The following is a 48,809-nucleotide window of genomic DNA, read 5'->3' as shown; positions in this document are numbered from 1 at the left end:
ATCGGGGGATGGGCACTGTCGAAGGATCGGAGTTCGTGGCGCCGAAGGGTGGCACGATGCGGGACCTGCTGCGGGTCCCGGCGGACGGCACCGCGGTGGACCTGGGGGCGATCGACCCCCGGTCGACCCCCGGCCTGCCCGGCGCGGCCGGGAAGGGCGGCGAGCGCAAGGCCTGGGCGCGGGAACAGGTCGCGTTGATCGGCGCGGAGCTGGGCCGGCAGCAGGAGATGCTCTTCGCCACCGCCAAGGCGGCCGCGGAGCCCGAGGCCCCCGCCTCGGCCCCCACCTCGGGTGGCCCGGAGCTGGACGGGGACCGGCCGAGGCGGGTGCTGCTGGTGCTCCAGGCGATGGACTGCGGCGGCAAGGACGGCACGGTCAAGCGGGTGGCCGGCGCGATGAATCCGCTCGGCCTGCACATCCGCTCCTTCGGCCCGCCGACCGAGGAGGAGCTGGCACACGACTTCCTCTGGCGGATCAGGAGGGCGCTGCCCCCGCCCGGGTATGTCGGCGTCTTCAACCGGTCGCACTACGAGGACGTGCTGGTGGCCCGGGTCGGGTCGCTGGTGCCGGAGGCCACCTGGCGGGCCCGGTACGACGAGATCAACGCCTTCGAGCGGGAGTTGGCCGACGGCGCCGTGACCGTGGTCAAGGTGATGCTGCACATCTCCCGCGACGAGCAGGCCGCGCGGCTGATGGAGCGGCTGACCGACCCGACGAAGCACTGGAAGTACAACCCGAGCGACCTGGACTCGCGGGCCCGTTGGGACGACTACCAGGCGGCGTACGCGGAGGCGTTGGCCCGGTGCGACACGGACGCCGCGCCCTGGTTCGTGGTCCCGGCGGACCGCAAGTGGTACCGGGACTGGGCGGTCGCCCACCTGCTGCGGGAGACGTTCGAGGGCCTTGATCTGGGGTATCCGGCTGCCGGTTTCGACGTGGAGCGGGAGCGCCAACGGTTGCGGAGCGCGGATGAGCGGGCCAAGGTGAACGGCGGGTGAACGACCGGTAAACCGGGTCTGACCTGGGGTGGGCCGATCGATGCCCGATTCCGGGGTGTACCTAGCATGCCCTTCAGCGGACGTCTCGACGGCGTCGGCCACCCTTCCACCGACACGACGAGGTCCGTGCTGTGAAGTTTTCCTTCCGTCCCACCGAGGGCGCCTTCTACGAGCTCTTCACCAGGGCCGCGCAGAACCTGGTGAAGGGCACCGAGCTGCTCAACGAGCTGGCCCTGCCCGGCGTCGACGTGCAGTCGGTGAGCGAGCGGCTGACCGAGGTCGAGCACGACAGCGACCAGATCACCCACGAGCTCTACAAGAAGATCAACTCCACCTTCATCACCCCGTTCGACCGGGAGGACATCTACCGTCTGGGCTCGCTGCTCGACGATGTGATGGACCACCTGGAGGCGGTCGGCAACCTGCTCTACCTGTACGGCCTGACCAAGCTGCCGGCGCTCCCGCGCGAACTGCACGAGCTGGTCAACGTCCTCGACCAGCAGGCCAAGCTCACCGCGGACGCGATGCCCCGGCTGAAGTCGATGAAGGACCTCGAGGAGTACTGGATCGAGTGCAACCGGCTCGAGAACGACGGTGACCAGGCGTACCGGATGCTGCTGGTCCGGCTCTTCTCCGGCGAGTACGACGCGCTGACCGTGCTGAAGATGAAGGAGGTCGCCGACGAGCTGGAGGCCGCCTGCGACGCCTTCGAGCACGTGGCCAACACCGTCGAGACCATCACGGTCAAGGAGTCCTGAACCCGTGAGTCCCGAACTCATCGCCGTCCTGGCGGTGATCATCGCCGCGATGGCGTTCGACTACACGAACGGCTTCCACGACGCCGCGAACGCGATCGCCACCAGCGTCTCCACCCGGGCCCTGACACCCCGGATCGCCCTGCTGCTGGCCGCGGTCGGCAACTTCGTCGGCGCCCACTTCGGCGCCGGCGTGGCCAAGACCGTCGGCGACGGGCTGGTCACGCTCCCGACCGGGGTGGGCAGCCTGGGGGTGGTCTTCGCCGGGGTGCTCGGCGCCATCGCCTGGAATCTGATCACCTGGTACTTCGGCCTGCCCTCGTCCTCCTCGCACGCCCTCTTCGGCGGGCTGGTCGGGGCGACGCTGCTGGCCACCGGCGGCGTGGTGCAGTGGGCCAACATCGGCCAGAAGGTCATCCTGCCGATGGTGCTCTCGCCGATCGTCGGCCTCACCCTCGGTTACCTGCTGATGCTGGCCATTCTCTGGGCGTTCCGCAAGGGGCAGCCGGGCAAGCTCAACCGGGGCTTCCGCTGGGCGCAGACCGCCTCGGCGGCGGCCATGTCGGTCGGTCACGGTATGCAGGACGCCGCGAAGACGATGGGCATCATCGTGCTGGCCCTCTACACCGGTGGCTACCAGGACGACAAGACGCACATCCCCGGCTGGGTGTTCTGGACGTCGGCGACCATGCTGGCGCTCGGCACCTACTCCGGCGGCTGGCGGATCATCCGTACCCTCGGTCGCAAGATCATCGACCTGGGCCCGCCGGAGGGCTTCGCCGCCGAGACGGTGGCCAGCGCGGTGCTCTACTTCAACGCCCTGGTGCTGAAGGCGCCCATCTCCACCACCCACACGATCACCTCCGCGATCATGGGTGTGGGCGCCACCAAGCGGCTCTCCGCGGTCCGCTGGAACGTCGCCGGCAACATCGTGATCGCCTGGATCATCACGTTCCCGGCGGCCGCGCTGATCGCCTGCCTCGCCTACCTGCTGGTCCGGCCGCTGTTCTGAGCGCGTCCGTACGCCGGCACGAGGGGTTCCCCGCACGGCGGGGGACCCCTCAGGCGTACTCGACCCCGACCTGCTCCCGGATGGCGTCCAGCAGCGCCAGCACCTCCAGCGTCACCGAGTGCGGCACCAGCGGGCTCTCCGTCAGCCCGGCGGCCAGGCAGCGCTGCACCTCGGCCGCCTCGTGTTGGTAGCCGCCGCCGACCAGCTCCGCGGTGATCGTCTCCGGCTCGGCGCCGGCCCGGTGCAGCACCGCCGCGGCGGGCCGGTAGAACGGCTCGGGCAGGTCGATCCGGCCGGTGGTGCCGGTGATGGCCGCGGTGACCGCGGTCGCCCCGACCATCCCGCAGCTCAGCGTGGCCACCGCCCCCGAGTCGTAGCCGAGGACGATGCCGGTGTTGGCGTCCACGCCCTCCGGGGTCAGCTTCGCCCAGGCGTGCACGTGCTCGGGCACCCCGAGCAGCAGGTGAGTCAGGCTCAGCGGGTAGACGCCCAGGTCCAGCAGGGCCCCGCCGCCCAGCGCCCGGGCGCGCATCCGGTGCTCCGGCGGGAACGGCCCGGCCGCCCCGAAGTCCGCCCGGACGTGCGTCACCTCGCCGACCGCCCCCTCGGCGATCAGCTCGCACACCCGCTGGATCAGCGGGTTCGTCCGCATCCACATGGCCTCCATGAGGAAGACCCCGCGGGCCCGGGCGAGTTCGACCAGCTCCGCGCCGGTGGCCAGGTCAAGGGTGAACGGCTTCTCCACCAGCACCGCCCGGCCGGCCTCCAGGCAGACCCGGGTCGCCTCGTGGTGGGCTGCGTGCGGGGTGGCCACGTAGATCACGTCCAGCTCGTCGTCGGCGGCCAGTTCCGACCAGGAGCCGTACGACCGGGCGGCGCCGTGCCGGGCGGCGAAGCGCTCGGCGCTCTCCGGCGTGCGCGACCCGACCGCCGCCAGCTCGGCCCCCGGCACCAGCCGCAGGTCCTCGGCGAAGCGGCCGGCGATGTGTCCGGTGGCCAGGATCCCCCAACGCGTCATGCCGGCACGCTATCCCGGGCGACCCGGCGGCCGGTCGGGCAGCTCCACCCCTGGAGGATCTAGGCTCGCGGGATGACCTTCGACGGCTTCGCCGCACCCCCCGCTCTGGTGGAGCACGCCCGCCGCTTCCGGGCCGAGGGCGGCGTCCCGGCGGTGCCCCGGGTCGCGGCCACCGTGCTGCTGCTCCGACCGGCCGGCGCCGACTTCGAGGTGTACGTCATCCGCCGGGTCGCCGCGATGACCTTCGGCGGGATGTACGCCTTCCCCGGCGGCGGGGTCGACCGGTCCGACTCGGAGGCCCACCTGGACTGGGCCGGGCCGACCCCGGCCGACTGGGCCGGGCGGCTGGGGCTCGCCCCGGACGCCGCCCAGGCCGTGGTCTGCGCCGCCGCCCGGGAGGTCTTCGAGGAGGCCGGCGTGCTGCTGGCCGGCCCGGACACCTCGACCGTGGTGGGCGACGTCAGCGGCGACGAGTGGGAGGCGGCCCGGCAGGACCTGGAGGGGCGCCGGGTGGGCTTCGCCGACCTGCTCGCCGGTCAGCGGCTGACCCTCCGGTCGGACCTGCTGCTGCCCTGGAGCCGGTGGATCACCCCCGAGTTCGAGCCGCGCCGCTTCGACACGTACTTCTTCGTGGCCCTGCTGCCGGAGGGGCAGCGGACCCGGGACGTCTCCGGAGAGGCCGACCACACCATGTGGATCCGCCCGGCGGACGCCCTGGCCCGGGCGGAGGCCGGCGAGCTGACCATGCTCCCGCCCACCCTGGTCACCCTGTCCCAGGTGGTCGCCGCCGGCGACCTGGCCGCGGTGGCCCGCGCCGCCGCCACCCGGGACGCCGCCACCCCGGTGACCCCCCGCCTCGACCTCCCCGAAACCGGCGAACCGCGGTTCCTGCTCTCCTGACCTGAGGCAGGGGACGATCTTCGGCCGCGCCCGGACACGCCGAGGGGCGCCGGTCAGCTCGACCGACGCCCCACGCGGACCGGGCACCAAGGGCTCAGCCGAAGCGGCCGGTGATGTAGTCCTCGGTCTTCTTCACGCTCGGGTTGCTGAAGATCTTCTGGGTGTTGTCGTACTCGATGAGCCGGCCCGGGTCGCCGGTCTTCTCGATGGAGAAGAACGCGGTCCGGTCGGAGACCCGGGCCGCCTGCTGCATGTTGTGGGTCACGATGATGATCGTGAACTTGTCCTTGAGCTGGAACATCAGGTCCTCGATGGCCAGCGTGGAGATCGGGTCCAGCGCCGAGCAGGGCTCGTCCATCAGCACCACCTGCGGCTCGACCGCGATGGTGCGGGCGATGCAGAGCCGCTGCTGCTGACCGCCGGAGAGGCCGGCGCCCGGCTTGCCGAGGCGGTCCTTCACCTCGTCCCAGAGATTCGCCGAGCGGAGCGCCTTCTCGGCGGCCTCCTCCAGGATCGGCTTCTTCCGGACCCCGTTGAGCTTCAGGCCGGCCACCACGTTGTCGAAGATCGACATGGTGGGGAACGGGTTGGGGCGCTGGAAGACCATGCCGATCATCCGGCGGACGGCCGTGACGTCCACGTCCCGGTCGTAGATGTCCTGCTCGTCGATGGTCAGCTGACCCTCGACCCGGGCGCCCGGGAGCACCTCGTGCATCCGGTTGATCGACCGCAGGAAGGTCGACTTCCCGCAGCCCGACGGGCCGATCAGGGCGGTGACCGTCTTCGGCTCGACGGTCAGGTTGATGTTCTCGATCGCCTTGAAGTTGCCGTAGTAGGCGCTGACGTTCGAGGCTTCGACGCGCTTGGCCATGGTGGTGGTACCTCCGGTGATCATCGGCTCAGCCGGTTGCGGCGGGCGAGCAGCTTCGCCGCGATCGTCAGGATCAGGACGAGGGCGACCAGGGTGAGGGCGGCGGTCCAGGCCCGGGCCGGGGAGTACTTCGACGCGTCGCCCGCCTGCTGGTAGACGAAGAGCGCCAGCGAGGACTGGTTGTCCTCGAACGGGTTGGCGTTGATGGCGGCGGTGCCGCCGGCGACCAGCAGGACCGGCGCGGTCTCGCCGGCCGCCCGGGCGATGGCCAGCATCACCCCGGTGACGATGCCGGGCAGCGCGGTGGGCAGGACCACCCGCAGGATGGTCTTCCACTTCGGCACCCCGAGGGCGTACGACCCCTCGCGCAGCGGCGCCGGCACCAGCCGGAGCATCTCCTCGGTGGAGCGGACCACCAGCGGCAGCATCAGCACGCTCAGCGCCAGGGCGGCCGCGAAGCCGGAGTACCCGGGCTGGCCGGAGGCGGTCAGGTGGGGCGAGACGATCAGCACCCAGAACGCCAGCACGAAGAGGCCGGCGACGATCGACGGGATACCCGTCATCACGTCGACGAAGAACCGGATCGCGAAGGCGAACCGGCCCCGGCCGTACTCCACGACGTAGATGGCGCAGAGGATGCCGAGCGGCACCGTGATCAGGGCGGCGATGCCGACCTGCTCCAGCGTCCCGAGGATGGCGTGGTACGCGCCGCCCTCCGGGTCGCGCGGGCCGATGTTGTTCATCGAGGTGCCGAAGAAGTTGCCGTCCAGCCGCTCGGTGCCCTTGCTGACCAGCGTCCAGACCACCGAGATCAGCGGCAGCGCGGCGAGCACGAAGGCGGCGTGGATCAGCGAGCTCCAGGTGCGGTTGCGCGCCTGCCGGCGGCCCTCGACCGCCGTGCTGGCCGCGTGGACACCGCCGAGGTGGAGCAGCAGGGCCACCACGACGACCAGGACGGGGCCGCCGATGCCGGTGCCGTAGACGATCGCCGCCGACAGGGCCAGCGCACCGGCGGCGATGCCGAGGACGGCGAGCAGCGGAAGCCGCCGGCTCCGCAGCGTGAGCGGCTGCGCCGGCGGTCGGGTGCGGTGCGAGGTGATGGTGCTCATGCGGCGGACTCCGTGAACTCCCGGCGGCGGTAGATGATCGCCCGCGCCGTCATGTTGACGATCAGGGTGATGACGAAGAGCACCAGGCCGGAGGCGATGAGCGCGCCCCGCCCGACGTCGTTGGCCTCGCCGAACTTCACCGCGATGTTCGCGGCGATCGAGTTGCCGCCGTTCTCGAGGATGTTGAAGGAGATGTTGTAGATGAAGCTGAGGGTGAGCGCGAGGGCGATGGTCTCGCCGAGCGCCCGGCCCAGCCCGAGCATGACCGCGCCGATCACGCCCGGTCGGCCGTACGGCAGCACGGCGGTGCGGATCATCTCCCACTTGGTGGAGCCCAGCGCCAGCGCGGCCTCCTCGTTGGCGGTCGGCGTCTGCAGGAAGACCTCCCGGGACAGGGAGGTGACGATCGGCAGCACCATGATCGCCAGCACCAGCGCGCCCAGCAGGACCGAGCGGCCGAAGGGCCCCTCGCCGCCGAAGATCGGGATCCAGCCGAAGTACGTGTTGAGCCAGACCGACAGGTCGGTGACCGGCCCGACGAGGTAGTCCCGGCCCCAGAGGCCGAAGACGACGCTCGGCACGGCGGCCAGCAGGTCGACCAGGAACCCCAGGGCGGTGCCGAGCCGGCGCGGCGCGTAGTGGGTGAGGAAGAGCGCGATGCCCAGCGCCACCGGCACGGCGATCAGCAGTGCGATGGTCGCCGACAGCACGGTGCCGAACGCGAGCGCCCCGATGCCGAACTTCGGCTCGGGGTCGTTGGGGAACCAACCCTCGAAGCTGAAGAAGTTGACGGTGTTGGCCTGCAGGGCCGGCACCGCCTTGGTGACGAGGAAGGCCGCGATGGCCACGATGGTGATCAGCACCACCGAGCCGGCCGCCATGGTCAGCAGACGGAAGACGGTCTCGGCGCCGAACTTCTGCCGCCGGGGCAGCGCTCCGCCGCCGCCGATCGGGCCGCGCGGAACGCGGCTCGTCGGGGTGGCTGAGAAGTCGGCCGCAACCGCCGAACCGGCGGGTCGGGCGTGACGGTCTGTCACGCGCGACCCGCCGGTGCCGGCGTCGGCCGAGCGGGGTGGGATGTCGCCCATCTGCTCGCTCGCTCCGTTACGAAGGGGTCAGGATCGGATCAGTTTCAGGAGAGCTTGCTGACGACGTCGGCGACCTTGGTGCGGACCGACTCGGGCAGCGGGGCGTAGCCCAGCTCGGTGAGCGCCTGCTGGCCCTCGGCGCTGGCGGTGTAGGTCAGGAAGCCCTTGACCGCCTTGGCCTTGTCGGCCGGCAGGCCCTTGGTGCAGACGACCTCGTAGGTCACCAGGACCACCGGGTAGGCGCCGGCCTCCTTGGTGGCGTAGTCGATCGACAGCGCGAGGTCGTCGCCCTGGCCGCTGACCTTGGCGCCCGCCACGGCCTTGCCGGCGTTCTCGGCGGTCAGCTCGGCGAACTCGCCGGCACCATTCTGGATCTTGGCCACGCCCACACCGGCGTTCTCGGCGAACGACCACTCGGTGTAGGTGATGGAGCCCGGGGTGCTCTTGACGAAGTTGGTGACGCCGTCCGAGCCCTTCTGGCCGGTGCCGCCCGGGGCCTTCCACTCCTTGGCGTTGCCGAAGGTCCAGTCGGTCTCGGAGGTCTTGGCCAGGAACTTGGTGAAGTTGTCGGTGGTGCCCGACGAGTCGTTGCGGTGCACCGTGGTGATCGTGGTGGACGGCAGCGTGGCGTTGGCGTTGTCGGCCTTGATGGCCGGGTCGTCCCACTTGGTGATCTTGCCGGCGAAGATCTTGGCCACGGTGGCCGGCTTGAGCTGGAGGCCCTCGACGCCCTGGAGGTTGTAGGCCACCGCGATCGGGCCGGTCACCATCGGCAGGTCGACGGCCTGGCCGCCGGCGCAGCGGGCGTCCGCCTTCGGCTTGGCGTCCTCCTTGAGGGCGGAGTCCGAGCCGGCGAAGTCGGCGGTGCCGGCGGTGAACGCCTCGATGCCCGCGCCCGAGCCGGTGCCCTCGTAGTTGATGGTCAGGCCGGAGCACTTCTGCTGGTAGGCCTTGATCCACTCGGCCATCGCGTTCTTCTGCGCGGTCGAGCCCTGCGCGTTCAGGGTGCCGGTGCCACAGTCGGCGGCGGCGGAGCCGGCGGCCGACGGGGTGGTGGGCTCGTTGTTGTCCGAGCCGCAAGCGCTGAGACCGAGCATTGCGGTAAGGGCGAGGCAGGCGATGGCGCCGTGCCGCTGGAGCTTCACCTGAGGGGTTTCCCTTCACGTCTTGAGGAGCCGACCGGTCGGTGGCTCCGGCGCCGGCCACTGACCGGCTGGTACGAAGCTAGGAGGGCCAGGTGGCCGGTTCGCCGGTCGCACATGAACGGCAGGTGAACACCCACGGCCGGACGCGTGGCCGCTGCCTGAGGGACGGCTGTCCGTTAGGTGAACTGCCGTCCCGCTATAGCCATAAATCCGATTTATGCGGTCAGTCGTTATCGTGCCGATGCACCGCCGTTACCTTGCGGTGACCGGGTGAGCGCCCTCAGGCGAGCCGGTCGACCGCGGCCCGGACCCGCAGCTCCTCCGGCAGCGCGCACCCAGCGGGGGCCGGCCGGGACCGGCCCGTCGTCGGGGAGGTCCGGACGGCGCGGCGCGGCCGGACGGCGCGAGCGGCAGCGCCCGGACCACACCCGCGCCGCGCCGGCCGCCGGTGCGTCCCCGGTCAGCCCAGCCGGTAGTTGACGTGCCCGCACCAGCGGGCGAACCCGAGCCGCTCGTAGAGCGCCACCGCGCGGGTGTTCGACTCGTCGACGTAGAGCATCACCCGGTCCAGCTTCCGCTGGTCGCGCAGGTGGAGGAGGCCGGCGGCGGTGAGGGCCTTGCCGAGGCCGCCGCGATGCGCGTCCGGGTCCACCCCCAGCACGTAGACCTCACCGATCCGGGCCGAGCCGGGACGCTCGTGCACCTTGGTCCAGTGGAAGCCGAGCAGCCGGCCGGTCGAGGTCTCCTCGGCGAGCAGGAAGCCGGCCGGATCGAACCACGGCTCGGCCAGGCGTACCCGCAGGTCGTCGGGGGTCCACCGGCCCTGCTCGGGGTGCTCGGCGAAGGCCCGGGCGTTGAGCGCGAGCCAGGCCGCGTCGTCCTCGCCGGGGCGGAATGCGCGCAGCGCCACCTCCTCCGACAGCGGCTGCTCGGGCAGCGGGGCGGTCAACGACCGGCGCAGCTGCCAGAGCACCCGGGCCCGGGCGAAGCCCAGGTCGACCGCGAGGGCGGCGGCGGACGGGTGGTCGCCGTGCGCCCAGGCCCGCAGCGGTCCGGAGGCCGCCGCCAGCACCCCCCGGGCCAGCGCCCGGCCGGTGCCCCGCCGCCGGTACGCCGGGTGGACCGTCAGCTCGACCCCGGTCCCGTCGGCCGGATCGGTGGTGTCCAGGTGGGCGTACCCGGTGAGGGTGCCGTCGGCGGCCCGCGCGGTCAGGTGCACGGCGGGCGCCTCCGGATCCCGCAACCGCAGCAGGGTGTGCTCGTCGAAGGGGTCCGCACCGTCGGCGTCGCCCGCGAGGCGGGCCAGGGCCACGGCCTCGGCCACCTCGGCCGGGGCGAGTCGGTCGGCCCGGGCCACCCGGTCGATCGTCGGTTCCACGCTGCTCACCGGTTCACCGTAGCCGGATCCGTCGGGGCGGTCCGGGACGACCGCTCAGGTCGCCCCGTCCGTCGGCAGGGCCTCCAGCCGGAACCGGCTGGTCAGGTCGGGCAGGATCCGGTACAGCGCGTCGACGGTGCCCTGCCGGTTCCCGCCGGCGTCGTGCATCAGCACGATCGAGCCGGCGGCGGTGCCCCCGGTGACGGCTGCGGTGATCTTCGCGGCGCCAGGCGCCTGCCAGTCGTCCGGGTCGACGGTCCAGTGCAGCGGGGTCATCCCCAGCGCCTCCGCGACGGAGACCACCGGGTGTGTCCACGCCCCACCCGGCTGCCGGAAGTACTCGATGTGCGCGTCCGGCGCGGCGGCCCGGATCGCCTCGTTGGTCCGGAGCAGGTCGGCGCGGATCGCGTCGGGGGAGCGCTTGCCGAGCAGCATGTCGTGGTTCCACGAGTGGTTGCAGAGGGTGTGGCCGTCGGCCACGATCGCCTGGATCAGGTCGGGGTGGTCCCGGGCGTTCTCGCCGACCACGCAGAAGGTCGCCTTCACCTGGTACTGGCGCAGCGCCTGCAGCACCAGCGGGGTGTACTGCGGGTCCGGTCCGTCGTCGAAGGTCAGCGCGACGTCGGGCGAGCCGGTGCTGACCCGGGCGCCGAAGAGGGTGCTGTCCGCGCCCGCGGCTATCCGGCGCTCCTCGGCCTGTTGACCGATGGACGGGGTGTCGGGATTGTCCGGCGTCGGGGTCGGCCCTCCGTCGTGCCGGGTGCTGGGCTCGGGCGCCTGGTCGCCGTACTCGGCACCGCCGACGCTGGTGGCGACGCCGCCTCGGGAGGGCGGGTCGGGCACCAGGCTGCGACCGAGCGCGTACGCGGAGCCGAGCAGGGCGGCGACCACCAGCGTGACGATGCCGACGGCGCGGCCGGTCGATCCGGCGCGCATCAGTGCCACCGTCCGAGCGGACCGCCGAACCGACCCTTCGTCGCCCCCCTGGTCAGTGCACGCACCGTCGCCCCCTTCGCCCTGTTGCCCGCAGATCAGACTAGAGCCGGCAACAGGTGCAAAAAGGGCGTATCGGAAACAGTCGTTCGATCAGAGTGGAGCCGGGACGGGTGGCGTCAGACCGGCAGCGGGGCGTGCTCCGACTCGGGCAGCGACCGCGACGGCGGGACCACGAACTTGTAGCCCACCTGGCGGACCGTGCCGATCATCGACTCGTACTCCGAGCCGAGCTTGGCCCGCAGCCGCCGGACGTGCACGTCCACCGTGCGGGTGCCGCCGAAGTAGTCGTAGCCCCAGACCTCGCGGAGCAGCTGGTCCCGGGTGAAGACCCGACCGGGGTGCTGGGCCAGGAACTTCAGCAGCTCGAACTCCTTGTAGGTGAGGTCGAGCGGCCGGCCCTTCAGCTTCGCCGCGTAGGTGTCCGGGTCGATGGTCAGCTCGCCGGCCCGGATCGAGCCGCCCGCCCCGGCGGTGGCGTTGCTCAGCCGGCCGACCGCGAGCCGCAGCCGGGCCTCCACCTCGGCCGGCCCGGCGCCGGCCAGGATCACGTCGTCCACGCCCCAGTCGGCGTTCAGGGCGATCAGGCCGGCCTCGGTGACCACCGCCACCAGCGGCACGCCCAGGCCGGTGGCGTGCAGCATCCGGCAGGTCGCCCGGGCCTCGCTCAGCTCGGAACGGGCGTCGACCAGCACGGCGTCCGGGCTGGGCCCGGAGACCAGCGTGCGGACGTCGCGGGGCGCCGTGCGGACCGAGTGCGGCAGCAGGTCGAGCGCCGGCAGCACTGCCGATGGTTCACCTGCGCGCGCGGTCACCAGCAACAGGATCTCCACACGATCACCTCCGTCCCGGCGGCGCGTGGCCGCTGGCGACCAGCGGCACGCGCCCTGGGAATGGGCGTGGCGCTGAGAACTTGCGTGGGTCCCGGCGTCGCTGACGGGCGGGTAACGGCTTGAGCGTAACCGATCGCCCAGGTGAGGCCCGGGCGTCCTTTCCCGTTTGCCTGTTCTGTCCCTGAACGCTCCGCAGGTTTTAACGTTGCCGAAACCGTGACCTCCGCCGGAGCGCCCTGGTCTGGCACGATCGGGGCGTGTTTCCCTCGACCTCGCCCGAGACCGGTCGCGACCGGTGGGCCGACGACGCGCACCCGGCCCCGGCCGGACCCTCCCGCGGCTACCCGCCGGATCCGCGTACCGGCCCGCCCGACGACGGTGAGCAGCGGCGCGAGCGCGGCGGGCCACGCCGGGCCCGCAAGGGCGGCTCGCCCCGCCGGCCGGACGACGAGCCCGAGGAGCCGGAGGAGGAGCCGGTCGAGCCGGTCGAGATCCGCAAGCCGCTCGCGCTGACCGTCGCGGGCTTCGCCGCGCTGCTCGGCGTCGGCCTGGTGCTCGGCGCGCAGACCGCCGGCCCCGGGCACCGGCTGCCGTTCGCGTTCATCGTCTTCGGCGTCCAGTTGCTCTTCGTCCTCGCCTGGACGATGGCCATGCGCCCCCCGGCGCTGCTGCTCGTGGCGGTGGTCAGCGCCGTGGTCGCGGCGGTCGCCGACACCGCCGCCGTCCAGTCGGACATCGCCGGCCTGGCCCCGCTGGGCTACGCCGCCGCGGGCGGCTTCGTCCTCGGCGTGCTCGGCCAGCTGGTCCGCCGGGTCGACCGGATACGGGTGACCGACTCGCTCGGCAGCACCCTGCTGATCGTGGTCGGCGTGGTCGCCTTCGCCACCCTGATCACGCTGAGCCGGATCCCGGCCGGCACCCAGGCGATCACCGTCTGCCTGGTCGCCAGCGGCGTGGCCATCACCGTGGCCCGGCTCACCGACGCGGTCCTGCCCTGGCCCCGGCTGGCCCCCCAGGTGCCCCGGGGCGCGGCCGGCGTCGTCGGCGGGGCGATGATCGGCACGTTGACCAGCGCCGTGCTCGGCAGCTACCTGGTCGGCTTCACGCCGACCAGCGCGGCGGTGATCGGCCTGGTCACCGCGGCCACCGCCGTGCTGGCCGACCTCGCCGTCGGGTACGCCGAGGCGGGCCGGCTGATGGCCGGCGAGCCGCCCACCCTGTGGATCGCCCGGCACCTGCAGGGTCCGCTCGGCGGTTTCGCGCTCGCCGCACCGGCCGCGTACGCGATGTGCGTGCTCTTCCTCTGACGGCACGGTTGAGCGTTCCGGCGCTCGGGTAGTAGCGGTGCGCCGTACCGTGTCGTTGGCCAGGAGCCGGCGAGGCGGACACCCGACGGCGACGAGACACAGGAGGCGGCGTGGCTGAGGCGTATCCGGCGTACGAGGAGCGTCCCCGGCGGCGCGGGCGCAAGGCGGTCGTCACGCTGGTCGTGCTGCTGCTGGTCCTGGCCGGCCTGCTCGTGGTGGCCGACCGGGTGGCGGCCGGGGTGGCCGAGCGGGCCATCGCCGACCAGGTGAAGCAGGAGGTCGCCAAGCAGAACGCGCAGTCCTCCGCGCCGAAGGTGGACGTCGGCGGCTTCCCCTTCCTCACCCAGGTCCTAGGCGGGAAGTACGAGCGGATCTCCATCGTGCTGACCGACGTGCAGGGCCCGGTCCAGGGGAAGGCGGTGAGCCTGCCCCGGCTCGACGTGGACGCACGCAACGTGCGGGCCTCGCTGGACACGCTGCGGTCCGGGCAGGGCGACGTGGTCGCCGAGTCGGTCGACGGCACCGGCACGGTCACCTACGACAGTCTGGCGAAGCTGCTGGACCGGCCGGGGCTGAAGCTCGGCGAGCAGAACGGGAAGCTGGCGGTGACCGCCCCGGTGGACATCCTCGGCCAGAAGCTAACCGTGGCCGGCACCGCCGAGGTGACCGTCGCCGACAACGGCAAGGTGGCGCTGCGCTTCAACGACCTGAACGCCGAGGGGCTGCCCGCGGTGCCGCTGGCCCGGACGCTGCTGAGCAACTACGCCCAGGGCATCTCGATCGACGTGCCCCTGCCGGAGTTGCCGTTCCAGCTCAACGTCCGCAAGGTCGAGCCGAAGCCGGAGGGGCTGATGGTCACGGCCGACGCGAAGGACGTACCCATCAACTCGGCCGGCTGACCCGGTCCCCGCGCCCGGCCCGGCTTCGGCCGGGCCGTCGGCGTTCCCGGGCGCGTCCCGGATGCTGGTCGGTCCGGTGGCATGCGCGAAGGCGGCTGGTAGTGTCCGTGCTCATGGGGACGCACCTCACCAAACGGCGCGCGGTCGACCTGTGCCGCGTGGCCACCTGCCTGTGTCGCTCCGTCATCTGACGGCGGGGCTGTCTCCGGCCGCCTAGCGGCCAACCGGCTTCAGGGTCCACGTACCCTCCCGGTGCTCTCCCACCGAAACGCCCGGCAGCGGCGCCGTCGCACGAACCCGTGATCCGTTCCTCTATGGGTCCCGCGCGTGGTGCGACAATCACCAATTTCGATCCACCCGCGCTGGCTCACCATCCATCCTCACCAGGGAGTGATCTGATGAGTCGCGACACCGCACTCGTCTCGGCCGAATGGGCCGAGAAGAACATCGACGCCCCGGGCGTCGTCTTCGTCGAGGTCGACGAGGACACCTCGGCCTACGACACCGGCCACATCGCCGGTGCCATCAAGCTCGACTGGAAGACCGACCTCCAGGACCCGGTCCGCCGGGACTTCGTCAACAAGGCCCAGTTCGAGGCGCTCCTCTCCGAGCGCGGCATCGGCAACGACGACGCCGTGATCCTCTACGGCGGCAACAACAACTGGTTCGCCGCCTACGCGTACTGGTACTTCAAGCTCTACGGCCACCGGGACGTCAAGCTGCTCGACGGCGGCCGCAAGAAGTGGGAGCTGGACGCCCGCCCGCTGGTCACCGACAAGGTGGAGCGCCCGAGGACGCAGTACGTCGCGCAGGAGCCGGACACCTCGATCCGGGCCTTCCGCGACGAGGTGGTCGACGCGATCGGCACCAAGAACCTGGTCGACGTGCGCAGCCCCGACGAGTACGCCGGCCGGCTGCTCGCCCCCGCCCACCTGCCGCAGGAGCAGGCCCAGCGGGCCGGTCACGTGCCCACCGCGATCAGCGTTCCGTGGTCCAGGGCGGCCAACGAGGACGGCACCTTCAAGTCCGACGACGAGCTGCGCAAGATCTACGCCGACGCCGGGCTGGACGACGGTCGGGAGACCATCGCCTACTGCCGGATCGGCGAGCGCTCCTCGCACACCTGGTTCGTGCTGCAGGAGCTGCTCGGCCACCAGAACGTGAAGAACTACGACGGCTCCTGGACCGAGTACGGCTCGCTGGTCGGCGTGCCGGTCGCGCTCGGCGACGAGCCGGGGAAGGCGTGATCACCATGACTGCTGTCACCACCGCCGCGGGCTGCGCCGCTCCGGACCAGGCCGCGCCGCTGCCGGCCAGCCTGGACATGGAGAAGGAGACCGTCATCACCGGCCTGGTCAAGGCCGAGTCCGGCGAGGCCGTGCCGGGCGCGTACGTGCGCCTGCTCGACTCGACCGGTGAGTTCACCGCCGAGGTGGTCACCTCGCCGGCCGGCCAGTTCCGGTTCTTCGCCGCGCCGGGCAGTTGGACGCTGCGGGCGCTGTCCCGGCACGGCAACGGCGACACCGCCGTGACCGCCGGACGGGGCATCAACGAGGTCTCCGTCACCGTCGCCTGACCCACGCTCTGATCGGCCCGGGGCCGGTCACCCCGCCGGGGGTGACCGGCCCCGACCGCGTGCGGTGGCCCCGGCCACCGCGGAAGGCGCGGCGGACGGCGCGTGACACGATGAGCGGGTGAGTACCGTCCAGGCGGGGTGGGCCCCGCCGAGTGGTCCGCCGGAGCCGGCGCCGAAGCGGCCCTGGCTGCGCTGGCTGCTGGCCGCGACCGTCGCGTGGGGGCTGTTGCTCGCCGGGCTGACCTGGTGGTCGGTCCGGCACGACCCGCCGACCGTCCGCGAGCAGCGCACCCTCGCCCAGGCCGTGCCGGTCCTCAACCGGGCAATGGGTCAGCTGGTCACCGCGGTCGGCGACGGCGCCTGGACGCTGACGCCGGAGAAGGTCGAGCGGGGCTGCCGGGTCACCCCGATGGCCGACGGCGTGTCGCTGAGCCGGGGCGTGGACGTGCTGGTTCCCGCAGGCGGGGAGCGGGCGCTGCTGGAGCGGGTCGCGGACCGCCTCCCCGCCGGCTGGCGGGCCGGTGTCCGGACCAGCACGGACGGCCCCCGGCTCCGGGCCGACGCCGGCGAGTTCGTGGCCGTCGAGGGGCGGGTGGTCAGCGGCGGTCGGGTCCGGCTCTCCGCCGACACCGGATGCCGCCGGGCGGACGTCGAGATCGGCACGCTGCTGCCGGGGTACCCGGGGGAGCAGACCCTGGACGAGGCGCTGCGCGCCCTCGCCCGGTCGGCCACCGGCCCCACCGAGCGGGTCGCCGCCAGCTGCCCGGGGGGCGGCGCCGCCCGGACCGTCACCGTCCCGGCCGGCCCCGCGCCGGTGTCGCTGGCCGCGCTCCGGCCGCTGGCCGCCGGCGCACCGGTGGTCGACACCCCCGAGGTGTACGCCTACCGGCGCGGCCCGGTCGTCGTACTGGCCGACGCGACCGGTGAGCAGCTTCGGCTGAGCGCCTCCACCGGTTGCGCCGGCTGACCGGCGCCCGCCGTCGGGTGTGTCAGTGCCCGCTGGTCGAGTCGTGCGGGGTGCGGCTGCGGCCCAGGGCGTCCACCCGCCCCCACCGGCCCGGGATGTCCAGCAGCTCCACCCGACCCATGCCCTCCGGCACCGCCGGGTCGATGATCAGGTGGTCGCCCTGCGGCTCCAGCCCGAGGATCACCCGCAGCAGCAGCAACGGGGTGCCGGCCGACCAGGCCTGCGGACTGCACGCGGTCGGGTACTGGACCGGGTAGTCGGTGAGGCCGCGCTCGTACCCGGCGAACGCCTCGGGTAGCCGTCCGTGGAAGAACCGGGAGGCGCTGAGCATCGCGTCGCAGATCCGTCCGGCCTCCTCCCGGAAGCCGTACCGGGCCAGGCCCCAGGCGATGAACGCGTTGTCGAACGGCCAGACCGTTCCCACGTGGTAGCCGATCGGGTTGTAGCGGCCCTGCTCGGTGGCGAGGGTCCGCACCCCCCACCCGGAGAAGAGCCGTGGGCCGAGCAGGTGCTCGGCGATCCGGGCGGCCCGTGACTCGTCGACGATGCCGCTCCATAGCAGGTGGCCGATGTTGGAGGTGAGCGCGTCGACGTGCCGCCCCTCGGGGTCGAGGGCGAGGGCGAAGTAGTTCTTCTCCGGGATCCAGAAGTCGCGGTTGAACCGTTCCTTGAGCGCCGCCGCCTCCCGTTCCAGCCGGTCGGCGTAGGCGGGGTCGTTCCAGAACTTCCGGGCCATCCGGGCGCCGCGCACCTTCGCGTCGTACGCGTACCCCTGGATCTCGCAGGTGGCCCGGGGGAACGCCGGCAACCGGCCGTCGGCGTACGAGATGGAGTCCCAGGAGTCCTTCCAGCAGTGGTTCTCCAGGCCGGTCTCCGAGTTGCGGGTGCGGTACCAGACGTAGCCGGTGCCGAGCAGGTCGCCGTACGAGTCGATCCAGGCCAGGGCCGCCCGGGCGGCGAACTCCAGCTGCTTGACGAGCGTGGCGTCGCCGGTCCAGCGCTCGTACTCGTCGAGCAGGATCACGAAGAGTGGGGTGGCGTCGGCCGAGCCGTAGTAGGGGGAGTGCGGCTGCTCCTCGAAGCCGGCCGTCTCGCCGTAGCGCAGCTCGTGCAGGATCTTGCCGGGCTCCTCGTCGCGGAAATTGTCCAGCCGGTGGCCCTGGAGGCCGGCCAGCATCAGGATGGTCGGCGGGACGAGATCCGGCAGGAACGGCAGCAGCTGAAACGAGGTCAGAATGCTGTCTCGGCCGAAAAGGGTCATGAACCAGGGCAGCCCGGCGGCGACCAGCCGGACCCCGAGTGTGATCGACTCGTACCGGAGGGCGGCCAGGTCGTTGAGACTCTGCCGGTACGCCCCGGCGAGGGGCTCGCAGTCGCAGCCCAGCGTCGGCGCCCGGTCGAGGAGTTCCTGCTGCTCGGCCCGGATGGCGGCGACGGTGCGGCTACCGCCGAGCGGGGTGGTGGCCCGGACGTCCTCGCCCCGCGCGCCGTAGATGACCGTCGCCACGTGCAGCCTGGTCTTCCACTCGCCGTGCGGGCCCACCGTGATGGACCAGGTCATCCCGGCCTGGTCGACGTCCCCGGCCGCGGTGCTGGTGATCACCGCCTCCCGGTGGAACGCCTCCCGCCGGTAGGTCAGCCGCAGCTCGTTTTCGCCGGCGACGGCGGTGGTCCGGCCCTGCTTCCGCCGCTTGTGCTTGATCTCGAAGAGGTCGGCGAAGTCAGAGCCCATGTCCATCCGGAGCCGGAACCCCATCTCCCGGCCGGAGTGGTTGATCACGGTCAGTTCCTCGCTGAGGCTGCCGCCGATGTCCCGCCGGCGGATCACCGACACCTTCGCGTCGAGGTAGTGCGTCGGCTCGCCGGGGACCAGGAAGAAACGGGTCTGGTACGAGTTCGCGTCGTCGATGGAGAGTTCGTGCAGCCGCTCGCCGTCGAGGGTGAGCAGCCAGGTGGAGAGGAAGCGGGTGTCGAAGGAGAAGAGCCCGGTGGGGAAGTCGTACGACGGTTCGATGTCCCCCCGGCGGTCGCTGACCAGGAACGTGTTGCCGTCGAGGATGCTGACCAGTTGTTTCATCCCCGCCGTCCGACCTGCTCCCGGGCGACCTCCCGGGGGTCGCGGGCACCCGGCGGGTCGGGAAAGAAGCGGCGGAAGGCGAGGAAGAGCGCCACGTTGCCGCTGAAGGTGGTCTCGTTGCGCAGCACCGCCGAGATGCCCTGGGCGCGCCCGGTGACCAGCCGTTCGAAGAGGTCCGCGCTGCTGTTCCAGATGGCGTCCGCCGGGCCGCGGGCCCGGTTCACCACGATCTCGCCGGGGCTCAGCTGGACCAGCCAGTGCTCGGTGCGGTTGCCGGAGGCGAGGTCGATCTGGATCGTCCCGCTGACTGGCCCGTGCAGCACCGCCGGGGCGCGCGCCGGCAGCGATGCGAAGAACTCCTCCGTCGCCTCGTTCACATCCGAATGGTAGGCAGCGGGCCGACAAGCCGGGTCAATATCGGCACTCCGGACAGATCGGACGGAGCATGCCGGCCGATCGGCCGACGGCGGAGGTCAGTAGACCAGCGCCTGGGCCCCCTCGGCGATCGCTTCCTCGACGAAGACCGCCGCCCCGGCGATCCGCACGCCGGGCAGCACGTCGTCCGGGCCGATCTCCCGGCGGGCGACGCACTGGGTGCAGGCGGTGACCCGGCCGGTGGTGAGGATGACGTGCAGCAGCTCGGCCAGCGGCGCGGAGTGCGGCAGGTCGAACTCCTCGGCCCTGCCGGGCAGCGCGAACCAGGTCGACTCGCCGGTCAGCCAGAGCGACACCTCCACCCCGGCCGCGGCGGCGGTGGCGGCGACGGTGAAGGCCTGGGCGCACCGCTCCGGGGCGTCCGCTCCGGCGGTGGCCTTGACGACGAGAGTGCGGGCCATGCCACCCAGCATAGGATGACCATGATGGTTACCGAGATCGGGTTCGTCAGCCTGCTGGTCGCGGGCCTGGGCGCGCTCGCCGGTGGCCTGGTCTACCTTGCCGTACGCATGTCGAGAGGACGCTGGTGAGCGCGAGGAGTGAGCCGGGTCTGCGAGCCCCGCAGGCGCGAACGGAGATGGCAGCGTGAGCGACGAGAACCCGCTGCAGCCGCCGTGGCTGAACGCGCCGCCGGTCGAGGAGTACCCGTACGAGGAGAGCCACGACCTGCGGGTCGGCCCGAAGCTGCACCCGACGCTGGACGGGCTGCTGCCGTACATCGGGGTCTGGCGCGGCCGGGGCCGCGGCGGCTTCCCCACCATCGAGGACTTCGACTTCGCCCAGGAGATCCGGATCAGCCACGACGGCCGGCCGTTCCTGCACTACGAGTCCCGGGCCTGGATCCTCGACGGGGAGAGCCGGCCGGTCCGCCCGGCCGGGCGTGAGATCGGCTGGTGGCGGCCGGTGCTGGACGGCGAGCGGGCCACCGACGAGCTGGAAGCCCTGATGATGAGCCCGACCGGGATCATGGAGCTCTACATCGGCAAGCGCACCGGCACCCAGATCGAGTTCGCCACCGACGCGGTGGTGCGCACGGCCACGGCCAAGGAGGTCACCGCCGGCGCCCGGCTCTTCGGCATCGTCGAGGGCGCCCTGCTGTACGCCCAGGAGATGGCCGGCATGGGTCACCCGCTCAGCCCGCACCTCTCCGCCCGCCTGACCCGCGTCGCCGGCTGACCGCCCGGCGGCTCAGGGCAGCGGGAAGGCCAGCAGGGTCCGCAGCTTCGGGGTCAGCGGGGACGGTGGCACGGGGATGCCGTCGAGGGTGCGGAGCTCGGTGAGGCCGCGCAGGGACGAGGTGAGCCAGACACCGTCGGCCCGGAGCAGCTCCGCCGGGGTGACCATCCGCTCGGTCGCGGTCAGGCCGATGTCCGGGGCGTGGGCGAGGAGCCAGGCGCAGGTGGTGCCGGGGAGGATCCCGGTGGTGGCGGCCGGCACCGTGCGGAGCGTGTCGCCGGCCAGCCAGACCACGTTCGCGCTCGGCCCCTCCAGCACGTAGCCGTCGGAGGAGACCCAGAGCACGTCGTCCACCCCGGCGCGGGCGGCCCAGCGCCGGGCGGCGGTGCTCGCCCCGTACGAGGTCGACTTGATCCCGGCGGGCAGCCAGCCCAGCGCCGGGCGGGCCGCCGCGGGCAGCCCGAGGGGGAGGGTCGCCACCGTCACCCCGTCCCGGCGGGCCCGCTTCGCCGCCGCCGGCACCTCGCCCAGGGTGGCGTAGATCGTCGGCAGGCCGCCGCCCTCCGGCCCCCGGGTGCAGACCAGCCGCAGCGCCCCCTCCACCTCGGCGGGCCAGTCGGCTGCCACCGTGTCCAGGAGTTCCACCAGCGCCTCGTGCGGGGGCAGCGGCAGCTCGACGGCCGCCGCGCCGGCCCGCAGCCGGGCCAGGTGCTCCTCCCGCAGCCAGGGGCGCCCGTCGCGCAGGTGCATCGTCTCGAAGAGGCCGTCGCCGTGCAGCACGCCGAGGTCGTCGCCGCGCAGCACCGGCTCCCCGGGGGGTACGACGCCCCGGCCGAGCACGGCGATCCTCGATGCCACCATGACCGCCGAGCGTAGTGGCCTGCGTCGCCGCCGGCCGGACCGGCGGGGCGAGCGAACTATGATCGGACGGTGTCCGAATCCTCCCTCGCGGAAATGCTCCGCTCCCGTGGGCTCCGGCTGACGGCGCAGCGGCAGTTGGTGCTGCAGGCCGTGCTGGACCTGGGGCACGCCACGCCGGAGCAGGTGCACTCCGCGGTCCGGGAGGTCGCCGCCGGGGTCAACATCACCACCATCTACCGGACGCTGGAACTGCTCGAACGGCTCGGGCTGGTGACCCACACCCACCTGTCGCACGGGTCGCCGACCTACCACGCGGCCGGGGGGCACCAGCACGTCCACCTGGTCTGCCGCGAGTGCGGCGCGATCGACGAGATCGAGCCGGAGCTGCTCCGACCGCTCGCCGACCAGTTGGTGGCCGAGCGCGGGTTCCGGGTCGACATCGGGCACGTGGCGCTCTTCGGCGTCTGCGGCAACTGCGAGGACGGGGAACCGAAATGATCGACATCGCGGGAGCGGTGGCCGTCGAGGCGATCGACGAGTCCAGCCGGGACCAGCCGGAGCCGGCCCACCGGGCGGCCGGGGTACGCGGGGTGGCCGCGCACTACGGTGACCCGCTGCGCGAGCAGCGCACCCTCGAGACCGGGGTGGGGCTGGTCGACCGCTCGCACCGGGGCGTGATCGCGGTGCCCGGCGAGGAGCGGATCGGCTGGCTGCACACGCTGACCAGCCAGCACCTGGCCGCCCTCGCGCCGTGGCAGGGCACCGAGCTGCTGGTGCTCAGCCCGCACGGGCACATCGAGCAGCACGCGATGGTGGTCGAGGACGGCGAGACCACCTGGCTGGACACCGAGCCGGGGATGACCGGCGGGCTGCTGGCGTACCTGGAGAAGATGCGGTTCTTCAGCCGGGTCGACCCGCGGGACGCCACCGCCGACCACGCACTGCTCTCGCTGGTCGGGCCGGGGGCGGTCGACGCCGTCGGGACGCTCGGCGTGACCGGGCTCGCCGCTGCGCAGGCCGTACCGGTGCCCGGCCCGAAGTTCCGCGCGGGCGAGCTGCCGCCCCGCCCCACCGCGCTCTACGACGTCAAGCCGGTGCCGGCCGGCGGCTGGGCCCGCCGGGGCCCGCTCGGGGTGGACCTGCTGGTGCCCCGGGACGCGATGACCCAGGTGGTGCAGGAGCTGCGGGGCGCCGGGGTGCCGGTGGCCGGGCTGTGGGCCTACGAGGCGGTCCGGGTGGCCGCCCGGCGCCCCCGGGTCGGGGTGGACACCGACCACCGGACCATCCCCGCCGAGGTGGACCTGATCGGGCCGGCGGTGCACCTGGACAAGGGCTGCTACCGGGGCCAGGAGACGGTGGCCCGGGTGCACAACATGGGCAAGCCGCCGCGTCGGCTCGTACTGCTGCACCTCGACGGGGTGACCACCGACCAGCCGCCGGTGGCCGGGACCCCGGTGACCCGGGACGGCCGGGCGGTCGGGTTCGTCGGCACCGCCGTGCTTCATCACGAGCTGGGCCAGGTGGCCCTCGCGGTGGTCAAGCGCAATGTTCCCGACGACGCCGCGCTGCTGGTGGGAGAGACGGCCGCCGCCATCGACCCGGAGTAAGGGTGCCGCGTTACGATCCGGGCATGACGACAGGGACGTTGATCACGGTTGCCCCCACCGGCGCGGAGTCGGCCAAGGCGGAGGTGCCGGCGCTGCCGGTGACCCTCGACGAGTTGCTGCTGACCGCGAAGGAGTGCGAGGCGCTCGGCGCCGCCGTGATCCACGTCCACATCCGTGACGACGAGGCGAAGCCGACCCTGGACCAGGGCCGGCTCCGGGAGACCGTCACGGCGCTGCGGGAGAGCACCGACCTGATCGTGCAGCTCTCCTCCGGTGGCGCGGTGACCGATCCGGAGGCCGCCCGGCTGGCCGTGCTCGACGCCGCGCCGGACATGGCCTCCTGCACCATGGGCACGCTCAACTTCGGCGACGACGTCTTCCTCAACCGCTGGGAGTTCATCGTCGACCTGCACAGCCGGATGCAGGAGCGCGGCATCGTGCCGGAGTACGAGATCTTCGACCTCGGCCACCTCACCGCCCTCCAGCGCCTGCTCGGCAAGTACGGCCTCCCGCACGGCGGGCACGTGCACGTCGACTTCGTGATGGGCGTGCCGGGCGGGATGCCGGGCACCACGGCCACCCTGGTCGCCGCCCACCAGATGCTGCGGGACCTGCCGGAGGGGACCACCTTCTCGGCCACCGGAATCGGCCGCAGCACCATCCCGGTGATGCTGGCCGCGCTCTCCGTCGGCGGGCACCTGCGGGTCGGCATGGAGGACACCGTGTCGTACGCCAAGGGCCGGCCGGTGGAGTCCAACATGCAGCTGGTGGCCCGCGCGGTCGGCTTCGCCCAGCTCGCCCAGCGCCCGCCGCTGACCACCGCCGAGGCCCGGCAGCTGCTCGGCCTGTAAGCGACGACCCCGCCCGGCACTCCTGTACGCCGACGGCCGACGCCGCTGGTCACCCGGGTGCCGGGCCCGCCGGGCCCGTCGGTACCGTCCACTCTGTGGGAAAGACGTACGAGGGCGGCGTGCCGCTCGCCGAGGTGGTCCGGTCCGGGTTCGTGGAGGGCGTCCACCGCGGCTCGGTGGTGGTGCTCGACGCCGGCGGCGCGCCGGTCGCCGGAGCGGGTGACGTGACGTCGCCGGTCTTCCCGCGTTCCGCGAGCAAGCCGATGCAGGCGGTCGGGATGCTCGACGCCGGCCTGCCGTTGACCGACGCGGCCGACGTGGCGCTGGTCTCGGCCAGCCACTCCGGTGAGGAGTTCCACCTGGCCCGGGTCGGCGCCCTGCTGCGCGGCGCCGGGCTCGACGAGAACGCCCTGCACTGCCCGCCCGACCTGCCGTTCGCCGACGCCGCCCGGGAGGCGGTGCTGCGCGCCGGCGGCGGGCCGACCCGGGTGCAGATGAACTGCTCCGGCAAGCACACCGGCATGCTGCTGACCTGCCTCGCGGCCGGCTGGCCGCTGGACGGGTACTGGCGGCCCGAGCACCCGCTCCAGCGGCGGCTGCGGGCCGCGATCGAGGAGTACACCGGTGAGGAGGCGGCGGCCGTCGGGGTGGACGGCTGCGGCGCCCCGGTGCTCGCGGTGTCGCTGACCGGGCTGGCCGGGGCGTACCTCCGGCTGGTCTCGGCGGAGCCGGGCACGTCCGGGCGGACGGTCGCGGACGCCATGCGGGCCTACCCGGAGCTGGTCGGCGGCACCCAGGCCGACGACACCCGGCTGATGCGTGGTGTCCCCGGCGCACTCGCCAAGATCGGCGCCGAGGGCGTCATCGCCGCCGCCGTGCCCGGGGTGGGCGCGATCGCTCTCAAGATTGACGACGGCGCGTCCCGGGCCCGGATGCCGGTGCTGGTCTCGGCGCTGCGCCGGCTGGGCGTCGAGGCCCCGGTGCTCACCGAGTACGCCGAGGTTCCGCTGCTCGGTGGCGGCCTGCCGGTGGGAGCCGTCCGCGCGGTCTGGTGAGCCGCGGCCTGGCGGCACGGGGAACGCCCGGCGTGGTCCTGGCTCAGGCGAGGAAGTCGCGCAGGGCGGCGTTGACCGGCTCGGGGCGTTCCAACGGCAGCAGGTGGGCGGCGTCCGGCACGTCCGGGAGGCGTACCGCACCGGGGACCTCGGCGGCGATCCGGTCGGCGAGCCGGCGGATGTCCGGGACGTCGGCGGCGCCGGCGGTGGCCAGCACCGGCACCCGCAGCTCGGGCAGGCGGTCGATTGCCGGCGGGTCGAGTTCCGCCACCTCCACCGCGCTGAGCGCCTGCTCGGCGGCGAGCGCCCGCCGGTCCAGTTCCTCGGCGAAGGCGATCAGCTCCGGGTCGACGTCCGCCGGCTTCCGGGTCGGGCCGATCACCCAGAAGCGCACCTCGCCCGCCACGACGGCGGCGAAGTCCTCCGGGTCCACCTCGCCGACCAGGTCCTCCCAGAGCTGCTCGGTCTCCTCGGACCACTCGTGACCGGAGACCGCGGTGCCGAGGAGTGCCAGCGCCGAGACCCGCTCGGGGTGCGCCAGGGCGGTGTCGATCGCGACCGCTCCGCCGAACGAGCAGCCGACCAGTGCGGCCCGCTCGATGTCGAGGGCGTCCAGCAGGCCCACCACGTCGTCGTGGTGGGCGAACGGCTCGGGCGGCAGCGCGGAGTCGCCGTGCCCACGTAGGTCGAGGGCGATCACCCGGTGCCGTTCGGCGAGCGCCGAGAGTTGGCCGCGCCACATCCGGCGGTCGGCGATGCCGGCGTGCAGCAGCACGACCGGGCTGCCGGTCCCCAGGTCGTCGTACCCGAGGACGCCGCCGTTGATGTCGATCTTCGTCACGCCGAGCAAGCTACGGACCGGACATCCGGCACGCAATGGTGTTACCTCGCTAACTCTTGCTAGCGTTTTGCTTGCTGGAGTTAGCGGCGGCGACTACCGTTGGGCTCATGGCCGCACCCAAGGATCTACCCGACGTCGGCGGATTCATCCGTGACCTCCGCCGGAACGCCAAGATCTCGCTGCGCCAGCTCGCCGAGCAGGCGGGGGTGAGCAATCCGTACCTCAGTCAGATCGAGCGCGGGCTGCGGAAGCCGAGCGCCGAGGTGCTTCAGCAGCTCGCCAGCGCGCTGCGGGTCTCCACCCCGGCGATGTACCTGCGCGCCGGGCTGCTCGACGACAAGGAGGGTCAGGGAGTGCTCGCGGCGATCGCCGTCGATCCCGACCTGACGATGGCGCAGCGGCAGTCGCTGAGCCAGATCTACGAGACCTTCCGCCGGGAGAACGTCCGACTCGCCGAGGCCACCGCCGCGGCCGAGCAGGCCGCCGAGGGCACGCCCGCCGCCCCGGTGCCGGAGGTCGCGACGCCGACGGAGCCGACCGCCGCCGCGGCCACCGTCACCCCGGCCGCCACCGGACCCACCACTGCGGAGGGCACCCCGACCGAGGCCGTCCTCGAGTCGGTCGCCGTCACCGAGGCCGGCCCGGCGCCCGCCCCCACCACCAGTACCCCCGCCAGCAAGGCCGCCGCCGCGGCCGAGGAGGAGAAGTCATGACCCAGCCGAAGACCAACCGCATCCCGGCCCCGCTCTACGCCGCCGCAGGCGCCGGCGAGCTGGCCTACCAGCAGCTCCGCAAGCTCCCCACCGTGGTGACCGAGCTGGGCAACCGGGTCGTCAACGACGGCACCAAGGTCGTCACCGACCTCGGTGGCAAGGCCGTCGTCACCGGCTTCGAGCTGCGCCAGAAGGCCACCGAGACGCTGCGTACCGCGAACCTGACCGCGACCGGCCTGCGCGAGAAGGCCGTCCCGGCCGACCTCGACCTGGACAAGCTCCGCGACGCCGCCACCCGCAACGCCGCCGTCGTGCTGGCCGGTGCGCAGGCCGCCCAGGAGCGGGCCCTCGCCGCGTACGGCGCGCTGATCGCCCGGGGCGAGCGCGTGGTCGGCGCTGGCGTGCTGGAGGCCGCCGACACGGTGAACGCCGACATCGAGGCCACCGACGCCACCGTGCCGGTCGCGGTGAAGACCGCCGAGGTGGCGACCCCCGAGGTGAAGACCGAGGTGCCGACCCCGGCCGAGGTCGCCGAGGTCGTCGAGGCCAAGCCGGCCGCCGCGAAGACCACCCGCACCCGGGCCCCCAAGGCCGCAGCGGTGACCGCCGAGACCCCGTCGGCCAAGCTGCCGAAGACCACGAAGCGGACCCGCCCGGCCGCCGAGTGACCTTCCCAATCGACGACCCCGGAAGCGTCCTGGCGGACGATTCCGGGGTCGTCGGCATATGCTGGCCGGCATGGCCATCGCCGCGCCGATCTTCGCCTTCGCCGTCGTCGACCTGATCGACCGGATCCTGCTCGTCTTCGCGCTGATCCTCCTGGCCGTCGCCCTGGTGCACGCCATCACCCAGCGGTCCGACGCCTTCGCGGCGATCGGCACGCTGCCGAAGGGCGGCTGGATCGCCATCCTGGCGGTCTGCATGGTGCTGATCCTGCTCGGGTTCGGCGCGCTGAGCATCTTCGGGCTGATCGGCATCGCGGCCGGCCTGATCTACCTGCTCGACGTCCGGGTCGGCCTGCGTGACCTGCACGACGGCAAAGGGTTCTGGTGAGGGGTTTCCGCTGGCCCCCGCCGCCCGACGGCGGGCCCCGCACCTGGGGTCCTGGGCCCGGGGCGCCCCGGACGGGCCGGCCGGCGCTGCCGGAGCCGGAGACCGAGCTGGTCGCCACCCCGCACGGCGTACGGCTGGAACGGCTGGTCACCGGCATCGGTGACCCGGTCACCGTCTTCGCCCACGGGCTGGGCAACGGCATCGCCACCACCCGCCCGTTCGGCAGCGGCGTCACCGGTCGCAAGATCTTCTTCCAGTTCCGCGGGCACGGTCGCTCGGACGCCCCGCCCGGCCCGTGGAGCTACCTGGACCTCGCCCGCGACCTGCGGGCCGTCGCCGACCTGGCCGGCGCGACCCGGGCGTTCGGGGCCAGTCTCGGCGCCGGGGCGCTCTGCCGGCTGCTCGTGGAGAGCCCGGACCGCTTCGACAAGCTGGTCTTCTTCCTACCTGCGGTGCTCGACAGGCCGCGCGGCCCGGTGGCCCGGGAACGGCTGACCGACCTGCTCGACGCGGTGGCCGACGGGGACGCCTCCGCGGTGGCGGACGTGGTCTCGCTCGAGGTGCCCCCCGCGGTGCGCAACACCCCGGCCGGCTGGGCGTACCTGCGGCAGCGGCTCGACCAGCTGCTCCGCGACGGCCTCGCCCCCGGGCTGGCCGACCTGCCGGAGCAGGCGCCGCTGCGGGACGTCGCCGCGCTCGCCACGGTCACCGCCCCGGCGCTGGTGATCGGCTGCGCCGGCGACGACCTGCACCCGACGCACGTCGCCGAGGAACTGGCCGCCGCGCTGCCGCAGGCCACCCTGCACGTGTACGACCGACCCGGCGTGCTCTGGTCGGAACGCGCCGACCTGCGGGAGCGGATCTCGAGCTTCCTCAACGGGTAACGTCGCCTGTCATGGGCGTCACACACCACGGCCGCACCCACCGTCTGGACCTCGCCGACCCCACCCTGCGGGAGTGGGAGTCCACGGTGCTGGCGGCCGATCCCGACCAGGGCATCGTGCTGGACCGGTCGGCCTTCTACCCGGGCGGCGGCGGTCAGCCGCCGGACCACGGGGTGCTGCTCTGGCAGGGCGTACAGACCCGGATCGTCGGCACCCGCAAGGGCGACGACCTCTATCTGATCCCCGCCGAGGGCGATCCGGTGCCGCCGCCGGGCACCACGGTCACCGGGGCGGTGGAGGACGACCGGCGGACCATGCTGATGCGCACCCACTCCGGGCTGCACGTGCTCTGCGGGGTGGTGTTCCGCGACTTCGGCGCGCTGGTCACCGGCGGCAACATGGAGCCCGGAGAGGCCCGGATGGACTTCAACCTCCCCGAGGTGCCGCCGGACTTCAAGAGCCGGATCGAGGAGCTGGTCAACGCCGAGGTGGCCGCCGACCGGTCGGTCGCCGTCCGGGTGCTGCCCCGCGACGAGGCGCTCGCCCTGCCGGACATCATCCGTACCCAGTCGAACCTGATCCCGCCCGACGAGCAGGAGGTGCGGATCGTCGACATCGTCGGGCTGGACGTCCAGGCCGACGGCGGCACCCACGTCGCCTCCACCGCGCAGATCGGCAAGGTCCAGGTGGTCAAGGTGGAGAGCAAGGGCCGGGCGAACCGTCGGGTCCGGGTGCGGCTGGCCGACTAGCCGCGCGGTTCACCCCCGCTGAGTGCCGGCGGCAGGTGGGCCGCCCGCACGTCGAGCAGCCAGCGCTCCACCGTGGCCTCGTCCGGCCGCTCGGGCAGTGGGGTGTGGATCCGGTCGAAGTCCCGCTCCGCCGCGGCGACCAGCGCCTCCGCCTCGTCCAGCGCGCCGTGGGCGACCCGCTCGCCGAAGGCCCGGAACCACTCCGGGTCGGCCAGCCGGATCTCCAGCACACCGGTGGCGTAGAGCAGCCGCCCCTGGTGCAGCAGCCGGGCCAGGTGCCGGGCGTGCTTCGCCGAGCGCCGCCGGCCACCTGCCGAGGAGTCCCGGGTGGTCAGCTTCCGGAACTGCTGGCTGGCGTACCCGAGGTAGGCGGCGCGGACCCGGGGCGCGCTGAGGAACGCCGACCGGATGGCGATCAACCGCTCGCCGAACTCCGTCCGGGTCTCGTAGCAGTCGTCCGGCAGCCACATCAGCTCGGTCGCGGTCGGGTTGCCGCTCAGCGCCAGGGTGGCGTACTTCCCGGCCTCATGCAGGGTGACGTCCGGGTCGGTGGTGACCACCGACCCGCGCGGCGGGTGCAGGCCGTGGAAGGCGACCGTCGGCGCGGCGAAGACGCCGATCCGGTCCACGTCGGAGCCCGGCCCGGCGAGCCCGTACGCGACCGAGCCGACGATCCCGGAGAGCAGCAGGTGCATCCGGGGAGCATGACCCAACACACCCGATCCGCGAAACCGGACTTCGGCTGTCAGGTATCGCTGACAGGCTCGACGGCATGACGACGACACCGCTGAAGGGGAAGGTCGCGCTGGTCGCCGGGGCGACCCGGGGCGCCGGCCGGCAGATCGCCATCCAGCTCGGCGCGGCCGGCGCGACGGTCTACGCCACCGGCCGCAGCACCCGCGCCGGGCGCTCCGAGATGGACCGGCCGGAGACCATCGAGGAGACCGCCGAGCTGGTCACCGCCGCCGGCGGCACCGGCATCGGGGTACGGGTCGACCACCTCGTGCCCGAACAGGTCCGCGACCTGGTGGCCCGGATCGAGGCCGAACAGGGCCGGCTCGACGTGCTGGTCAACGACGTGTGGGGCGCCGACCCGCTGATCGCCTGGGAGAAGCCGGTCTGGGAGCAGCCGCTCGACGCCGGCTTCCGCACGCTGCGGCTGGCGGTGGACACCCACATCATCACCAGCCATTTCGCCCTGCCGCTGCTGATCCGACGCCCCGGCGGCCTGGTGGTGGAGATCGGCGACGGCACGAAGGAGTACAACGACGCGAACTACCGGCTCTCGATTTTCTACGACCTGGCCAAGGTGTCGGTGAACCGGCTCGCCTTCTGCCAGGCCCACGAGCTGAAGCCGTACGAATGCACCGCCGTCGCGCTCACTCCCGGCTGGATCCGCTCCGAGGCGATGCTGGAGCACTTCGGGGTCACCGAGGCGAACTGGCGCGACGGGGCGGCGAAGGACAAGCACTTCGTCATGTCGGAGACGCCGGCCTTCGTCGGGCGCGCGGTCGCCGCCCTGGCCGCCGACCCGGACCGGGGCCGCTGGAACGGGAAGTCCGTGGACAGCGGCGGGCTGGCCCAGGTGTACGGCTTCACCGACCTGGACGGCACCCGGCCGCACTGGTCCCGCTACTACGACGAGGTCCTGCTGACCGGCAAGCCCGCCGACGACACCGGCTACCGCTGACCGCCGGGGCCGGCGTAGCGGGCGGCGAGCCGGGCGGCCGCGTCGGCCAGGCGGGTCCGCAGCTCGGGCGGGTCGAGCACCTCCACCTCGGGGCCGAGCCGGAGCATCAGGTCGTACGCCACGGCGACCGACTCGACGGGCAGCCGGGTGGTCACCCACCCCTGCCCGTCGGGCTCGCCCGCGGCGGCCACCGCCTCGTCGTACGCGAAGGGGGCCTCGGCGATGAAGCGCAGCGCGCGGAGGCCGGCGGCGCTGAGCCGGACGGTGATCTCGTCGCCGAGCATGTCGCGCAGGAACGCCTCGGCCTGCTCCCGCCAGTAGCGGCCGAGGTCGAAGCCCTCGTCCCGGGTGAAGCCCGCCTCGCCCACCTCGACCCCGACCACCCGGTCCACCCGGTAGGTGCGCGTCGCGTCGCCGACCCGCCCGACCAGGTACCAGGTCCCGCTCTTGAGCACCAGCCCGTACGGCTCGACCCGCCGGACGACCTCCCGGTCGCGGCGCCGGTAGCGCAGCTCGACCACCCGGTCCCGCCACACCGCCCGGGCCAGCTCGGCCAGCGAAGGCGGCGGCGCCGACTCCCGGAACCAGCCCGGCACGTCCAGGTGGAACCGCTGCCCGGCCCGGGCCGGCGCGTCCCGCAGGGTGGGTGGCAGCGCGGCGAGCACCTTCAGCTCGGCGGCGGCCACGGCGTCGGCCAGCCCCATGTCGCCGGCCGGGCCGGGCAGGCCGGAGAGGAAGAGCGCCTCCGCCTCGTCCCGGCTCAGCCCGGTCAGCCGGGTCCGGTAGCCGCCGAGCAGCCGGTAGCCGCCGGCCCGGCCCCGGTCCGCGTAGACCGGCACCCCGGCGGCGGAGAGCGCCAGCACGTCCCGGTAGACGGTCCGCTCGGAGACCTCCAGCTCGCGGGCGAGCTCGGCGGCGGTCATCGCCTCCCGGGACTGCAACAGCAGCACCAGGGAGATCAGCCGGGACGCCCGCACCGCTCCATCCTGCCTCGCGGCTGCCCGGCCGGGGTGGCCGCCGGCCACTAGGCTCTGCGGTCGTGGACGCACCCCGCAGCATCGCCGCGCCGGTCACCGGCGCCGTCGGCCGTTTCTTCTCCGGTGTCGGCCTGCTCCTGCGTGGCCTGGGCCTGTACGTCCGCAGCCCCGGGCTGATGCTGCTCGGCGTGGTGCCGGCGCTGATCTCCGGCGCGCTCTTCGTCGGCGCGCTCGCCGCCCTGGTGTACTTCGTGGACGATCTGGCCGCGGTCGTCACCCCGTTCGCCGACGACTGGTCGACCACCGGCCGCAGCCTGGTCCGGGTGATCGCCGGGCTGGCCTTCCTCGGGCTGGGCGGCCTGCTCGGGGTCGTCACCTTCACCGCGGTCACCCTGGCCATCGGCGACCCGTTCTACGAGCGGATCTCCGAGCGGGTGGAGGAGCGGCTGGGCGGCACCCCGGGCGCGGTGGAGGTGCCGCTCTGGGCGTCGGTGCGACGCAGTGTCGTCGACTCGCTGCGGCTGGTCGGCCTCTCGGTGCTGATCGGCGTTCCGCTCTTCGCCGCCGGGTTCATCCCGGTCGTCGGGCAGACCGTGGTGCCGGTGATCGGCGCGGCGGTCGGTGGCTGGCTGCTCGCCGTGGAGCTGGTCGGCGCGCCGTTCTCCCGGCGTGGGCTGCGGCTGCTGGACCGGCGGGCCATGCTGAAGGCGGACCGGCCGACCGCGCTCGGCTTCGGCGTGGCGGTCTTCCTCTGCTTCCTGATCCCGCTCGGCGCGGTGCTGGTCATGCCGGCCGCCGTCGCCGGGGCCACCCTGCTGACCCGCCGGTCGCTCGGACAGCACATTGAGGAGCGCTGACATGGAGATCACCCTGGTCGAGGGGGACATCACCGCCCAGCGGGTCGACGCGATCGTCAACGCGGCCAACTCGTCCCTGCTCGGCGGCGGGGGCGTGGACGGCGCGATCCACCGCCGGGGCGGACCGGCGATCCTGGCGGAGTGCCGGGCGCTGCGCGCCTCTCGGTACGGCCGGGGGCTGCCCACCGGCCAGGCGGTCGCCACCACCGCCGGTGACCTGCCGGCCCGTTGGGTGGTGCATACCGTCGGGCCGGTCCATTCGGCCACCGAGGACCGCTCGGCGCTGCTGCGTGACTGCTACGCCAGCAGTCTGGCGGTCGCCGACGGGCTGGGCGCGGTCACGGTGGCCTTCCCGCTGATCTCGGCCGGCGTCTACGGCTGGCCGGTCGAGGACGCGGTCCGCCAGGCGTTGACCGTGCTGCGGGCCGCCACGCCGGTCAACGTCGTCGAGGCCCGGCTGGTGCTGTTCGGCGCCGACACGTGCGCCACCGCGGTCCGGGTCGCCGAGTCGACCTGACGCCGCTCAGTCGAGGTCGCGCAGGCAGGTCCACTGGGATCTTACCGGCCGGTAGCCGAGCCGGGTGTTCACCGCCAGCATCGGCGCGTTGGCCGCGTCGTTCGAGGTGTACGCGACCCGTGCCCCGCCGCCGGCGGCCCTGTGCAGGGCGGCCTGCTTGACCAGCCGGGCCAGGCCACGTCCCCGGTACTCGGGCACCGTGCCGGTGTAGTCGGACCACAACCGGTCCCCGTCCCGCTTGACCAGGCTGAACGAGGCCAGCTCGCCGTCGATCTCGGCGGCGGTGCTGGCGTCCCGGTCCAGCCCCGGGTTCTCCCAGATCTCGTACCGCCAGATGTCGTAGCCGACCGCGTCCGACGGCACGTCCCGAGGCTCGCTGGCGGCCGACGCGACGTCGGCCCGGTGGATCCGGCGCGGGTCCAGCTCGGCCGCCGAAAGCAGCCGTACGCCCGGCGGCGGCTCGGGCATCGGCGGCGCCGGCCGCAGGTCGAGCGCCGAGTAGCGCAGCTCGCGGCTCGGCGCGAAGCCGTGCCGGCGGGCGAAGGGCAGGGACTCCTCGCGCGCCCAGGTGAGCACCCGACGGGCGCGGATCGAGCGCAGGTGCGCCAGGGCGGCGGTGAGCAACCCCGTCCCCGCGCCCCGTCCCCGGTGCTGCGGGTGGACGTGCAGGGTGGAGATCTCGCCGAAGTCCGGCTCGGAGGTCTGACTGTTCCGGTACGCCGACGCCCAGCCGACCACCTGCCCGTCCGCCTCGGCGACCCAGGCCGTCCAGTCCTCCCCGGGCGGCGGCTCGGCGATCATCCGCCGGGTCGACTCGACCCCGCGCACCAGATACGGGTGGACCAGCGCCCGCAGCGCCACCACCCCCGGCGCGTCCTCCGGCCGGGCGGTGCGGATCAGCACGCGTCCCGCCAAGGTGCCCTGGGGCGTGGTCGCGTGGCGCAGGGGATCAGGCATGCCGGCAAGGGTAGGCCGGCCGGGGTTGGCGCGCGACGCAATTGCCGGCCGGATCTCGGCCGTCACTCTCTGCGAATATGGGCCCGCATCACTGATGGTGACGCCCCGCCACCCGCCCGACTCTCCCCTCGGACGCTTTGCTCTGCTGCCGCCACCGCAACACCGAATATGAGCAGGGATTTCTCTGTGCCGAGTGCCTGTCGGAACCGGCAGGGTGATGACAGGGTGTGACTGTTGCCTCCGCAGCAGCAGAGCAAAGGATCCGAGGTGATGGGGGCCGCCTCGGCCGAAAGTCACCGTCGGTGACCGAAGGCCGACCGAAGGCCGACCGAAGGCCGACCGAAGGCCGACCGAAGGCCGACCGAAGGCCGACCGAAGGCCGACCGAAGGCCGACCGGAGGCCGACCGGAGGCCGGCCGGGGATCGGCAGTGCGGCCGGGGATGGGCAGTGCCGGGCGGTGCGCAGAAGAGCGGGCGAGCCGATCGGCGTCGGTCAGGCGCCGCTGGTCAGGCGGACTGCCGGACCACCAGTTCCGTCGGCAGCACCACGGCGCGTTCGACCGACTCACCAGCGGCCAGCGCCAGCAGCAGCCGGGTCATCTGGCGGCCGAGTTCGACTATCGGCTGCCGGACGGTGGTCAGCGGCGGCTCGGTGTAGGCCGCCGTCTCGATGTCGTCGAAGCCGATCACCGCCACGTCGTCCGGCACCCGGCGGCTCGCCTCGCGCAGGGTGCGCAGGGCGGCGTGCGCCATCAGGTCGGAGGCCGCGAAGACCGCGTCCAGGTCCGGGTAAGCGGCGAGGAGCTGCCGCATCGCGGTCGCCCCGGACTCCCGGGTGAAGTCCCCGTACGCGACCATCTCCGGCAGTCCCGCCGCGGCGACCGTGTCCCGGTAGCCGACGTACCGCTCGATGCCGGCGACCATGTCCTGCGGGCCGGCGATGGTGGCGATCCGTCGGCGACCGGTCCGGATCAGGTGCCGTACCGCCTCGGTGACCCCGCCGACGTGGTCCACGTCGACGTACGGCACGTCGGCGCCGTCGAGTGGTCGACCGCTGCACACCACCGGGATGCCGAGCCGGGCCAGCCGGCCGGGAAGCGGGTCCTCGCCGTGCAGCGAGGCGAAGAGCACCCCGTCCACGTGCCGGCCGGTGGTGTACCGCTCGACCCGGTCGTGCCCGGCCGGCGAGCCGGCCAGCATCAGCACGAGCTGCTTGTCCGCCGCCTCCAGCTCCTGGGCCGCGCCCCGGATGATGCCCGGGAAGACCTGGTCGTCGGAGAAGACCCGGGTGGCCGCCTCCGGCATCACCAGGGCGATCGAGTCGGTCCGCTGGGTGACCAGGCTGCGGGCGGCCAGGTTGGGGATGTACCCCAGCTCCTGGACCGCCCGGCGGACCGCCTCCTGGATCGGCTCGGCAACGGTGGTGGAGCCGTTCACCACCCGCGAGACGGTCGCCCGGGACACACCGGCCCGCCGGGCGACCGCCTCCAGGGTTGGTCGCTGTGCCGTCGTCATCCCCGTAACCACCATCTCGTCACAGCCCGTTCCGGGAGATCACCTCCTGGTACCACCGGGCACTGGACTTCGGTGTGCGCCGCTGGTTCAGGTAGTCGACGTGGACGATCCCGAACCGCTTCCGGTAGCCCTCGGCCCACTCGAAGTTGTCCAGCAACGACCATACGAGATAACCGCGCAGGTCGACCCCCCGGGCGATGGCTTCGTGCGCGGCGCGCAGGTGGCCGTCCAGGTAGGCGATCCGGTCGGTGTCCAGCACCTGGCCGGGCCCGTCCGCCTCCTCCGTGCCCGCCTTGTCCGGGAATGCCGCCCCGTTCTCGGTGATCAGCAGCGGCAGCCCCGGGTAGTCCCGGCCGATCCGCTCCAGCAGCCGGGTCAGCCCGGCCGCTTCGATCATCCAACCCATGTCGGTCAGCGGACCGGTCGGCGGGAGGAACTCCACGGTGCCCTCGGTGCCCGGGTACGCCCCGCCGCCGCCCGCCCCGTCCGGGCGGCCCGCGACGTAGGTGGGGGAGTAGAAGTTGACCCCGAGCAGGTCCAGCGGCGCCGCGATGATCTTCTCGTCGCCGTCCCGGACGAACGTCGGCTCGACCAGCCGGGCGACGTGTTCCAGCACGTCGTCCGGGTAGCCGGCGCCGGTGAGCGGGTCCAGGAAGATCCGGTTGTGCAGGCCGTCGACCAGGCGTACCGCCGCGGCGTCCGCCGCGCTGGCCGGGTCGGCGGGCTGCACGTCCGCCGGGTTGAGGGTGATCCCGACGATCTCCGCGCCGGCCGCGCGCAGCGCCCGGGCCGCCAGGCCGTGCCCCAGCAGCAGATGGTGTACGGCGCTGAACGCCGCCCCCGCGTCCTGCCGGCCGGGGGCGTGCACCCCGTTGCCGTAGCCGAGGTAGGCCGAGCACCACGGCTCGTTGAGCGTGGTCCAGGTACGGATCCGGTCGCCGAGCCGGGCGTGCACCGCGACCGCGTAGTCGGCGAAGTGCTCGGCGGTCTCCCGGTTGGTCCAGCCGCCCCGGTCCTCGAGGGTCTGCGGCAGGTCCCAGTGGTAGAGCGTGACGATCGGGTCGATGCCCCGGTCGAGAAGCGCGTCGGTGAGCCGGTCATAGAAGTCCAGGCCGCGCGGGTTGACCGGCCCGGTGCCGTCCGGCTGGATCCGCGGCCAGGCCACCGAGAACCGGTACGCCTGCAGCCCCAGCTCGGCCATCAGGGCCACGTCGTCGGCGTACCGGAAGTAGTGGTCGCAGGCCACGTCGCCGGTGTGCCCCTGGAAGACCTTTCCGGGCGTACGGCTGAAGGTGTCCCAGATCGACGGGCCGCGACCGTCGTCGCGGACCGCGCCCTCGATCTGGTACGCGGCGGTGGCCGCGCCCCAGACGAAGTTCTCGGGGAATCGCAGTTCGCTCACGCCTTGACCGCACCTTCCATGATGCCGCCGATGATCTGGCGGCCGAACACGACGAAGACCAACAACAGGGGAAGAGTGGCGATGGCCGTCCCGGTGAACACCTGGGACATGTCCTGGTAGTAGCCGTCCGACAGCGCCCGCAGGGAGAGTTGCACGGTGGGGTTCTCCGGGTCGTTGAGCACAGCGTAGGGCCAGAGGAAGTCGTTCCAGGTGGTCATGAAGGTGAGCAGGCCGAGCACCGCGGCGGCCGGGCGCAGCGCGGGCAGCACCACGTTCCAGTAGATCCGGGCGGTGTTGCAGCCGTCCATCCGGGCCGCCTCGATCAGCTCGGTGCTGACCGCCTGGCCGGCGTACTGGCGCATCATGAACACCCCGAACCCGGTCACCAGCGCGGGGACGATCACCGCCGGCAGCTGGTCGTTCCAGTTCAGCTTGGTCATCAGCATGTAGAGCGGGATGACCCCGAGCTGGGTCGGCACCATCATCGTCGCGATGATCACCATGAGCAGCGCGTTGCGTCCCCGGAACCGCAGCTTGGCGAAGGCGAACCCGGCCAGGGTGGAGAAGAAGACCACCGACACGGTGACGGTGACCGCCACGATCGCCGAGTTGATCAGACCGGTGAGGAAGTACGCGTCGGTGTTGGCGAAGAGCCGGGCGATGTTGGCGCCGAGGTTCCCGCCGGGGGTGACCGGCGGGGGCACCTGCCCCATCGCGTCGCTGGACCGGCTGGCCACCACGAACATCCAGTAGATCGGGAAGATCGACAGGAAGGCGGTGAGGGTCAGGGCCAGGTAGGTGAGCCGTCCGGCGGACCAGATCCGGGTCATCAGTCCTCTTCCTTCCGGGTGCCGCCGCCGAGCCGGCGGAGGACCAGCACGTTGATCGCCGCGACCACCGCGATGAGCGCGAAGAGCAGCCAGGCGACGGCGGAGCCGTAGCCGAAGTTGTAGTTCGGCGCGAAGGCGTTCTCGAACATGTACATGGTCACCGTCTGTGACTCACGCAGCGGTCCGCCGCGGATCGCGTTGGTGCCGGAGTTGAAGAGCCGGGGCTCGGTGAAGAGTTGCAGCCCGCCGATGGTGGAGATGATGACCGCGAAGATGATCGTCGGCTTGAGCAGCGGCACGGTGATCGACCAGAACTGCCTCGATCGACCCGCACCGTCGATCGAGGCCGACTCGTACAGGTCCCGCGGGATGGCCTGCATGGCGGCCAGGAAGATCAGCGCGTTGTAACCGGTCCACCGCCAGTCGACCATGGTGGAGATGGCCACCCAGGCGGCGAAGCGGTTCGACTTCCAGTCGATGGCGTCGATCACGACGTGGTCGAGCAGCCAGTTGATCATGCCGAACTCGCGGCCGAAGAGCACCGCGAACACGATCGCCACGGCGGCGGTCGAGGTCACGTTCGGGACCAGCACCGCCATCCGCCAGGTGGTCCGCGCCCGCAGCTGCCGGTTGAGCAGGTTGGCCAGCCAGAGGGCGGCGAGCAGCTGGGGGACGGTGGAGATGACGAAGATGCCGAGCGTGTTGACGACCGCGTGCCAGAAGTCGGGGTCGGTCATCAGCTGGGTGTAGTTCTGCGCGCCGATGAACGTGGGGCTGGTGCCGAGCAGGTCCCACTCGTGCAGCGAGACCCAGAACGTGTACGCCAGGGGGTAGAGCCCGAAGACCGCGAAGAGCAGGAAGAACGGTGCGATGTAGAGGTAGGGCGAGTACTTCGTGTCGAACCGGGCGAGCCGGTTGGCCCGGGACGAGCGGGCGTGGCGCGGTGCCGGTGCGACCGGCGGCCGGGCGTCGAGCTGGACGGCCATGCCGTGAACTCCTTTTCCGCCGTGCGGGCGGAACCCCGTCCTCGGGGCCCGCCCGCACGTCTGGCTCGGACTACTTGGCGGCGGCCTTCTTGGCGTTGTTCACCGCGTCGGTCCAGCCCTGTTCGGGGCTGCGCTGCCCCAGCTCGACCGTGCGGACGGCGTTCTCCACCTCGGTGCGGACGGCCTGGTTCTTCGGGCCCATGTAGACCGGCTTCAGGTTCTTCGCGCCGGTGGCGAAGATCTTGCCGACGGGGGCGCCGGAGAAGTACGCGTTGGTGGAGCCGACGATCGCCGGGTCGTCCAGCGCCTGCGGGGAGGAGGGCAGCGGGCCCTTCTCCTGGAAGGCCCCGATCTGACCCTTCGCGCTGGTCAGGAACTTGGCCAGCTCGATCGCCTCGGCCTGGTGCTTGCTCTGCTTCGGCACCGCCAGGTACGACCCGCCCCAGTTGCCGCCGTTGCCGGGCACCTGGGCGATGTCCCACTTGCCCTTGGCGGCCGGGCCGGCGTTGCCCTCGATGACGCCGGTCATCCAGGCCGGGCAGGCGATCGTGGCGAACTTGGCCTGCTTGAAGGCCGAGACCCACTCCTCGGACCAGGCCCCGTACTTGCCGGAGAGGCCGGAGTCGATGATGTCGACGGTGGTGTCGTACGCCTGCTTCACTGCCGGGTTGCTGTCGACCACCAGGTTGTTGCTGGTGTCGTAGTAGCTGTAGCCGGAGGTGTTGCCGGCGGTCTGGAGCAGAATGGTGTTGAAGGTGTTGGTGGCGGCGTCCAGGAACGACGCCCCGGTGTTCTTCGCCTTGAACTGCTCACCGACCTTCACGTAGTCCTGCCAGGTCGGCCAGAGCTTGGAGACGGCCTCCCGGTCGGTGGGCAGGCCGGCCTTGGCGAAGAGGTCCTTGCGGTAGCAGATCGCCATGCCGCCGACGTCGGTGCCGAGGCCGATGAGCTGCTTGCCGTCGGCGGTCATGCCGCCGTTCCACTTCCACTCCAGGAAGTTGCCCTTGAGGTCGGCGGCGCCGTGGTCGAGCAGGTTGACGAAGTTCTGCGGGTTGGCCTTGTACTCGACCAGCAGCCCCTCCTCGATGGCGACCACGTCGCCGGCGCCCTTCCCGGCGGCGAGCCACTGGGTGAGCTTCGGGGAGTACTCGTCGAGGTTGCCGCCGGTGCCCCGCTCGACGATCTTCACGCCGGGGTGGGCGGCCATGTACTCCTGGTAGAGCTTCTCGTAGCCGAACTGGCCGAACACGTCGACGGTCAGCGTGATCGGTCCGCCGTCGGCGGCCTCGTCGTCGCCGCCGCAGGCGGCAGTGGTGAGCAGCATGGTGGTGGCCACGAGGGCCATCGCCGCCAGGCGGCGGCGGGGAAGAACACCCATCTGTGTCGGACCCCTCTCAGGTCGTCGGTGGTGGGGCGGGTTGGGTCTGCGTGGGATGGATCTGCGTGGGAAGAAGCGGCTCCCCGGACCGTCGACCGGGTCCGGTCCGCCGGTACTGAGAGCGCTCTCACGACAGGGTGGTGGGTCGCCGAATTTCTGTCAAGAGAGCGCTCTCTCACCAATCGGGAACCGCCCGTTCCGCCTCGTCGAGGTGCGGACACGCAAAAGAGCGGCCGTCCCCGTCAGGGACAGCCGCTCCTCCTCGGCCGCGGGCGGGGATCAGCCGGTGCGCAGCCCCGCCAGCAGCGAGCGGTCGCCGGCCACGCCGAGGCTGTCGAAGCTGACCCGGCCCCAGAGCGCCAGCAGCAGGTCGCTGGCCGTGCCGGTGACCTGCGCCCGGGCATGGTGGTCGTCGTGGCCGAAGACGGTGGCCGTGTCGAGCAGGGCCACCCCCTCGCCGCGCAGCCGCAGGTACCAGTCCTGGGCGGCGTCCGTGGCGGTCAGCTGCACCACCCCGTGCCACTGGCCCGGCGTGCGCCGCCGGCCGGCCGGCAGCCAGGTGTCGAGCACCTCGCTCACCCCGTCCGCGGCGAGCTTGGGCTCGATCGGCTCACCGGCGGCGATGGCGAGCTGGGCGTCCCAGCGGTGCACCGCCGTCTCGTGCGCCATCCGGCGCGGCCAGAACCCCGCCTTCTTCGGCTGCGGCGCCCAGTTCCACGCCGGCGCCTCCGGGTCCAGGGCGTCGAAGCAGGCCATCAGCTGGTCGTACCCGTGCTGCCAGAGCTGGAGCGGACTCACCCCGGCAGGGAGGCCGGCGGCGTCACGGCGGGCGGGCTGGGTGATGTCGCCGGAGCTGACGAACGAGTGCACCCAGTGGTAGATGCCGGCGAGGTGCAGGGTCAGGTCGGCGACGGTCCAGCCCGGACACGAGAGGACCGGTGTCTCCGGCGGAGCGTCGGCGACCGCGGCGGCGAATGCCGGCCCGTCGGCCCGCAGCGCCCCGATCCAGAAGTCCTTCGTGCCGTGCAGTCTGCTCATCGCAAATCCTCCCGGGGGTGACCGGGCCACCAGTGGGTGCCGCGGCTACCCCTCAGCCTAGGGTGAAAGGCGTGTCAGACGTCTACGCCAAACCGACAACCGACGCCGGACCGGCCGGTTCCGCCGCCCTCGCGCGGTACACCACACTCCGGCTCGGCGGTGCCGCCGCCCGGCTCGAGACCGCCACCAACGCCGACGAAATGGTACAGAAGGTGCGGGAGGCGCAGCGGCGCGACGAGCCGGTCCTCGTCCTGGCGGGCGGCAGCAACGTGGTCGTGGGCGACGAGGGCTTCCCCGGCACGGTCGTGCTGGTCCGGTCCCGGGGGCTGCGGGTGGTCGCCGAGGACGCCACCACCGTCACGGTACGGGTCGAGGCCGGCGAGCCCTGGGACGACCTGGTCGCCGCCACCGTCGCCAACGGCTGGTCGGGCCTGGAGTGCCTCTCCGGGATCCCCGGCTCGGCCGGCGCCACCCCGATCCAGAACGTCGGGGCGTACGGCCAGGAGGTCGCCGAGATCATCACCGGCGTCCAGGTCTACGACCGCACCGACGGCAGCGTCGGCCGGATCGACGCCGCGGACTGCGGCTTCGCATACCGGTCCAGCATCTTCAAGTACAGCGACCGCTGGGTGGTGCTCTCGGTCGACTTCCGGCTGGAACGCTCGCCGCTCTCCGGGCCGGTCCGCTACGCCGAACTCGCCCGGGCGCTCGGCGTCGAGGTGGGGGACCGGGTGCAGCTGGCCGACGCCCGGGCGACCGTGCTGAAGCTGCGCGCCGGCAAGGGCATGGTGCTTGACGCCGAGGACCCGGACACCTGGTCGGTGGGCTCGTTCTTCACCAACCCGGTGCTGGAACGGTCGGCGTACGAGCTGCTGCGCGAGCGCGCCGGCGACCTCGGCGAGCCGCCGAACTGGCCGGGCGCCGGCGACGTGGTGAAGGTCAGCGCGGCCTGGCTGATCGACAAGGCCGGCTTCGCCAAGGGCCACCCGGGCCCCGAGGGCGTGGCCATCTCGTCCAAGCACACCCTCGCCCTGACCAACCGCTCCGGTACGGCGAGCACCGCCGCCCTGGTCGCCCTTGCGCGCGAGATCCGCGACGGCGTCCACGACCGCTTCGGCGTCACCCTCCACCCCGAACCCGTCCTGATCAACTGCGTCATCTGACCCCGGGGTCGGCGGGGGCGACGGCGGGCCAGGGGATCGTCAGGTGGCCCTGGCGCCAGTGGCGGGGGCGGTGCTCGATGGGCCAGCCCGAGGCGCGGACGGTGCGGACGGTCTCCACCCACCGGTGTCGGGGGCCGAACGGGGCGTAGCCGGCGGTGGCCTGCCAGGCGTCGTCGAGAGCGCGGATCAGGTCGTGCACCCGCTCGCCGGGGACGTTGCGGTGGATCAGCGCCTTGGGCAGGCGCTCGGCCAGCTGGGCCGGACTCGTCAGGGTGGTCAGCCGGGCGGCCAGGGTGAGCGTGCGCGGCCCCTCGGCGTCGACCAGCAGCCAGCCACCCAGCCGGCCCAGCTCGTCGCAGGTCCCCTCGACCAGCACCCCGCCGGGAGCGAGCCGGCCGGTGATCGCCCGCCAGGCGTCGGCCACCTCGGTCTCGTCGTACTGGCGCAGCACGTTGAACGCCCGGACCAGGGCGGGACGCAGCCCGGCCAGCTCGAAGCCGCCCCGGGCGAAGGTCAGCCCCGGCGGGTCGGCGGCGGGCTGGGCGGCGGCGACGCGTACCGGATCGATCTCCAGCCCGACCACCCGCACGTCGGCGCGGACCCCGGCGGCCAACCGGGCGCGCAGCTCCACGGCGGTGACCGGGGTCGCGCCGTACCCGAGGTCGACCGCCAGCGGGTCGGCCGCCGCGCGGAGCCGGTCGCCGCAGGTCTCGACGATCCAGTTGTCGACCCGCCGCAGCCGGTTCGGGTTGGTCGTCCCCCGGGTGACCACCCCCAACGGCTTCACCAGCCCGGCCTCCACCCGGCACCGCCGGGCCCGCGGGGCGGGCTCACTGCCCGACCCGGTGCACCTTGTGCTGGGCGGCCTGCGCCAGCGGGCGGACCACCAGCCGGTCCACGTTGACGTGCTGCGGGCGGGTCGCGCACCAGGCGACGCAGTCGGCGACGTCCTCGGCGACCAGCGGCTCGGGCACCCCCGCGTAGGTGGCGGCGGCCTTGTCCGCGTCGCCGTCGAACCGGACCAGGCCGAACTCGTCGGTCCGCACCATGCCGGGGTCGATCTCGATCACCCGGACCGGCCGACCGCAGAGTTCCAGCCGGAGCGTCCCGGCCATCGCGGTCTGCGCGTGCTTCGCCGCGGTGTAGCCCCCGCCGCCCTCGTAGACGGTGAAACCGGCGGTGGAGGAGACGATCACGATGGTGCCGGCGCCCGAGGCCTCCAGCGCCGGCAGTAGCGCCTTGGTGACCCGGAGGGTGCCCAGGACGTTCACGTCGTACATCCACTGCCAGTCGGCTACCGACCCGGCTTCGACCGGGTCCAGCCCCCGCGCGCCGCCGGCGTTGTTGACCAGCAGGGTGACCGGCCCGGGCGCCTGCGCCGCTGCGGACGCCAGCCCGGCCACCGACTCGTCGGAGGTGACGTCGCAGGTCACCGCGGTGGCGGTCCCACCGGCCGCCTCGATCTCGGCGACCAGGCCGGCCAGCCGGTCGGCCCGGCGGGCGGCGGCCAGCACGTGGAAACCCTCGGCGGCCAGCCGACGCGCGGTCGCCGCGCCGATCCCGCTGGACGCCCCGGTGACGATTGCGACAGAGGTCATCCGGCAATTGTGACCCCCGCCCCGGCGAACCGCGCCGAGGGGCGGGCGATGAGGTCCGTCACGCCGAAGCCCCGCAGGAAAGCATTTCCGAACCCCGATGGGGAAGATGACATCCGGCGTGGAGGTTGACCGAGAAGCGCCGGTAGTGCGGACGGCAACAACCGTGACAGAGGGAGCGGACGTGGCGGAATTGCACACCGGCGTCGGGCGGCAGCGTGGTGCGCGACCGTGGCCCCGGCCCCGGCGGATCGCGACCCTCTCCGTGCACACCTCGCCGCTGCATCAGCCGGGCACCGGGGACGCGGGCGGCATGAACGTCTACATCCTGGAGGTCGCCCGGCGGCTGGCCGAGGCCGACGTCGAGGTGGAGATCTTCACCCGGGCCACCTCCGGTGACCTGCCCCCGGTGGTGGAGATGGCCCCCGGCGTGCACGTCCGGCACATCACCTCCGGCCCGCTCGAAGGGTTGACCAAGGAGGAGCTCCCCGGTCAGCTCTGCGCCTTCACCGCTGGCGTGCTGCGCGCCGAGGCGGCCCGCCCGCCGGGCCACTACGACCTGATCCACTCGCACTACTGGCTCTCCGGGCAGGTGGGCTGGCTGGCCAAGGAGCGCTGGGGGGTGCCGCTGGTGCACACCGCGCACACCCTGGCCAAGGTGAAGAACGCGCAGCTCGCCGCCGGTGACCGGCCGGAGCCCAAGGCCCGGGTGATCGGCGAGGAGCAGGTGGTCGCCGAGGCCGACCGGCTGGTGGCCAACACCCGGGTGGAGGCGCACGACCTGATCGGCCGCTACGACGCCGACCCGGCCCGGGTCACCGTGGTCGAGCCGGGCGTCGACCTGGACCGGTTCCGCCCCGCCGCCGGGGACCGGGCGGCGGCGGCGCTCGCCGCCCGCCGCCGGCTGGGGCTGCCCACCCAGGGGTACGTGGTGGCCTTCGTCGGTCGCATCCAGCCGCTCAAGGCCCCGGACGTGCTGATCCGGGCGATCGCCGCGCTGCGCGAGCGCGACCCTGCCCTCGCCGCCGAGCTGACCGTGGTGATCTGCGGCGGCCCCAGCGGGAGCGGGCTGGACCGGCCCACCGCGCTGATCGAGCTGGCCGGCTCGCTCGGCGTCTCCGACCGGGTGCACTTCCTGCCGCCGCGCACCGGCGACGACCTGCCCGCCCTGTACCAGGCCGCCGACCTGGTCGCGGTGCCGTCGTACAACGAGTCGTTCGGGCTGGTCGCCCTGGAGGCCCAGGCCTGCGGTACGCCGGTGGTGGCGGCGGCCGTCGGCGGCCTGGTCACCGCGGTTCGCGACCAGGTCAGCGGGGTGCTCGTGGACGGCCACGACCCGGTCGACTGGGCCCGTACCCTCGGTGCCCTGCTGCCGGCTCGGCGGCGTCGCGACGAGCTGTCCCGGGGTGCGGCCCGACACGCCCGCCACTTCTCCTGGGAGCGCACCGTCTCGGGGCTGCTCGCGGTCTACGGGGAGGCGATCGCCGAGCACCGGGGCCGGTTGGCGACCCAGCTCGCCGGTGACCCGGCGATGTCCTGCTCCTGGTGACCCGGGCCACCTTTCGTCGTCCGGTGGCCGTCGGCGTACGCCCGTAGAGTGGGTGCGATGAGCGCGAAGAGCGACCTGGCCGCCCTGATCGAGTCCGTCTGCACCGAGCGGGAGCTGGACTGGGAGTCGACCGGTGACGGCTCCTACGCGGTCACCCTGCCCGGCACGCACAAGCTCAAGACGGTCTGCAACCTGATCGTCGGCGAGCACGCGCTGCGGGTCGAGGCGTTCGTGATGCGCCAGCCCGACGAGCGGCGCGAGGAGCTCTGGGCCTGGCTGCTCCAGCGCAACGCCCGGATGTACGGTGTCGCGTTCTCCATCGACGCGGTCGGCGACGTCTACCTCACCGGCCGGGTCAACCTGGCGGGCGTCGATGCCGACGAGCTGGACCGGCTGCTCGGCGCGGTGCTCACCTACTCCGACGAGTCCTTCGACACCATGCTGGAGATCGGCTTCGGCAGTTCGATCCGGCGGGAATGGGAGTGGCGGGTCAAGCGCGGCGAGTCCACCGCCAACCTCGCCGCCTTCGCTCACCTCTTTGAACCGTCCGCCGGAGGTTCGGACCGGTCCTGACGGGTATGCCGCACCGCTGCGGTGCGGCAGTTTGGGACCCGCCGCAGGCCGAGACGGACTGTCGAGGAGCGTGTCATGGCTCAGCGGAGCAGCTCAGGTCGCGGCGCAACTGCGACCAGGACCAAGCAGGGCAACCAGACCCCGAACACCCCGGGCATCTCCGAGTCGGAGATCTCCCGGATGAAGGTGGACGACATCCGTGGGCAGCTGCGCCGGCGGGGTGTCTCCGGTATCTCCGCGCTTCGCAAGCCGGAGCTGGTGAAGACGCTGGCGCGGACGATGCGCGCGGAGGGCCGCGGCGGCGCGGCGCGGCGCAGCACCGGGCCGGCCGGGCGGGCCGCCGCCACGAAGAAGAGCACGGCCGCCAAGGCCGGTGCCCGGAAGGCCGCCACCGCGCGGGCGAAGGCCGCCCCCGCGCCCGCGCGCAAGGCGGCCCCGTCCCGCGCGAAGGCGGCCCCGTCCCGCGCCAAGGCGGCCCCGTCCCGCGCGAAGGCGGCCCCGTCCAAGGCCGCGCCGTCCCGGGCGAAGGCCGCGCCGTCCCGGGCGAAGGCGGCACCGGCCCGGGCCAAGGCGGCGCCCACCAAGGCGTCCCGCGCCAAGGCGGCGCCGAGCCGGGCGAAGACCGCGCCGGCGAAGGCGTCCAGGGCCGGGGCCGGCCCGACGTCCCGGATCACGGCCGCACCCGCCGCCACCGGCGCGCGGACCGGCCGGACGACCGCCCGTTCGGTACGGTCGTCGCAGCTGATCACCTCGCCTGCGGACCGGCCCGAGCGCCCCGGGCGCAGCCTGGTCACCACCAACCACGAGGTGATCCAGAACTGGGCCGCGGCCCGCGGCGCGAAGCCGGCCACCATCGCCGGTACCGAGCGCGAGGGCCGGCCGGGCGTGCTGACCTTCGACCTCCCCGGTTACCGGGAGAGCAGCCGGATCCGGGCGGTCAGCTGGGACGACTGGTTCCGGACATTCGACTCACGCGGGCTGAACCTGATCTACCAGGAGCAGCTGCGCGACGGCCGGCAGAGCAACTTCTTCCGTACGGAGTCCCCAGATCGGGAGGACGCCTGAGGGTTTACGGGAATGCCTGCCGGGTAGCCGCGTGTTGGCACCACCGAGGCCCGGAGCAGGGACGCTGGACTTTCCGGACAGCCGCGTTGTGACCGGCGAGACAGAGGATCCGGGTTGAATCCGGAATCCGGGCGAACTAACTTTATTGCACCGCGCCGCGCTCGGAAACGTTCGGGGGAGCGGCGGATCGATCAGATCCGTGCACCGAGCGAGGCGCACGAAACGGGTGGAACACGCCGTTGGGGGACGGTGCCACCCGTGGAACCGGCGGCGCGAGCGGGCGACGCTTACGGGGGTGAGTGTCGCCCGCCGCCGCCGGGCAAGCGGTGCGAGCGCCCACCACGACCACGGTCGGGGTGGGCGCTTCGCCGTTTCCCCGGCGTCCCGCCTGGCCCGGTGGCCGGTCTCAGCTGTGGCCGCTCAGCCCGCCGGCGCGGGTTCCGGTTTCCGCTTCCGCTCGGTTGCGCGCAGGGCGGCCACCCGGCGTTCGCGGGGTGGGCCGGCCAGCAGGTGACCGACCGCGGCGAACAACCCCAGGCCGCAGACGACCAGCCAGTGCCCGCTGCCCAGGTGCTGCAGGCTCACCCCGCCGAGCGTCGGCGCGACGAAGGACGCCGCGGGGAAGGTCAGGTAGAAGACGGACTGGTAGCGGGCCCGCAGCTCGGGCGGGGCCAGGTCGGCGTTGATCTGCGCGTTCGGCGGCGCGGCCAGCATCGAGCCGACCGTCCAGACCACCGCGGCGGCCAGGTAGACCCAGAGCTGGTCGGCGAGGGCCAGCGCACCGAGGCCCACCGCGAGCAGGCCGGTGGAGGCCGCCAGGACCCGGTCCTTGCGGTGCCGGTCGATCAACCGGGGTACGAAGAGTTGCCCCAGCACGATCAGCGCCCCGCCCAGCGCCACCACCACCCCGTACGCGGACGGACCGAGACCGTCCGCCCGCATCGCCAGCGGCATGATCGTCGAGGTCTGCATGGTGAGCACGGCCAGCACGAAGGTGAGCCCGACGAAGACCAGGAAGGTCCGGTCGGTCAGTGCCGTGGCGAGCCCGGCCGGTCGCCGTGCCGGCACGGGCGCGGCCCGACGCGCGGGCAGGGTCTCCGGAACCTTGACGGCGATCAGGGCGGCGGCGGTGAGCGTGGCGGCGGCGTCGACCAGGAAGAGCGCGACGAAGCTCGCCTCGGCCAGCAGGCCGGCCAGCAGCGAGGCCACCGCCATGCCCAGGTTGAACGCCCAGAACTGGAGGTTGAACGCCCGGGACCGACGCGGCGCGGGGACCACGTCGACGATCGCCGCGACGAAGGCCGGACTCGGCATCGAGTGCGCCACCCCGACCAGCGCGGCGAGCACGGCGACCAGCGCGAGATCTCGGCTGAGGGCCAGCGCGACCATCAGCGCGGCCGCGCCCAGGTGTGCCGCGAGCAGGGTGGCGCGCCGTCCCCAACGGTCCGCCAGCACCCCGCCGAGCAGCACCCCGACCGCCCCGCCCGCCCCGTACGCCCCGACCACCGCGCCGGCGAGCGCCACGGAGGCGCCGCGCTCGGCGGTGAGGTAGAGCGACAGGAAGAG

General features: G+C 73.0%; 53 protein-coding genes (1 of these 53 cut by a window edge). 28 read left to right on the top strand and 25 right to left on the bottom strand.

What is annotated here, in order from left to right; all coding sequences use genetic code 11:
- Window positions 1-56: 56 nt before the first annotated feature.
- The 3 genes from AC5RWQ_RS24880 (at window position 57) to AC5RWQ_RS24870 (ending at window position 2,765) form a co-directional block, all read left to right on the top strand.
- The gene (locus AC5RWQ_RS24880) at window positions 57-998 is read left to right on the top strand and encodes a PPK2 family polyphosphate kinase (RefSeq protein ID WP_494285069.1); all 942 of its coding nucleotides are present in this window, start codon (window positions 57-59) and stop codon (window positions 996-998) included.
- Window positions 999-1,129: 131 nt separating this feature from the next.
- A complete protein-coding gene (locus tag AC5RWQ_RS24875; RefSeq protein ID WP_334486885.1) occupies window positions 1,130-1,756 on the top strand; it encodes a DUF47 domain-containing protein in 627 nt (208 codons plus the stop codon).
- A 4-nt stretch (window positions 1,757-1,760) separates the two neighbouring features.
- Window positions 1,761-2,765, top strand: coding sequence for an inorganic phosphate transporter (locus tag AC5RWQ_RS24870; RefSeq protein ID WP_494285060.1), 1,005 nt, complete (start codon window positions 1,761-1,763; stop codon window positions 2,763-2,765).
- 49 nt (window positions 2,766-2,814) lie between these two features.
- Here the strand turns inward: AC5RWQ_RS24870 and AC5RWQ_RS24865 are convergent, their stop codons facing one another.
- On the bottom strand, window positions 2,815-3,783 hold the full coding sequence (locus AC5RWQ_RS24865) for a Gfo/Idh/MocA family protein (protein WP_494285059.1): 969 nt from the start codon (window positions 3,781-3,783) through the stop codon (window positions 2,815-2,817).
- A gap of 72 nt (window positions 3,784-3,855) precedes the next feature.
- Between AC5RWQ_RS24865 and AC5RWQ_RS24860 the strand changes: the two genes are divergently transcribed.
- The gene (locus AC5RWQ_RS24860; protein ID WP_494285058.1) at window positions 3,856-4,683 is read left to right on the top strand and encodes an NUDIX hydrolase; all 828 of its coding nucleotides are present in this window, start codon (window positions 3,856-3,858) and stop codon (window positions 4,681-4,683) included.
- A gap of 94 nt (window positions 4,684-4,777) precedes the next feature.
- On the opposite strand, the gene pstB is transcribed toward AC5RWQ_RS24860, so the two are convergent.
- From pstB to AC5RWQ_RS24825, 7 genes are all read right to left on the bottom strand, one after another.
- Complete coding sequence (pstB, locus tag AC5RWQ_RS24855) at window positions 4,778-5,554, bottom strand: phosphate ABC transporter ATP-binding protein PstB (RefSeq protein WP_494285057.1); 777 nt, start codon at window positions 5,552-5,554, stop codon at window positions 4,778-4,780.
- A gap of 20 nt (window positions 5,555-5,574) precedes the next feature.
- The gene (gene pstA / locus AC5RWQ_RS24850; protein WP_494285056.1) at window positions 5,575-6,663 is read right to left on the bottom strand and encodes a phosphate ABC transporter permease PstA; all 1,089 of its coding nucleotides are present in this window, start codon (window positions 6,661-6,663) and stop codon (window positions 5,575-5,577) included.
- Entirely contained in the window at window positions 6,660-7,751 is a 1,092-nt protein-coding gene (pstC, locus tag AC5RWQ_RS24845) for a phosphate ABC transporter permease subunit PstC (RefSeq protein ID WP_494285055.1), read from the bottom strand. The genes pstA and pstC overlap by 4 nt, the downstream gene beginning before the upstream one ends.
- A gap of 44 nt (window positions 7,752-7,795) precedes the next feature.
- Complete coding sequence (gene pstS / locus AC5RWQ_RS24840) at window positions 7,796-8,896, bottom strand: phosphate ABC transporter substrate-binding protein PstS (protein ID WP_494285054.1); 1,101 nt, start codon at window positions 8,894-8,896, stop codon at window positions 7,796-7,798.
- Between the two features lie 460 nt (window positions 8,897-9,356).
- Window positions 9,357-10,283 carry a mycothiol synthase gene (mshD, locus tag AC5RWQ_RS24835; RefSeq protein ID WP_494285053.1) on the bottom strand — a complete coding sequence of 309 codons (927 nt, stop codon included), beginning with the start codon at window positions 10,281-10,283 and terminating at the stop codon, window positions 9,357-9,359.
- A 45-nt stretch (window positions 10,284-10,328) separates the two neighbouring features.
- Complete coding sequence (locus AC5RWQ_RS24830; RefSeq protein WP_494285052.1) at window positions 10,329-11,210, bottom strand: polysaccharide deacetylase family protein; 882 nt, start codon at window positions 11,208-11,210, stop codon at window positions 10,329-10,331.
- A gap of 176 nt (window positions 11,211-11,386) precedes the next feature.
- Window positions 11,387-12,100, bottom strand: a complete 714-nt coding sequence (locus AC5RWQ_RS24825) for a winged helix-turn-helix transcriptional regulator (protein ID WP_334486906.1) — start codon at window positions 12,098-12,100, stop codon at window positions 11,387-11,389.
- A 257-nt stretch (window positions 12,101-12,357) separates the two neighbouring features.
- On the opposite strand from AC5RWQ_RS24825, the gene AC5RWQ_RS24820 reads away from it, so the two are divergent.
- The 6 genes from AC5RWQ_RS24820 (at window position 12,358) to AC5RWQ_RS24795 (ending at window position 16,849) form a co-directional block, all read left to right on the top strand.
- On the top strand, window positions 12,358-13,407 hold the full coding sequence (locus tag AC5RWQ_RS24820; protein ID WP_494285051.1) for a hypothetical protein: 1,050 nt from the start codon (window positions 12,358-12,360) through the stop codon (window positions 13,405-13,407).
- A gap of 110 nt (window positions 13,408-13,517) precedes the next feature.
- Window positions 13,518-14,306, top strand: a complete 789-nt coding sequence (locus tag AC5RWQ_RS24815; RefSeq protein ID WP_494285050.1) for an LmeA family phospholipid-binding protein — start codon at window positions 13,518-13,520, stop codon at window positions 14,304-14,306.
- Window positions 14,307-14,419: 113 nt separating this feature from the next.
- Window positions 14,420-14,497: an Ms5788A family Cys-rich leader peptide gene (locus AC5RWQ_RS24810; protein ID WP_323135737.1), complete on the top strand. Its 78-nt coding sequence runs from the start codon at window positions 14,420-14,422 to the stop codon at window positions 14,495-14,497.
- Between the two features lie 207 nt (window positions 14,498-14,704).
- Window positions 14,705-15,553, top strand: a complete 849-nt coding sequence (locus AC5RWQ_RS24805) for a sulfurtransferase (protein ID WP_494285049.1) — start codon at window positions 14,705-14,707, stop codon at window positions 15,551-15,553.
- A 5-nt stretch (window positions 15,554-15,558) separates the two neighbouring features.
- On the top strand, window positions 15,559-15,882 hold the full coding sequence (locus AC5RWQ_RS24800; RefSeq protein WP_494285048.1) for a DUF1416 domain-containing protein: 324 nt from the start codon (window positions 15,559-15,561) through the stop codon (window positions 15,880-15,882).
- 118 nt (window positions 15,883-16,000) lie between these two features.
- Window positions 16,001-16,849 (top strand): hypothetical protein, encoded by an 849-nt coding sequence (locus AC5RWQ_RS24795; protein WP_494285047.1) that lies wholly within the window; start codon window positions 16,001-16,003, stop codon window positions 16,847-16,849.
- 22 nt (window positions 16,850-16,871) lie between these two features.
- Here AC5RWQ_RS24795 and AC5RWQ_RS24790 read toward each other — a convergent pair whose 3' ends face one another.
- The 3 genes from AC5RWQ_RS24790 to AC5RWQ_RS24780 all read right to left on the bottom strand — a co-directional run bounded on the left by AC5RWQ_RS24790 (window position 16,872) and on the right by AC5RWQ_RS24780 (window position 19,774).
- Window positions 16,872-18,926, bottom strand: coding sequence for an amylo-alpha-1,6-glucosidase (locus tag AC5RWQ_RS24790; protein WP_494285046.1), 2,055 nt, complete (start codon window positions 18,924-18,926; stop codon window positions 16,872-16,874).
- Entirely contained in the window at window positions 18,923-19,303 is a 381-nt protein-coding gene (locus AC5RWQ_RS24785; protein WP_494285045.1) for an SCP2 sterol-binding domain-containing protein, read from the bottom strand. The genes AC5RWQ_RS24790 and AC5RWQ_RS24785 overlap by 4 nt, the downstream gene beginning before the upstream one ends.
- A 96-nt stretch (window positions 19,304-19,399) precedes the next feature.
- The gene (locus AC5RWQ_RS24780; RefSeq protein ID WP_494285044.1) at window positions 19,400-19,774 is read right to left on the bottom strand and encodes a DsrE family protein; all 375 of its coding nucleotides are present in this window, start codon (window positions 19,772-19,774) and stop codon (window positions 19,400-19,402) included.
- A 12-nt stretch (window positions 19,775-19,786) separates the two neighbouring features.
- Between AC5RWQ_RS24780 and mtfM the strand changes: the two genes are divergently transcribed.
- Window positions 19,787-19,891 carry a small membrane protein MtfM gene (mtfM, locus tag AC5RWQ_RS24775; protein WP_036376929.1) on the top strand — a complete coding sequence of 35 codons (105 nt, stop codon included), beginning with the start codon at window positions 19,787-19,789 and terminating at the stop codon, window positions 19,889-19,891.
- 55 nt (window positions 19,892-19,946) lie between these two features.
- Window positions 19,947-20,537, top strand: a complete 591-nt coding sequence (locus tag AC5RWQ_RS24770; protein ID WP_494285043.1) for a heme-binding beta-barrel domain-containing protein — start codon at window positions 19,947-19,949, stop codon at window positions 20,535-20,537.
- A 12-nt stretch (window positions 20,538-20,549) separates the two neighbouring features.
- Here the strand turns inward: AC5RWQ_RS24770 and AC5RWQ_RS24765 are convergent, their stop codons facing one another.
- Window positions 20,550-21,398, bottom strand: a complete 849-nt coding sequence (locus tag AC5RWQ_RS24765) for an aminotransferase class IV (protein ID WP_494285042.1) — start codon at window positions 21,396-21,398, stop codon at window positions 20,550-20,552.
- Between the two features lie 93 nt (window positions 21,399-21,491).
- On the opposite strand from AC5RWQ_RS24765, the gene AC5RWQ_RS24760 reads away from it, so the two are divergent.
- The 4 genes from AC5RWQ_RS24760 to AC5RWQ_RS24745 all read left to right on the top strand — a co-directional run bounded on the left by AC5RWQ_RS24760 (window position 21,492) and on the right by AC5RWQ_RS24745 (window position 24,911).
- Window positions 21,492-21,896: a Fur family transcriptional regulator gene (locus AC5RWQ_RS24760; RefSeq protein WP_494285068.1), complete on the top strand. Its 405-nt coding sequence runs from the start codon at window positions 21,492-21,494 to the stop codon at window positions 21,894-21,896.
- Window positions 21,893-23,005, top strand: a complete 1,113-nt coding sequence (gene ygfZ / locus AC5RWQ_RS24755; RefSeq protein WP_494285041.1) for a CAF17-like 4Fe-4S cluster assembly/insertion protein YgfZ — start codon at window positions 21,893-21,895, stop codon at window positions 23,003-23,005. Before AC5RWQ_RS24760 ends, ygfZ begins: the two co-directional genes overlap by 4 nt.
- Before the next feature lie 23 nt (window positions 23,006-23,028).
- Window positions 23,029-23,856, top strand: coding sequence for a beta-keto acid cleavage family enzyme (locus AC5RWQ_RS24750; protein WP_494285040.1), 828 nt, complete (start codon window positions 23,029-23,031; stop codon window positions 23,854-23,856).
- 95 nt (window positions 23,857-23,951) lie between these two features.
- Window positions 23,952-24,911 (top strand): asparaginase, encoded by a 960-nt coding sequence (locus AC5RWQ_RS24745; protein ID WP_494285039.1) that lies wholly within the window; start codon window positions 23,952-23,954, stop codon window positions 24,909-24,911.
- A 43-nt stretch (window positions 24,912-24,954) separates the two neighbouring features.
- On the opposite strand, the gene AC5RWQ_RS24740 is transcribed toward AC5RWQ_RS24745, so the two are convergent.
- Window positions 24,955-25,752, bottom strand: coding sequence for an alpha/beta fold hydrolase (locus AC5RWQ_RS24740; RefSeq protein ID WP_494285038.1), 798 nt, complete (start codon window positions 25,750-25,752; stop codon window positions 24,955-24,957).
- A gap of 107 nt (window positions 25,753-25,859) precedes the next feature.
- Here AC5RWQ_RS24740 and AC5RWQ_RS24735 point away from each other — a divergent pair, with 107 nt between their 5' ends.
- From AC5RWQ_RS24735 to AC5RWQ_RS24715, 5 genes are all read left to right on the top strand, one after another.
- On the top strand, window positions 25,860-26,465 hold the full coding sequence (locus AC5RWQ_RS24735) for a helix-turn-helix domain-containing protein (protein WP_494285037.1): 606 nt from the start codon (window positions 25,860-25,862) through the stop codon (window positions 26,463-26,465).
- On the top strand, window positions 26,462-27,133 hold the full coding sequence (locus AC5RWQ_RS24730) for a hypothetical protein (RefSeq protein ID WP_494285036.1): 672 nt from the start codon (window positions 26,462-26,464) through the stop codon (window positions 27,131-27,133). Before AC5RWQ_RS24735 ends, AC5RWQ_RS24730 begins: the two co-directional genes overlap by 4 nt.
- Window positions 27,134-27,203: 70 nt before the next feature.
- Window positions 27,204-27,518, top strand: coding sequence for a DUF2516 family protein (locus AC5RWQ_RS24725; protein WP_334486945.1), 315 nt, complete (start codon window positions 27,204-27,206; stop codon window positions 27,516-27,518).
- Window positions 27,515-28,402: an alpha/beta fold hydrolase gene (locus AC5RWQ_RS24720; RefSeq protein WP_494285035.1), complete on the top strand. Its 888-nt coding sequence runs from the start codon at window positions 27,515-27,517 to the stop codon at window positions 28,400-28,402. Before AC5RWQ_RS24725 ends, AC5RWQ_RS24720 begins: the two co-directional genes overlap by 4 nt.
- Window positions 28,403-28,413: 11 nt before the next feature.
- Window positions 28,414-29,151: an alanyl-tRNA editing protein gene (locus AC5RWQ_RS24715; protein WP_334486949.1), complete on the top strand. Its 738-nt coding sequence runs from the start codon at window positions 28,414-28,416 to the stop codon at window positions 29,149-29,151.
- Here AC5RWQ_RS24715 and AC5RWQ_RS24710 read toward each other — a convergent pair.
- Window positions 29,148-29,846, bottom strand: a complete 699-nt coding sequence (locus tag AC5RWQ_RS24710) for a nucleotidyltransferase domain-containing protein (protein ID WP_494285034.1) — start codon at window positions 29,844-29,846, stop codon at window positions 29,148-29,150. The genes AC5RWQ_RS24715 and AC5RWQ_RS24710 overlap by 4 nt on opposite strands.
- 77 nt (window positions 29,847-29,923) lie before the next feature.
- Between AC5RWQ_RS24710 and AC5RWQ_RS24705 the strand changes: the two genes are divergently transcribed.
- Entirely contained in the window at window positions 29,924-30,841 is a 918-nt protein-coding gene (locus AC5RWQ_RS24705) for an SDR family oxidoreductase (protein WP_494285033.1), read from the top strand.
- Here the strand turns inward: AC5RWQ_RS24705 and AC5RWQ_RS24700 are convergent.
- Window positions 30,832-31,818: a helix-turn-helix transcriptional regulator gene (locus AC5RWQ_RS24700; RefSeq protein ID WP_494285032.1), complete on the bottom strand. Its 987-nt coding sequence runs from the start codon at window positions 31,816-31,818 to the stop codon at window positions 30,832-30,834. The genes AC5RWQ_RS24705 and AC5RWQ_RS24700 overlap by 10 nt on opposite strands.
- A gap of 62 nt (window positions 31,819-31,880) precedes the next feature.
- Here AC5RWQ_RS24700 and AC5RWQ_RS24695 point away from each other — a divergent pair, with 62 nt between their 5' ends.
- Complete coding sequence (locus tag AC5RWQ_RS24695; RefSeq protein ID WP_494285031.1) at window positions 31,881-32,675, top strand: EI24 domain-containing protein; 795 nt, start codon at window positions 31,881-31,883, stop codon at window positions 32,673-32,675.
- A 1-nt stretch (window position 32,676) separates the two neighbouring features.
- Window positions 32,677-33,192 carry an O-acetyl-ADP-ribose deacetylase gene (locus AC5RWQ_RS24690; RefSeq protein WP_494285030.1) on the top strand — a complete coding sequence of 172 codons (516 nt, stop codon included), beginning with the start codon at window positions 32,677-32,679 and terminating at the stop codon, window positions 33,190-33,192.
- 6 nt (window positions 33,193-33,198) lie between these two features.
- Here AC5RWQ_RS24690 and AC5RWQ_RS24685 read toward each other — a convergent pair whose 3' ends face one another.
- From AC5RWQ_RS24685 to AC5RWQ_RS24655, 7 genes are all read right to left on the bottom strand, one after another.
- A complete protein-coding gene (locus AC5RWQ_RS24685) occupies window positions 33,199-34,095 on the bottom strand; it encodes a GNAT family N-acetyltransferase (protein ID WP_494285067.1) in 897 nt (298 codons plus the stop codon).
- Window positions 34,096-34,656: 561 nt separating this feature from the next.
- On the bottom strand, window positions 34,657-35,664 hold the full coding sequence (locus AC5RWQ_RS24680; protein WP_494285029.1) for a LacI family DNA-binding transcriptional regulator: 1,008 nt from the start codon (window positions 35,662-35,664) through the stop codon (window positions 34,657-34,659).
- A 19-nt stretch (window positions 35,665-35,683) separates the two neighbouring features.
- Window positions 35,684-37,066 (bottom strand): GH1 family beta-glucosidase, encoded by a 1,383-nt coding sequence (locus AC5RWQ_RS24675; protein ID WP_494285028.1) that lies wholly within the window; start codon window positions 37,064-37,066, stop codon window positions 35,684-35,686.
- Window positions 37,063-37,896: a carbohydrate ABC transporter permease gene (locus AC5RWQ_RS24670; protein WP_494285027.1), complete on the bottom strand. Its 834-nt coding sequence runs from the start codon at window positions 37,894-37,896 to the stop codon at window positions 37,063-37,065. Before AC5RWQ_RS24670 ends, AC5RWQ_RS24675 begins: the two co-directional genes overlap by 4 nt.
- Entirely contained in the window at window positions 37,896-38,882 is a 987-nt protein-coding gene (locus AC5RWQ_RS24665; protein ID WP_494285026.1) for a carbohydrate ABC transporter permease, read from the bottom strand. Before AC5RWQ_RS24665 ends, AC5RWQ_RS24670 begins: the two co-directional genes overlap by 1 nt.
- 70 nt (window positions 38,883-38,952) lie before the next feature.
- A complete protein-coding gene (locus tag AC5RWQ_RS24660; protein ID WP_494285025.1) occupies window positions 38,953-40,260 on the bottom strand; it encodes an ABC transporter substrate-binding protein in 1,308 nt (435 codons plus the stop codon).
- A gap of 279 nt (window positions 40,261-40,539) precedes the next feature.
- Window positions 40,540-41,298, bottom strand: a complete 759-nt coding sequence (locus tag AC5RWQ_RS24655) for a maleylpyruvate isomerase family mycothiol-dependent enzyme (RefSeq protein WP_494285024.1) — start codon at window positions 41,296-41,298, stop codon at window positions 40,540-40,542.
- Between the two features lie 71 nt (window positions 41,299-41,369).
- Between AC5RWQ_RS24655 and AC5RWQ_RS24650 the strand changes: the two genes are divergently transcribed.
- Window positions 41,370-42,461, top strand: a complete 1,092-nt coding sequence (locus AC5RWQ_RS24650) for a UDP-N-acetylmuramate dehydrogenase (protein ID WP_494285023.1) — start codon at window positions 41,370-41,372, stop codon at window positions 42,459-42,461.
- On the opposite strand, the gene AC5RWQ_RS24645 is transcribed toward AC5RWQ_RS24650, so the two are convergent.
- Entirely contained in the window at window positions 42,454-43,251 is a 798-nt protein-coding gene (locus tag AC5RWQ_RS24645; protein ID WP_494285066.1) for a class I SAM-dependent methyltransferase, read from the bottom strand. The two genes, AC5RWQ_RS24650 and AC5RWQ_RS24645, sit on opposite strands and share 8 nt — an antisense overlap.
- Window positions 43,252-43,291: 40 nt before the next feature.
- The gene (locus AC5RWQ_RS24640) at window positions 43,292-44,059 is read right to left on the bottom strand and encodes an SDR family oxidoreductase (protein WP_494285022.1); all 768 of its coding nucleotides are present in this window, start codon (window positions 44,057-44,059) and stop codon (window positions 43,292-43,294) included.
- Window positions 44,060-44,240: 181 nt separating this feature from the next.
- Here AC5RWQ_RS24640 and mshA point away from each other — a divergent pair, with 181 nt between their 5' ends.
- The 3 genes from mshA to AC5RWQ_RS24625 all read left to right on the top strand — a co-directional run bounded on the left by mshA (window position 44,241) and on the right by AC5RWQ_RS24625 (window position 47,243).
- Window positions 44,241-45,605: a D-inositol-3-phosphate glycosyltransferase gene (gene mshA, locus AC5RWQ_RS24635; RefSeq protein ID WP_494285021.1), complete on the top strand. Its 1,365-nt coding sequence runs from the start codon at window positions 44,241-44,243 to the stop codon at window positions 45,603-45,605.
- A 57-nt stretch (window positions 45,606-45,662) separates the two neighbouring features.
- Entirely contained in the window at window positions 45,663-46,178 is a 516-nt protein-coding gene (locus tag AC5RWQ_RS24630; RefSeq protein WP_494285020.1) for a type III secretion system chaperone family protein, read from the top strand.
- Between the two features lie 180 nt (window positions 46,179-46,358).
- The gene (locus AC5RWQ_RS24625; RefSeq protein WP_494285065.1) at window positions 46,359-47,243 is read left to right on the top strand and encodes a hypothetical protein; all 885 of its coding nucleotides are present in this window, start codon (window positions 46,359-46,361) and stop codon (window positions 47,241-47,243) included.
- Window positions 47,244-47,663: 420 nt separating this feature from the next.
- On the opposite strand, the gene AC5RWQ_RS24620 is transcribed toward AC5RWQ_RS24625, so the two are convergent.
- Window positions 47,664-48,809, bottom strand: the 3' portion of a protein-coding gene (locus AC5RWQ_RS24620) for an MFS transporter (RefSeq protein WP_494285064.1). The gene runs 99 nt beyond the window's last position; 1,146 of the gene's 1,245 nt are visible here — the last part of the coding sequence; the start codon falls outside the window, past its right edge; it ends in the stop codon at window positions 47,664-47,666.

Source organism: Micromonospora sp. BS32 (assembly GCF_059089345.1).
The sequence above is the reverse complement of the archived record's forward strand: the minus strand, read 5'-3'. Positions and strand labels throughout refer to the sequence as shown.

What these genes read in the sequence shown, in the direction of transcription:
- AC5RWQ_RS24880 (WP_494285069.1), top strand. Translation starts at nt 57, where the DNA reads ATGCGGGACCTGCTGCGGGTCCCGGCGGACGGCACCGCGGTGGACCTG.
- AC5RWQ_RS24865 (WP_494285059.1), bottom strand. Translation starts at nt 3,783, where the DNA reads ATGACGCGTTGGGGGATCCTGGCCACCGGACACATCGCCGGCCGCTTC.
- AC5RWQ_RS24860 (WP_494285058.1), top strand. Translation starts at nt 3,856, where the DNA reads ATGACCTTCGACGGCTTCGCCGCACCCCCCGCTCTGGTGGAGCACGCC.
- pstB (WP_494285057.1), bottom strand. Translation starts at nt 5,554, where the DNA reads ATGGCCAAGCGCGTCGAAGCCTCGAACGTCAGCGCCTACTACGGCAAC.
- pstA (WP_494285056.1), bottom strand. Translation starts at nt 6,663, where the DNA reads ATGAGCACCATCACCTCGCACCGCACCCGACCGCCGGCGCAGCCGCTC.
- pstC (WP_494285055.1), bottom strand. Translation starts at nt 7,751, where the DNA reads ATGGGCGACATCCCACCCCGCTCGGCCGACGCCGGCACCGGCGGGTCG.
- AC5RWQ_RS24830 (WP_494285052.1), bottom strand. Translation starts at nt 11,210, where the DNA reads ATGCGCGCCGGATCGACCGGCCGCGCCGTCGGCATCGTCACGCTGGTG.
- AC5RWQ_RS24810 (WP_323135737.1), top strand. Translation starts at nt 14,420, where the DNA reads ATGGGGACGCACCTCACCAAACGGCGCGCGGTCGACCTGTGCCGCGTG.
- AC5RWQ_RS24805 (WP_494285049.1), top strand. Translation starts at nt 14,705, where the DNA reads ATGAGTCGCGACACCGCACTCGTCTCGGCCGAATGGGCCGAGAAGAAC.
- AC5RWQ_RS24800 (WP_494285048.1), top strand. Translation starts at nt 15,559, where the DNA reads ATGACTGCTGTCACCACCGCCGCGGGCTGCGCCGCTCCGGACCAGGCC.
- AC5RWQ_RS24790 (WP_494285046.1), bottom strand. Translation starts at nt 18,926, where the DNA reads ATGAAACAACTGGTCAGCATCCTCGACGGCAACACGTTCCTGGTCAGC.
- AC5RWQ_RS24780 (WP_494285044.1), bottom strand. Translation starts at nt 19,774, where the DNA reads ATGCTGGGTGGCATGGCCCGCACTCTCGTCGTCAAGGCCACCGCCGGA.
- mtfM (WP_036376929.1), top strand. Translation starts at nt 19,787, where the DNA reads ATGGTTACCGAGATCGGGTTCGTCAGCCTGCTGGTCGCGGGCCTGGGC.
- AC5RWQ_RS24765 (WP_494285042.1), bottom strand. Translation starts at nt 21,398, where the DNA reads ATGGTGGCATCGAGGATCGCCGTGCTCGGCCGGGGCGTCGTACCCCCC.
- AC5RWQ_RS24760 (WP_494285068.1), top strand. Translation starts at nt 21,492, where the DNA reads ATGCTCCGCTCCCGTGGGCTCCGGCTGACGGCGCAGCGGCAGTTGGTG.
- ygfZ (WP_494285041.1), top strand. Translation starts at nt 21,893, where the DNA reads ATGATCGACATCGCGGGAGCGGTGGCCGTCGAGGCGATCGACGAGTCC.
- AC5RWQ_RS24750 (WP_494285040.1), top strand. Translation starts at nt 23,029, where the DNA reads ATGACGACAGGGACGTTGATCACGGTTGCCCCCACCGGCGCGGAGTCG.
- AC5RWQ_RS24735 (WP_494285037.1), top strand. Translation starts at nt 25,860, where the DNA reads ATGGCCGCACCCAAGGATCTACCCGACGTCGGCGGATTCATCCGTGAC.
- AC5RWQ_RS24730 (WP_494285036.1), top strand. Translation starts at nt 26,462, where the DNA reads ATGACCCAGCCGAAGACCAACCGCATCCCGGCCCCGCTCTACGCCGCC.
- AC5RWQ_RS24725 (WP_334486945.1), top strand. Translation starts at nt 27,204, where the DNA reads ATGGCCATCGCCGCGCCGATCTTCGCCTTCGCCGTCGTCGACCTGATC.
- AC5RWQ_RS24715 (WP_334486949.1), top strand. Translation starts at nt 28,414, where the DNA reads ATGGGCGTCACACACCACGGCCGCACCCACCGTCTGGACCTCGCCGAC.
- AC5RWQ_RS24710 (WP_494285034.1), bottom strand. Translation starts at nt 29,846, where the DNA reads ATGCACCTGCTGCTCTCCGGGATCGTCGGCTCGGTCGCGTACGGGCTC.
- AC5RWQ_RS24705 (WP_494285033.1), top strand. Translation starts at nt 29,924, where the DNA reads ATGACGACGACACCGCTGAAGGGGAAGGTCGCGCTGGTCGCCGGGGCG.
- AC5RWQ_RS24690 (WP_494285030.1), top strand. Translation starts at nt 32,677, where the DNA reads ATGGAGATCACCCTGGTCGAGGGGGACATCACCGCCCAGCGGGTCGAC.
- AC5RWQ_RS24680 (WP_494285029.1), bottom strand. Translation starts at nt 35,664, where the DNA reads ATGACGACGGCACAGCGACCAACCCTGGAGGCGGTCGCCCGGCGGGCC.
- AC5RWQ_RS24670 (WP_494285027.1), bottom strand. Translation starts at nt 37,896, where the DNA reads ATGACCCGGATCTGGTCCGCCGGACGGCTCACCTACCTGGCCCTGACC.
- AC5RWQ_RS24665 (WP_494285026.1), bottom strand. Translation starts at nt 38,882, where the DNA reads ATGGCCGTCCAGCTCGACGCCCGGCCGCCGGTCGCACCGGCACCGCGC.
- AC5RWQ_RS24660 (WP_494285025.1), bottom strand. Translation starts at nt 40,260, where the DNA reads ATGGGTGTTCTTCCCCGCCGCCGCCTGGCGGCGATGGCCCTCGTGGCC.
- AC5RWQ_RS24655 (WP_494285024.1), bottom strand. Translation starts at nt 41,298, where the DNA reads ATGAGCAGACTGCACGGCACGAAGGACTTCTGGATCGGGGCGCTGCGG.
- AC5RWQ_RS24640 (WP_494285022.1), bottom strand. Translation starts at nt 44,059, where the DNA reads ATGACCTCTGTCGCAATCGTCACCGGGGCGTCCAGCGGGATCGGCGCG.
- AC5RWQ_RS24630 (WP_494285020.1), top strand. Translation starts at nt 45,663, where the DNA reads ATGAGCGCGAAGAGCGACCTGGCCGCCCTGATCGAGTCCGTCTGCACC.
- AC5RWQ_RS24625 (WP_494285065.1), top strand. Translation starts at nt 46,359, where the DNA reads ATGAAGGTGGACGACATCCGTGGGCAGCTGCGCCGGCGGGGTGTCTCC.